Origin of the sequence: Cupriavidus mimosae (genome assembly GCF_023952485.1) — a bacterium.
GTDB lineage: Bacteria > Pseudomonadota > Gammaproteobacteria > Burkholderiales > Burkholderiaceae > Cupriavidus > Cupriavidus taiwanensis_C.
In genome coordinates, this window is the sequence record NZ_JALHRY010000016.1 from 57672 (window position 1) to 113382 (window position 55711).

Genomic DNA, 55711 nt, shown 5'->3' on the forward strand with positions numbered 1-55711 from the left:
TGCGCCGCCGCGCCGGCGAAGTCGCCGGCATAGGCGCGTGACAGCGTGCCCGGCTGCATGTAGCGGCGGATGGCGGCGTTGACGGCTTCAGGGGTGGCGTCGCGCAGCCGTTGCTCGAGTTCCGCGGTAAAGGTCATGGTGCGGCCCAGGTAGAGCTGGCTGGCCAGCGCGCCGGCGAGCGCGGCGTCGTTGCTGCGGCTCACCATGCCCTGCTGCAGCAGGCCGCTGACGGCCTCGGCCAGTTCCTGCGCGGTAATGCCGTCGCGCACCAGCCGCTCCAGTTCCTCGCTGACGGCGCGCTGCACCCGCGGCAGGCTCTGCGGCGCATATTGCGCGCGCACGCCGAAGCGGCCGGCGCGATCGAAGGCGCCCACTTGCATCCAGCTGCTCGCGCCGTAGCTCACGCCCTCGCGCTGGCGCAGCCGGTCCGCCAGCCGGCTGCGCAGGCTGGCGCCGCCCAGCACGCGGTTGGCAATCATCATCAGCGCATAGTCGGGGGCATCGTTGGTCAGGTCGATCGGGGCGGTGGCCAGGTACACGGCGTTGGCCTTGCCGGGCGTGGGCAGCGTGAATTCGGCGGGCGGGATCGGCACGAACGGACGGTCGACGCGCGCAAACGGCTGCGGCGCGGTCCAGTCGCCAAACAATGCTGCCGCCTGCGCCGAGGCAGCCGCGCCATCGAAATCGCCGACCAGGCTCAGCTGCGCATGCCCCGTGCCGTAGAAGCGGGCATGGAAGTCGCGCACCTGCGCCAGCGTGGCCGCGCGCAGGTCGGCGATATTCTCGGCAATGGTGCGCGCATGGCGCGGGTCGCCCGCGGGGTAGGGATCGCCGTGCCGGCCCAGCGCATTGGCGGCCAGCACGCCGGGTTCGCGCTGCACGCTTTCAAGCTCCGCGATGCTGGTCTGGCGCAGGGTCTCGAACTCGACCTCGGGGAAGGTCGGCGCGCGCAGCAGGTCGCGTAACAGCGCCAGCACCTCCGGCAGGTGCGCGCGGCGCGTCTCGAAACTGACCGTCACCTGCTCCGGGCCGCCCGCGATGCCGACGCGCGCGCGCAGGGCCTCGATGCGGTCTGCGATCTGCTGACGGTCCATGCCGGCGCTGCCGCGGCGGAGCATCGCGGCGGTGAGCGCGCCCACCGTGGTCAGCCCTTGCAGGCTGTGCGCATCGCCCATGCGCAGCACCAGCACGCCGTGTACCACTTCCCCGCGTGCGGGCTTGGGCAGCAGGGCCAGCTGCATGCCGTTGGCGAGCGTCTGGCGCGTGGTATGGGCTTCGATGTTGGCGGGACTGGGATCGAATGCCGCCACCGCGGCCAGCGCCGGCCGGCCCTGGTAGCCATTGACCATGGCCGCGATGTCGGGCACCGCCGGCACCTGCGCGCGCTGCGGCTGCTCGGCGGGTAGGAACACGCCCAGGGTGCGGTTCGAGGCCTGGAAGTAGTTCAGCGCCACGCGCTGCACGTCGGCCAGCGTGGTGGTCTCGATGCGGTCGCGCGCGAGAAAGAACAGGCGCCAGTCGCCCTTGGCGATGGCCTCGGACAGCGCAATCCCGAGCGCGCCGGGATCGTTCATGTAATGCTCGTAGGCGTTGCGCATGCGCACGCGCGCGCGCTCCAGCTCGGCCTCGGTCACGGGCGCTTCGGCAAAGCCTTCGATCTGCGTGATCAGGCCGGCGCGCGCGGCCGCGAGCGGCTGGTCTTTCGAGGCCTGTGCCATGAACAGCAGCGCGCCGGGGTCCTTCATCGCATAGAACGCGCTGCCGATCGACGTAGCCTGGCCGCGCTCCACCAGCGCCTTGTACAGCCGTCCGCCGGGAGTGTCGCCCAGGATGATGGTCAGCAGGGCCAGCGCGGTGGTGTCGGGGTGCGCGCCGGGGCTGACATGGTATTGCGCGGCCACCAGGCGCGTGTCGCCCGGGCGCATCACCACCAGTTCGCGCGCGCCTTCCTGCGCGGGCTCGACCGTGGGCTCCGGCGGCAGCACGCGTTGCGGGCGCGGAATCGGTCCGAAATAGCGTTCGATGCGCGCCAGCGTGGCGGCGGGATCGAACTTGCCCGCCACCACCAGCACCGCGTTGTCGGGCTGGTAATAGCGGCGGTAGAACGCGCGCAGGTTGTCGAGGCTGACGTTCTCCACGTCGCTGCGCGCGCCGATCGGGGCCTTGCCGTAGTTGTGCCAGCGATAGGCGGCGGCCATGGTCTGCTGCATCAGCATGCGCCCGGGGCTGTTCTCGCCCATCTCCATCTCGTTGCGCACCACCGTCATCTCGCTGTCGAGGTCGGCGCGCGCGATCACGCTGTTCACCATGCGGTCGGCCTCCATGCGCAGCGCCCAGTCGAGGTTGTCATCGCTCGCGGTGAAGGTCCCGAAGTAGTTGGTACGGTCCTGCGCGGTGGTGCCGTTGACGCTCATGCCGCGCCGCGCGAACTCGCCCGGGATGGTCTTGCCCGGCAGCGACGGCGTGCCCTTGAACAGCAGGTGCTCGAGCAGGTGGGCCATGCCGGTCTCGCCGTAGTTTTCGTGGCGGCTGCCGACCAGGTAGGTGATGTTGACGGTGGTGGTGGGCTTGGCGGCATCCGGTGCCAGCACGATGCGCAGGCCGTTGGGCAGGCGGTGTTCGGTAATGCCTTCGACCGACGCCACCTGCACCGCCTGCACTGCCTGTACCGGCGCTGCCGAAGGCTGCGCCAGCGCTGGCGGGCAGGCCAGCGCGGCAAGCAGTGACAGGTGCAGGGCGGTGCGGCGCATGGGGTCTCCGATGGGAAAGATAGGGGCAGGGCAACTGTGCCCCAACCCACCCGCGCGCGCCAGAGGGAAATGTCCGAAACCAGCGGATGCGCGCCGGCATCTGGCGGTAGCATGCCGTCATGAACCTCGATCCCGACACCTGCTACAAGGCCGTGGCCTCGCACGACCGCCGCTTCGACGGACGATTCTTCGTGGGCGTCTCGTCGACCGGCGTGTATTGCCGCCCCGTGTGCGCGGTACGCACCCCCAAGCGCGAGAACTGCTCGTTCTATGAAAGCGCCGCCGCGGCCGAGAAGCATGGCTTCCGCCCGTGCCTGCGCTGCCGCCCGGAGCTGGCGCCGGGGCATGGCCTGGCCGATATTTCCGGCCGGCTGGCGCAGGCCGCCGCCACGCTGATCGATGAGGGCTTCATGGCCGACGGCAGCGTGGCCGCGCTGGCGGCGCGCATCGGCGTGACCGAGCGCCACCTGCGGCGGCTGTTCGACGCGCAGTTCGGCGTGTCGGTGCTGGAGTACGCGCAGACCCAGCGGCTGCTGCTGGCCAAGCGGCTGCTGGCCGATACCGCGCTGCCGGTGACGGACGTGGCGCTGGCGGCGGGCTTCGGCAGCGTGCGCCGCTTCAACGATGTGCTGAAGACCCGCTACGGCCTGACGCCGCTGGCGTTGCGGCGGCGTGCCGCTGAGGGCGTGGCCGACCGGCTGGTATTCGAGCTCGGCTACCGGCCGCCCTTTGCCTGGGACGCATGGCTGCGCTTCCTGGCCACGCGCGCGGTCGACGGCATCGAAGCCATCCGCGATGGCGCCTATCTGCGCACCTTGCGTGTCGAAGCCGGCGGCAGCGCCCACCTCGGCTGGGTGCGAATCGAGCATGTGCCGCGCCGGCTGGTGCTGCGGGTGACGTTGTCGGCGTCGCTGGCGCGCGTGATTCCGCAAGCGCTGGGCAAGGTGCGCCGGCTGTGCGACCTGGGCTGCCGCCCCGACGTGGTGGACCGCCACCTGGGCGAACTGGCCGAGACGATGCCCGGCGTGCGCCTGCCGGGCTGCGTCGACGGCTTCGAGATCGCGGTGCGCGCCGTGGTCGGGCAGGTGATTTCGGTGGTGCAGGCGCGACGCATCCTGGCCGCGCTGGCCCAGCGCGCCGGGCAGGCGCTGGGCGGCGCGCCGCCGGAGGGCCTGCGCTATACCTTCCCGAACGCGGCCGCGCTGGCGGCATTGCCCGACGCTGCGCTGCGCGAGGCCGGCGTGTCGCCGGGCAAGGCCCGCACCCTGCACGCCCTGTCCTGCCGCGTGGCCGACGGCACGCTGGGGCTCGACCCGCATGCGGCGCCGGAGCAGGCGGTGGCGGCGCTGCGCCAGATCGACGGCATCGGCGACTGGACCGCGCAGTATGTCGCCATGCGCGCGCTGGGCTGGCCCGATGCCTTCCCCGGCACCGACTATGCGCTGCGCAAGGTGCTGGGCGTCAGCACCGTGCGCGCGATGCACGAACGCACTGCGCAATGGGCGCCGTGGCGGGCCTACGCCGCGATCCACCTGTGGCATCGCTACGAAGCGATGAAGGACTCGCCGCCGGCCGCGGCGCAACCGGAGACCCTCCCATGACCAGTTATCGCCATATCGACAGCCCGCTGGGCACCGTGCTGCTGCGTGCGCGCGACGGGCACCTGACCGGAGTCTTCTTCGCGGGGCAGAAGTACCATCCCGCCGGCGTTGCCGACAGCCGCGACGTGCCTGCGGCCGACGCCACGGTGCTGGAGCGCGCCGCCGCCGAGCTGGCCGAGTATTTCGACGGCCGCCGCGACACCTTTACCGTGCCGCTGCGCTTTGGCGGCAGTCCGTTCCAGCAGCGCGTGTGGCAGGCGCTGCTGGAGATCCCGTGCGGCGCCACCGCTTCGTACGGCGAACTGGCGCGCACGCTCGGGCTGCCGCCCACGCATGCGCGCGCGGTCGGTGGCGCGGTCGGCCGCAATCCGCTGTCGGTGATCGTGCCCTGTCATCGCGTGCTGGGCAGCGCCGGCGCGCTGACCGGCTATGCCGGCGGCATCGAGCGCAAGCGCGCCCTGCTGCGGCGCGAAGGCATCGCCGCCACCACGGGCTGAGGCCCGCCGCGCAGCGATGGCACGGCTGTTCATCGCGGTGGAAGTACCGCCGGCACAGGCGGTGGGGCTGTTGTCGACGCTTCCTGCCGCGCCCGGCGTGCGCGCCGCCACGCCGGCGCAGGTCCACCTGACCCTGCACTTCATCGGCGAAGGCCTGGGCGAGGCGGCACAGGCCGTCGAAAAACTCGGTGCCGAGCTCGCGATGCTGCGCACCCCCGCGTTCACGCTGCAGGCGTACGGCACCGGGCGCTTCCGCAGCGGCCCGGGATCGGTGCTGTGGGCCGGCCTCGCGCCCGGTCCCGGACTGGACGCGCTGCGCGCCATGCACGCCGAGGTGGGGCAGGCCCTGGCGCACGCCGCCGGCTTTCCGCCGGAGCGGCGGCGCTTCCATCCGCACGTGACCCTGGCCCGCTGCAAGCCGACCGTGCCCGAGAGCGCGCTGCGCGCGTGGCTCGATGCTCACCGCACCCTGGCCAGCGCGCCGTGGCGCGTCGCGCGGCTGGTGTTGTTCGAAAGCCGGCTCGGTCCGCAGGGCCCGCAACACCTGCTGCGCCAGGCCTGGCAGCTGTCGGCGCAAAGCCCTACGCCAGGTTGCTGAAGCCCAGCGCCACGCCCAGTCCGCACAGGGCCGAGCCGATGGCGCGGTCCAGCAGCCGCTGGCGCCGCAGCATGGCCGCGCGCAGCGGCGGCGCGGTGAACACCCACGCCACCACGCTGAACCACGCCAGGTGCGCCACCGACATGAACCCGCCATAGGCCCACTGCACCGGAGCCGGGGTGTGGGCATCCACCACCTGGGTGTAAGTGCTGACGACGAACAGCGTGGTCTTGGGGTTCAACGCATTGGTCAGGAAGCCCATGCGCAGCGCCGCCAGCGGGGCCAGCGCGCGGCCGCCGTGCAGGTCCACCGTCAGCGCGTCGCGCTTGCGCAGCGTCTGCAGGCCGATGCAAATCAGATAGACGGCGCCCAGCGCCTTCACCACCGTCAGCACGCCATGCGCGTGCGCCATCAGCAGCGACACTCCGAACATCGTATAGAGCACATGCACCTGCACGCCCAGGGCGATGCCGAGTGCACCGAGCAAGCCGGCGCGGCGGCCGTACAGGTAGCTGTTGCGGGTGACCATGGCGAAGTCCGGGCCGGGACTGATTACTGCCAGCACGGTCACCGCGGCGACCGCCAGGGATTCGGCGAGAGGGGGCATGTTGCGTCAGGATATGTTGTGTTTTCGGGCCGGTCCCGGTTGGTGGGGACCAAAGCGTACCCAATTCTGCGTGCCGGAATGCACCCCCACAACCGATATATACTCGCTCGATTCCGTGAGAAAAACTGACCGATGCACTGGCTGGGATGGATCCGATTCTTCGAGGCCGCGGCGCGCCATGAGAGCTTTGCGCGCGCGGCGCAGGAGCTGCACCTGACCCATGGCGCGGTCAGCCGGCAGATCCGCCAGCTGGAGGACACGCTTGGCGTGGCGCTGTTCGAGCGGCGCAACCGCGGCGTCTTCCTGACCGAGGCGGGGCGCTCACTGTTTGCGGCGGCGACGCAGTCGATGGAGGGTCTGGCCGCGGCGGCCGCGCGCATCCGCAAGCAACCGACGGGGCGGGCCCTGGTGCTGTCGTGCGAGCCGACCATCGCCATGCGCTGGCTGATCCCGCGGCTGCCGCGCTTTGCCGCGCGCCATCCCGACATTCCGCTGCACCTGATGGCGGCGGGCGGGCCGATCGACTTTGCGCGCAGCGGCGCCGACCTGGCGCTGCGGCGCAACGACTTTGCCTTCGATGCGCGCTGGCATGCGCGCGAGGTGGCGCAGGAACGCGTGGGTCCGGTGTACCGGCCTCAAGCCGCCGAGGATGCGGCGGTGGCGCCGGTGCGGTTGCACACGCGCACGCGGCCCGAGGCGTGGCAGCGCTGGCAGGCGGCGTGCCCCGATGACGCGGGCCGCCTGGGCCTGCACGGCGACGCCTGGTACGAGCACTTCTATCTGAGCCTGCAGGCCGCTGCGGCAGGCCTGGGCTGGGCCATGGCTTCGCAGCTGATGGCTGCCGACGAGATCGCCGACGGCCGGCTGGCCGCACCGTTCGGCTTTGCGGCCGATGGCTCGGCCTACCACCTGCTGTCGCCGGCGCCGTTCGAGCACGACACGCGCCGGCTTGCCCTGCTCGCATGGCTGCGCGAAGCGGCGCAGGCCACCCTCGCGCCGGCGCCGCAGGCCTGAAAGCCGCGCCAGGCGCTACCCCCCGGAAGTCTGTCCTCAAGTTCTGCCACAGATTTGCCGAAGTGAGATCATCGGTCTTGCCGGCTAATGGTGCAGGCGCTTAACATGCGGCGCGCAGCCGGCAGGCCGGTGCCGCCGACGGGCTCCGGCTGGTCCGCGGCTGTGCCATCGCCGTCGCTCCCAGCCCCTCCAGATGTTGCGTGAACCTATGAACCAGCACGACGCCCCCGGGCCCGCCGATCACGACGCCGAAGTCGACGCCGAAGCCGACCCGGCAGACGACCGCTATCGCCTGACCCACAACTCGCAGATCGGCACGGTGCTGCGCGACCTGGCGTGGCAGAAGTGCATGCTGAGCGTGCGCACCCGCACCGCGCATCAGTTCGTCACCTCGATCCTGCATGTCGACCCGGTCAACCGCACCTTCGTGTTCGACTGGTGCAATGCCGAGCCCGAACGGATGTCGCTGATGACTTCCGAAGAGAACGCGTTCTCCGGGCTGCTGCGCGGCGTGCCGGTCAACTTCGTGGTGGGCCAGCCGGCGGCCACGCGCTATGAGGACGGTCCCGCCTTCGTCGTCGAGTTTCCGGCAAAGCTCTATCACTTCCAGCGCCGCCGCCATTTCCGCGCACGCACGCTGGTGACCAAGGGCTACCGCTGCGAGATGCCGATGCCGGACAAGGCCGTGCTGGGCCTCGATATCGCCGACCTGTCGCTGTCCGGCGTGGGATTGCGCTCCAAGACCGTCACCGCCGACCACCTGCCGGTTGGGACCACGGTGGCGAAGTGCCGGCTGGACTTCCGCGAGCTGGGCAAGCTGGAGGTGGACATGCAGGTGGTCGGCCACTGGCTGGTAGGCCACGACGACAGCGCCATCCACCACTTCGGCTGCGCCTTCGTCAATCCGGACGGGCGCATGGAGAACTTCCTGCAGCGGCTGGTGTTCGCGCTCGAACTGGCGCACCGCGGCTGAGTCGCCGCCCCGGCGAAGACGGAGTCACCGGCGCAACGGCTGCCGGCCCGGCGTGTGGCCGCTGGTGCCGGCAACCCGGCAAACAGCAAGTGTCAGGATCAGGAGCCGATCATCCGGCCGATCGCGGCGGCGGCTTCGCGCATCGGCGCCAGCAGCCGCGTGATCATGTCCGCTTCGGAGACGCGCGCGGCGCGCACGCTCACGCTCAGCCCAGCCAGCACGATGCCCGAGGCCGAGCGCACCGGCACGGCCATGGCGCGCAGGCCGGGCTCCAGCTCTTCATCGACGATCACATAGTCCACTTCGCGGGCACGCTCGAAGCAGGCTTCCAGCTCCTGCCGCGAGACCTTGGTCTGCAGCGTGCGCGGGCGCAGCTCGGCATGCTCGAAGAAGCCGTCGAGCACCGTGGCGGGCTGGTGCGCCAGCAGCAGCCGGCCGTTCGAGGTGCAATAGGCCGGCAGGCGGCTGCCCATGCCGAGCGAATAGTTCAGCACGCGCTGCACCTCGGAGCGCACCAGGTACAGGATGTCGGTGCCGTCCAGGATCGCCAGCGTGCAGGTCTCGTGGATGCGCGCGCTCAGGTTGTCCAGGATCGGCTGCGCCAGCGACACCAGCGAGGTCGACGAGAAATACGCATGCCCCAGGTGCAGCACGCGCGGACGCAGCGCGAACTGCCCGTCCTGCTGGCTGACATAGCCCAGCTGCTCCAGCGTATACAGGCAGCGCCGCACCGAAGCGCGTGACAGCTGGGTGCGCTGTGCCACCTGCGAGATTGTCAGCGGACGCTTGCGCTCGGAAAACGCTTCGAGCACGGTCAGCCCGCGCGCCAGCGACAGCATGAAATTGGGATCGCCGGCAAAGCTGGCGAGCAGGTCGGCCTGGGGCCGGGCAACGCGGACGGTGTCGGCCTGGGCATGGCCAAGACCGATGGGGCGAAGGACATCCATGGGAGGCTGGGGTGGTCTACGGTCGTTCGATTATCGCGCAATGGTAAACCGCTCCGGCGCTGCGGGCCAGTACTGCTTGCATGCTGCGCCGCGTCATTGGCGGCGCCCGGCCAGAGCTTCGGCCACTTCGAACAGCGCCATGCCCGCCAGCATCGCCGCGACAAAGCCCCACGCCTTGGCATAGCCGGCACCCAGCGCGACCAGCGCCGGGCCGGGGCAAAAGCCGGCCAGGCCCCAGCCCACGCCGAAGGCGGCACTGCCCAGCAGCAGGCGCGGCGTGACCGCGGCCAGCGCCGGCCACTGCATCGGCAGCCCCAGCCACGAGCGCTGGCGCCGGCGCGCCAGCACAAAGGCCACCACGCCCACCCCGATCGCGCCGGCCATGACGAAGGCAAGCGACGGGTCCCACATTCCCGCGAGGTCGAGAAAGCCCAGCACCTTGGCCGGGTTGGCCATGCCGGAGAGGATCAGGCCGATGCCGAACACCAGTCCGGCCAGCAACGCCAGCAGCGTGCCCATGGCTCAGCCCCCCAGCACGTGGCGCTGCACGAGCACCGTCAGGAAGCCGGCCGCCATGAAGGTCACGGTGGCCGCCAGCGAACGCACCGAACCGCGCGACAGGCCGCATACGCCATGGCCGCTGGTGCAGCCGCCGGCATAGCGCGTGCCCACGCCGACCAGCAACCCGGCTACCAACACCTCGGTCCAGCCCGCGTCGATGCGTGCCGCGGGCATGGCATCGAAGGCGGTGGCCAGCCATGGCGACAGCAGCAGGCCGATGACAAAGGCGACGCGCCATGCGCTGTCGCCATGCGGCAGCCGCAGCAGGCCGCCGACGATGCCGCTGATGCCGGCGATGCGGCCCAGGCCAAGGATCATCAGCGCCGCCGCGAGGCCGATGACAAGCCCGCCGGCGAGCGAAAGCCACGGCGTGAAATGCTGGAAGTCGATCTGCATGAAGAGTACGCGCGGAGGCGGCCGCAAGTGCAGCCCAAGGCAGGGATTATAGGCGCGCCCTCGTCGGTCGCGCGCCCATAAAAAAGTCGCCGCTGGGGAAGCGGCGACCGGGGAAGGTTGTCATTCAAGAGGGGGTCTTGGTGACAGGAAAAGTATAGACATTTGAATTAAGACATTACATACAACTTTGGTGGGGTACGGCAGGCGCACATTGCCGTGCCGCATCAGAACGGTTTGCCCAGGTACAGGTAGAAGCTGAAGGTGCCGGCCGCCGCGCGGCCATAGGCCAGGTACAGCGGCCCGAGCGGGCTATCGAGCGCCAGGAACAGCGAGCCGGACTTGAGCAACCCGGTCGGGCTGCCCGGCACCAGCGGATCTCCCACCCGGCCTGCCTCCAGCGAGAAGCCGGCGTAGACGCCCTGCAGCAGGGTCTGCCGCGCCAGCTTGTTGTAGTACACCAGCCGCGCAAACTGCAGGTTGCCGCCCATCAGCTGCCCGGTCGCGTAGCCGGACTGCTGCAGGAAACCGCCCCACTGGAACTGGTCGTAGTTGGGCAGCGGCTTGCCGCCGGGATTGCCGCCGACCTTGAAGCCAAACGAGAGCGTATGGTCGCCGAATGAATGGGCATAGATGCCGTCGGCCTGCGCCTTGACATAGGACCGGTCGGCGCCGAGCCCGGGTTGCGAGGCGTAGATCCGCACCCCGCCCGCATAGCCGAAGCGCGGGAAGTCCACGCTGTCGAGCTGGTCGAAGAACAGCCGGCCGGTGATGGCCCCGCGCCGGATGCTGCCCGGACCCGGCGACAGCGACGCGGGGCCGGTGCTCAGGGTGGCGTGCTCCGAGCCGGTCTGGACCCCGACGCGCAGCTCCCCGTACTTGGTGAACTGGCTGCCAACGTCGAGTGCGAAGTCAAAGCGGCGCACGTCGTAGGTGGCGATGCGCGTGCTGCCCTGGAACACATTGACGGGGCGCCGCTCCAGCTCGATGCGCGGCGCGATGAAGAAGAACTGGCGCGTGTCCAGCGGCTGGTAGAACTCGCTGCTCAGCGCCGAGGTCTGGCCCACCTGCGCGTCGGTGCGCCATTCCGCCCCCAGCGCATTGAGCCAGGTGCGCCGGTAGCTGCCCACCAGGTTGAAGTAGGCGTCGCCGCGGAAGTCCGAACTCAGTCCCAGCCCGAAACGCAGGTAGTCGGGGCCCCACGATTTTTCCACCGCATTGACCGTCAGCACGCGCCTGCCGGGCTCTTCCAGGATGCCGTAGTTGACGTGCTCGAAGTCGCCGGTGCCGAACAGGCGGCGCATGTCCTGGTCCAGCGCGGCCTGGTCGATCGGCTCGCCCGGCCGGGTCTGCATCACCGCGGTGGCATAGTCGGGGTTGACGCGATGCAGCGGCGCCAGCCGGATCTCGTCGACAGGGCGGGTGTCGGGCGGCTGCACCGCCTGCTGGGCCGCGCGCAGCTCGGCATACTGCGCCGGCGGCAGCGCCAGCGGCGCGAGCCGGTCGGCGACCTTGCGCGCGGCGGTCTCGCCGATCGGGATGGTGGCCGGCAGGTGGTCGAAGTCCATCGCGGAGAAATCGCCCAGCGCGGGCTCGATCAGCACGTCGGTGGGCCGCAGCGAGGCCAGCGATGCGCGCACGTTCTGCTCGGTCAGGATGTTGAGCATCTGGCCGGTCACGCCGATCACCGAGGTCAGCGCCTCGCGCTTCATCAGCGGCGTGCCCAGGTTCACCGCGATGACGATATCGGCGCCCATGCTGCGCGCCACGCCCACCGGCAAGTTGTCGGTCAGCCCGCCGTCGACCAGCAGCCGGCCCTCGTATTCCGCCGGGGCCACCGCCCCCGGCACCGACATGCTGGCGCGCATTACGTTGGCCAGCTCGCCCTCGCTGAACACCACCGCCGTGCCCGCCACCAGGTCCGTCGCCACCGCGCGGTACGGGATCGGCAAGCGGTCGAAATCGCGGTAGCCCGGGGTCCTGGCCAGCTGGCGCAGCACCGTCTCCAGCTGCACGCCGGAGACCGCGCCCTTCGGCAGCAGCACGCCACTTGCCTGCAAGCCGATCTCCGGCGTGAGCAGGTTGGTGAAGTCGTCCTGCTTGCGCCGCACGCTCAGGTCCTGGCGCGGCGGCCGTTCCTTGAACAGCTTGTTGGTGCTCAGGCCGCTGACCAACTGTTCCATTTCAGCCGGCCCCATGCCGGTAGCGTAGGCGCCGCCGACCAGCGAGCCCATGCTGGTGCCGGCGATGCAGTCGACCGGGATACGCATCGCCTCCAGCACCTTGAGCACGCCGATATGCGCGGCGCCGCGCGCGCCGCCGCCCGACAACACCAGGCAGATGCGCGGGCGTCCGGCCGCGGCGGGCGGCGCGCCTGCAGGGGCGGCAAGGTCCGCGGCAGCGCCGGCGTCGTGGCCGGGCGCCGGGGGCTCCGCGGCCATCGCGGTGCCGGCGCCCAGCGCGATGGCGGCAACCAGGCGCATCATGCCGGCGCGGCGCAAGCAATGGTGTGGAACTGCCTTCATGGCTCGATCAGGGTCGCAATCCGCCACCAGGCCGGTTGCCGTGGGGGAAGTCCGGCTATCTTCCGGCAAAACGTGTTGTGCGGGCCCTGCGCCGCGCCGTGCGCAAAAACAATTCAACACGCGGCTCGGAAGTATTCAGATCGGCTCCCGGCGCTGCCAGGTGGGGCGGCGGGGCCGCCGGACGCCGGCGGGCGCGCCGGAATATACTGGGGGCTGGTCTGCCATGGCGCCGCGCGCGCGATCCGCAAGTGTCTCAAGTGTCCCCTGTAGTCCCTGTAACCGGTTCCACGCTTACCCCTGACGATCCCCGCCCGGAGCCGCCCGAGCGGCCCGCCGACGGCGAGTGCTGCGGCTCCGGCTGCGATCCTTGCATCTTCGATTACTACTACCAGGAGCTGGACCGCTACCGCGAGGCGCTGCGGGCCTGGGAGGCGCGCCAGGCCGCTCGCCATGCCGAGGATCAAGCCAGTTGAGCGCCCTGACGATGCAGCCATCGCAGGTAGCGGCGGCAGCCGGGGCGACGCTGTTCGATTTCGTGCAGCGCCACCCGCGCCTGTTCGTGCTGACCGGCGCCGGCATCAGCACCGATTCCGGCATTCCCGGCTATCGCGACGCACGCGGCCAGTGGCAACGCTCGCCTCCCATCACGCTGCAGGCCTTTCTCGGCTCGCATGCCGGGCGTCAGCGCTACTGGGCGCGCAGCATGCTCGGCTGGCCGCTGGCGGGGCAGGCACGGCCCAACGATGCCCACCACGCGCTGGCGCGGCTTGGCGCGCAGGGCCGGATGACGGCGCTGGTCACGCAGAATGTCGACGGCCTGCACCAGCGCGCCGGCAGCCAGGGCGTGATCGAGCTGCACGGCAGCCTGGCCAGCGCCATCTGCCTGGACTGCGGCGCCAGCCACGACCGCGCCGGCCTGCAGGACTGGCTGGTGTCCCGCAACGCCGCGCTGCGCGACGTGATCGCGCCGCCCGCCGCCGATGGCGACGTGCATTTCGAATCGCCGCTGTTCGCGCAGTTCCAGGTGCCCGATTGCAGCCATTGCGGCGGCATCCTCAAGCCTGACGTGGTGTTCTTCGGCGACTCCGTGCCGCGCGCGCGTGTCGATGCCGCGCGCGCAGCGCTGGCCGAAGCGGATGCGATGCTCGTGGTGGGGTCGTCGCTGATGGTTTATTCGGGCTACCGCTTCTGCGTCTGGGCCGGCGAGATGGGCAAGCCGGTGGCCGCGCTCAACCTGGGCACCACGCGTGCCGACGCCATGCTGGCGCTGAAGGTCGAGGCCGGCTGCGCACCGGCGCTGCGGGCGCTGGTGTCGCGGCTGGAGCAGGACGGCGCAGGATCCCGTTGACGCGAGCGCCGTGCAGGCATAGCATCGCCACACCAATTTGATCGACACCGCTCGGTCTTTCTTCAAGGCTTCCGCTTCCCACCATGACCGCAGACCGCCAACGCCCCGTCATCGCCGCGCCTCCGGGCCGCGCGTTGCCGTGCCCGCGTCGCCAGCCTGCGTTCGCATCTGTCGCGCCGCCGCCGCCGTTCTGCGGCGGTGCACACCCGCCGCCGCCGCGCGGCTGACGGGCACGCGCCCCAGCCCTTCTCGTCTCCGGTAATCCCGCCTTCGTGCGCCCGCGCGCACGGCCGCCGCACGCCCGTGCGCGCTGTCGCCGTGCCGTGGCCGCATGCCGATGCGCGTTGCCGGAGCCCGCCAAGCTGACGACAGATGACAAGCCATGACCAACCAAGAAGACTGCGCGGCGCGCTTCGACGCCGCGCGCGACGCGCTCACCACGCGCACCACATCCACCGCCCTCTGGGCCACGCCGCTGTTCGTGCTGCTATGGAGCAGCGGCGCCATCGCGGCGCGGCTGGCGCTCGACCACGCCACCCCGTTTGCCCTGCTGACGCTGCGCTTTGCCTTGGTTTGCGCCGTGCTGGGCGCGCTCGGCCTGGCGCGCGGGCGCCTGCTGCCGCCGCGCGGCGAGCGGCTGCACACGGCCGGCGCGGGCCTGCTGCTGATCGGCGGCTACGCGGTCTTTTACTTTCTGGCGCTGGACCACGGCATGACGCCCGGCGTGCTGGCCACGGTGCTGGGCGCGCAGCCGATGCTGACGCTGCTGCTGACCGAGGGCCGCGCCAGCGCCACGCGCCTGGGCGGCCTGGCGCTGGCGTTCGCCGGACTGGCCATGGTCGTCGCCGACAGCCTGCTGCTGGCCAGGCTGTCGCCGGCGGGCGTGCTGTGCGCGCTGGCCTCGCTGGCCAGCATGACGGTTGGCGCCATCCTGCAGAAACGCAGCCCGCGCGCGCCCGCCGAAGTGCTGCCGCTGCAGTACGGCGCAAGCCTGGCGGCCTGCCTGCTGTGCCTGCCGTTCCAGCCCTTCGCGTTCGAAGCCTCGCTGGCATTCGCCGCGCCGCTGCTGTGGCTTGCGCTGGGGATTTCGATCGGCGCGACGCTGCTGTTCTACCGCCTGATCCATGCCGGCAACCTGGTCAACGTGACGAGCCTGTTCTACCTGGTGCCGGCAGGCACCGCGGCGCTGGATTACCTGCTGCTGGGCAACCGCATGGCGCCGCTGGCGCTGGCGGGGATGGGCGCGGTGCTGGCGGGGTTGGGGTTGGTGTTCCGCGGCACCAAGCGCTGATGAAGCGGTAGGTGGAGCAGGGGGAGAGGCGCTGCCCGAAGGCGCGCCTACCGCTGCTTCACCTCTACCCGCACCTCATCCTTGCCCACCGTGATCGCCCCCGGTTCTACCTCCTTGCCGCCCACGCGCAGTTCCTCCGGCTTGAAGGTATAGATCGGATAGTCCTTCAGCAGCTGCTGCGCGACCACGGCGCCGATGGCGTTTAGCTGTTCGCGATAAGGCCCCATGCCGGCGACTTCGACCTGCTGCACGGTGGGGTTGTCGAGCAGCACCGCGCGCCGGGTCGCGTCATAGCGAATGCCACTGTTCAGGGCCAGCTTGCCGTCGACAGGGGGCGAAGGCAGCAGGGCGTTGGTCAGGCGTGCGTCGACGTGGGTGGTGATGCGGTTGCTGGCTTCATCCAGTACTAGCCGTGGATGGCTGAGCTGGACGCTGACGACTTCGGCGTAGCGCAGCGTTGCGGGAAAGCGCTTGTCGAGTTCGGTCTGCAGTTCCTGGCGGCTCAGGGAGTATTCGCCGGTCCAGATGTTGTAGCCGGCAACGGCCGGAGCGGCGATGCAGGCGGCGGCAAGCATCAGGGAGAGTTTCAGGCGCATGTGGCGGATCGGGCGCGCCATGGGGCGACGCGGCAAATGGGATCAGCCTGTCAGACTGCCGCGGCAGGGGCGGCGTTCCGTCACATCGGCCACGGGTATGCCAGGCGCCGCGCCGTCCGGCTCAGTAGTGCGGGGGAATTTCCTGCGCGGGGTCGGCTTCGGCCGCGGTGGTGGCGGCGCTGCGCACCTGCTGGTACAGCGCGCGGAACTGCTCCTGCAGCAGGTCGATCTGCTGCTGTTGGCGCGCCACGGTGCTGTTCAGGGTATCGAGCAGGTCTTCCTGGAAGGCGAGCTTGATTTCGAGTTCGTTGATGCGATCGTCCATGGCTAGGTTTCTCCGGCGGGCGGCGCGCATTGTAAACCCATCGCCGGGCTGTGGCCCGAAGCGCGCCGCCGGCCGGGAACCTGCTCGCTGGCTTATTTTGGCGCGGTCAGCAGCATCCACATGATGCCGAAACGGTCGGCCACCATGCCGAACTGGTCGGCAAAGAAGGTCTTGTCCAGCGGCATCAGTACCTGGCCGCCTTCCTTCAGGCCGTTGAAGGCCTTCTCGACCCCGGCCTTGTCGGGAAAGGTGATGGCCAGGCCGAAACCCTGGAAGGCGACCTGGTTCGAACACTGCCCGTCGGAGGCCAGGATGATGCTGTCGCCGACCTGGAATTCCAGGTGCATGACCTTGTCCTGCGCGCCCGCGCCGGGCTGGCAGCCTTCGCCGCCCTTGCCGGCGTCGGGGTTGTCGGCAAAGGTCATGCGGGCGTTGACCTTGGCGCCAAGGGTCTGCTTGTAGAACTCGACCGCTTCATCGCAACGGCCTTCGAAAAACAGATAGGGCTGGACTTGCATGACAACTCCTTGAAGGGGCGGCCTGTGGGGCTGTAGGGCCGCAGGTCTCGGCAATGGCGCACAGGCTTTGTGTACGCCGTCCACAATACCTTAGCAAAGAAAATGGACGGCGTCCACATCGAATGCGCAATGGGTCCCTGGGGGCAGGGCGGCAGGGCGGTGCACTAGAATGGCCCGCTAGACCGCCGCCCATCGCCACCGTTTCGACCGCCGCGGCCCAGATGGAGTTGCCTTGCGTTACGAACTGACCGACCTGCGCCTGTTCCAGGCCATTGCCGATGCGCAAAGCCTGTCGGGCGGCGCATCGGCCACCCACATCACCGCATCGGCGGCAAGCTACCGGCTGAAGAACCTCGAGCACGCCATGGGCACGCCGTTGTTCGTGCGCACCGCGCGCGGCATGGAGCTGACGCCGGCGGGCGAAACCCTGCTGGTCCATGTGCGCGAACTGCTGTTGGGAGTGGAGCGCATGCATGGCGAGGTGGGGCGCTTCTCCGCCGGGCTGAAGGGCAATATCCGGCTGCTGGCCAACAGCAGTTCGCTCAACGGCTTCATCATTCCCAGCGTGAGCCGCTTCCTGCTGGCCAATCCGGATGTGAATATCGACCTGGAGGAACGTGCCAGCCAGGCTATCCTGGCCGCGGTGGCCGCGCACGAGGCCGATGTCGGCATCCTGGCCGGAGATTCCCACGCCGGCGACGATGCGGTCGGCGTTCGTTCGGTGCGCTACGCGCGCGACGAGCTGATCCTGGTGATGGCGGCGGAGCATCCGCTGGCGCGCGAGCCGGAGGTGCGCTTTGGCGCGGCGCTGGCGTTCGACTTTGTCTGCATGAGCCGCACCAGCAGCAACTTCCTGTTCCTGCGCGAGATGGCGCAGCGCGCCGGCAAGGGCCCCAATGTACGCCTGCATGCGCACAGCTTCGATGCGGTGCTGTCGCTCGCCGAGGCCGGCGTCGGCGTGGCGCTGGTGCCGCGCAGTGTCGCGGCGCAGGCGCTGCGCGAGGCGCGCGTGGCCGGGGTGCGGCTGGCCGAGCCGTGGGCCTTGCGCGAACTGAACCTGATCGTGCGCGCCGACGGCAAGCTGCCCGCGTTTGCCGAGGCCTTTGCGCAGTTCCTGCTCAACGATCCGCGCGTGGTAGCCACGCGCGAAGGCGGCGCCGTGGCGGCCACGGCGCCGTAACTGCCTGTCCCACGCTTAGCCCGTCAGCGCTTGCGGTTCAGGAAGGCGGCCATGTGCTGCTGCGGCTCGCCGGTGTCGAAGGCGCTGCCGAACTCGCTCACGCTGTTGCCGATCGAGACCTCCAGCGGCGCGTCTTCCCACTCGCGCAGCAGGCGCTTCTGCTGGCGCACCGCGACCGGGCCAAAGCCCGCCAGCAGCGCGGCCACGCGCTCGACTTCCAGGTCCAGCCCGGCCAGCGGCACCACGCGGCTGACCAGCCCCCACTGCAGCGCTTCGGCGGCGTCGGAGATCTCGCCGGTCAGCAGCATCCACGCGGTGCGCGCATTGCCGATCAGGCGCGGCATCAGCGCGGCATGGATCACCGACGGGATGCCGACCTTCACCTCCGGCATGCCCAGCTGCGCGGTGTCGGCGGCGATGCGGAGGTCGCACGCCAGCGCCAGTTCCAGCCCGCCGCCCAGGCACCAGCCCGGCATGCGCGCAATTACCGGCACCGGCAGGTGGCGCACCGCATCGCACAACCGGCGCAGGCCGCTGATAAAGGCCTCGGCGCTGGCGCGGTCGAGCGCGGCCATTTCCTTGATGTCGGCGCCGCCGATGAAACCCTTGTCGCCGGTGCCGCGCAGCACCAGCACGCGCAGCGCGTCATGGGCGCCCAGCGCTTCGATCGCGCGCGTGAGCGAGGCGATCACGGGTGTGCTCAGGATATTGAGCGAGCCTGCCTCGCGGATGGTGACGGTGGCTATGCCGCGCGCGTCGATCTCGACGCCGGCATGCGGTTCCTGCTGAAGTGTGCTCATGTCGGTCCTCTGGGCTTACTGGAGCTTGGTGAAGTGGATGGCCTCGACCACCTGCTTCCAGTGCGCGTTCTGCCCACGGATCAGGTCGCCAAAGGCCTTGCGCGAGGTCGGTGCCGGGATCGCGCCCTGTTTCTCGATGGCGGCGACCACCTCCGGTTCGGCCAGCACCTTGCGCACCGCGTCGTTGAGCTGGTCGAGGATGGCGGCGGGCGTGCCCGCCGGCGCGCCCAGGCCGAACCACGACGGGTTGTTCATCGCCGGCAGGCCAGCCTCGGCATAGGTGGGCACGTTGGGCAGCACCTTCAGGCGCTGCCTGGCGGCCACCGCCAGCGGCTTCAGGCGGCCGCCCTGGATCAGCCCTGACGACGACGGGATATTGTCGAACACCACCTGTATCTGGCCTGCGACCGCGTCGTTGAGCGCCGGGCCCAGCCCCTTGTAGGGCACGTGCAGCATGCGCGTGCCGGTGGCATTCATGAAGAGTTCGCCGTTCATGTGGCTCAGGCCGCCGTTGCCGGACGAGCCGAACGAATACTTGCCGGGGTTGGACTTGAGCTGCTTGACGAAGGATGCCAGGTCCGTGGCCGGGAAGGCGGGATTGACCACCAGTACGTTAGGCACGTCGGCCAGGTTGCTGATCGGCGCGAAGTCCTTGACCGGGTCGTAGGCGGTCTTCAGGTAGACGTTGGGGTTAACCGCGTGCGAGCTTTCCACCTCCATTACCAGCGTGTAGCCGTCGGCCGGCTGCTTGCCCGCGTAGGCGCTGCCGACCGCGCCGCCGGCGCCGGGGCGGTTTTCTATCACCACCGGCTGGCCCAGCACCGGGCCCAGGCGGGTGCCGACGATGCGGGCGATGATGTCGGTGGTGCCGCCGGCCGCGTAGGGCACGATCAGCTTGATCGGCCGCTCGGGATAGGCGGCGTGCGCGCTGCTGGCAATGCCGAGCAGGGCCATGGCGAAAAGGGCTGGCTTCATCGGGATGTCTCCGGGTCGGGGTTATAGATGTCGTCGCAGTACGGTCAGCGCTGGGGGCTGTGTTCGCCCAGCAGCGGGGGCGGTGCTGGCGGGGCTTCGTGCCCGGCCAGCATCGGGTTGCGCACCATCGGCACGCGCCCCATCACGGGGTGCTCGGCCACCTGCATCAGCTTGCGGTGCCTGACCTGCGGATGGGCGAAGACTTCGTCCATGGTGTGGATCGGGCCCCAGGGCACGCCGGCGGCGTCGAAGGCCTCGGTCCAGGCGGCACGGGTGCGGGTGGGAAAGAGTTCGGTCAGCCGCGCGCGCAAGGCGTCCAGGTGTTCGATGCGCGCGGAATTGGTGGCGTAGCGCGGGTCCTGCGCAAGATCCGGCATGCCGGCCACGGCGCAGAAGCGCGCGAACTGGCTGTCATTGCCGATCGCCAGGATCAGGTGGCCATCGGCGCAGCGGAACACTTCATACGGCGCGCAATTGGGATGGGCGTTGCCGCTGCGCTGCGGGTTCTGGCCCGACACCAGGTAGTTGGCGGCCTGGTTGGCATTCATCGCCACCGCGACGTCGAGCAGGGCGATGTCCAGATGCGCGCCCACGCCGGTCGCCTGGCGCTGGTACAGCGCGGCCAGCACCGCGGAGGTGGCATACATGCCCGTGCTGAGGTCGACCACCGCGACCCCGGTGCGCAGCGGGCCGGCGCCGGGCGTGCCGTCGGGCTGGCCGGTGTAGCTCATGAGCCCGCCCATGCCCTGGAACACATAGTCGTAGCCGGGCTTGTCAGCCATCGGCCCGCTCTGGCCGAAGCCGGTGATCGACAGGTAGACCAGGCGCGGGTTGAGCGCCTTGAGCGCGTCGTAGTCCAGTCCGTAGCGACGCAGCGTGCCGACCTTGTAGTTCTCGACCAGCACGTCGGCATCGCGGGCCAGCTCTCGCACCTGCGCCGCGCCTTCGGGCGTGCCATAGTCGATCGCGAGCGAACGCTTGCCGCGGTTGCAGCAGATGAAGTAGCCCGACAGGCGCGGGTCGCCTTCGGCCCCGGCCGGTGCGTCGAGATAGGGCGGCCCCCAGCCGCGGGTATCGTCGCCGCGTTCGGGGTGTTCGACCTTGGTCACCTCGGCGCCCAGGTCGGCCAGGTTCTGGGTGCACCAGGGGCCGGCCAGGATGCGCGACAAATCCAGGACCCGGACGCCTTCCAGGGCGCGATGCAGCATGACGACTCCGCTTTCCGATAACAGTGCGGCGCAGTATAGGGAGGGGTATCGGGCCGAACCAGTCGAGAGTTTTGAAAGGCGCGTTCGCCGGATTTGAACGGTATGGCCGGGCCGCGGCCGGCGCGGCCGGGGTGGCGCCGGCGCCCCCGCCAGCCGCCGCGTTTGGCGCGTGGGCGCTGCCGTGTCACAATTCGCGTTTGGCACTGACTCGGCACGTGACTCGGCCGGCCGCGTCGCCGTGCTTCCCGCCGCCCCCGACCGCTTGCGGCCGACGCAGTGGAAGCCCGCCCAAGAGCCGACAAATTCACATTGATTTCTGGCGATGACTACCATCCTGCAGCACATTCCTACCGGCCAGCGCGTCGGTATCGCCTTCTCCGGCGGCCTTGACACCAGCGCGGCACTCCTCTGGATGCGCCAGAAGGGCGCCGTCCCCTACGCCTATACCGCCAACCTGGGCCAGCCCGACGAGCCCGACTACGACGACATCCCGCGCCGCGCCAAGGCCTACGGCGCCGAGGAAGCCCGCCTGGTCGACTGCCGCGCGCAGCTGGTGGCCGAGGGCATCGCCGCGCTGCAGTGCGGTGCCTTCCATATCTCCACCGCCGGCATCACCTACTTCAACACCACCCCGATCGGCCGCGCCGTCACCGGCACCATGCTGGTCGCCGCGATGAAGGAAGACGGCGTCAACATCTGGGGCGACGGCAGCACCTTCAAGGGCAATGACATCGAGCGCTTCTACCGCTACGGCCTGCTGACCAACCCCGGCCTGCAGATCTACAAGCCGTGGCTGGACCAGCAGTTCATCGACGAACTGGGCGGCCGCGCCGAAATGTCCGAGTTCATGCGCCAGAACGGCTTCGACTACAAGATGTCGGCCGAGAAGGCGTATTCGACCGACTCCAACATGCTGGGCGCCACCCACGAGGCCAAGGACCTGGAGCACCTGGATTCGGGCATCCGCATCGTCCAGCCGATCATGGGCGTGCAGTTCTGGCGCGATGACGTCGAAGTCAAGCGCGAGGAAGTCACGGTGCGTTTCGAGGAAGGCCAGCCGGTCGCGCTGAACGGCCAGACCTTCGCCAACGCCGTCGACCTGTTCATGGAAGCCAACCGCATCGGCGGCCGCCATGGCCTGGGCATGAGCGACCAGATCGAGAACCGCATCATCGAGGCCAAGAGCCGCGGCATCTACGAAGCCCCGGGCCTGGCGCTGCTGTTCATCGCCTACGAGCGCCTGATCACCGGCATCCACAACGAAGACACCATCGAGCAGTACCGCGACAACGGCCGCCGCCTGGGCCGCCTGCTGTACCAGGGCCGCTGGTTCGACCCGCAGGCCATCATGCTGCGCGAAACCGCCCAGCGCTGGGTGGCCGGCGCCATCACTGGCGAGGTCACCATCGAACTGCGCCGCGGCAACGACTACTCGATCCTGAACACCACTTCGCCCAACCTGACCTACAAGCCGGAACGGCTGACCATGGAAAAGGGCGAGTCGATGTTCACGCCGCTGGACCGCATCGGCCAGCTGACCATGCGCACGCTGGATATCGTCGATACGCGCGAGAAGCTGCAGACGTATGCCAAGACCGGCCTGCTGTCGACGCAGGTCAGCGCTTCGCTGCCGAAGCTGGAAGACTAAGGCCCGCGGCGCCCTCGCCTGGGAGCGCGACAGTCACAAGCCGGCACCTTCGGGTGCCGGTTTTTTTTCGTCTCGGCGTTTTCCCCACCTGTCCCGTAATGTCAAGCGTACGTCCCGGAATATCAAACCGCGCGGTCCCGATCGCCAGATACTGGCTGCGCTTGCCCGCCATTCCGCGCGGGCCCTGAAGGCACGGCGGCGCGAAGACCGCCGGCCGGTTTCCGGAGACACCCGATGCCAAGATCCCGCCTTGCCCTTGCCGCCGCATCCGCCGCGCCCGCGTCAGCCGCCCCCGCGGCCGCCGGAACGCGCTATGCGTGGCTGGTCTTTGCGCTGACCTTTGCGCTGCTGCTGTCGGACTACATGTCGCGCCAGGTGCTCAATGCCGTGTTTCCGCTGCTGAAGGCCGAATGGCAGCTCGGGGATACGGAACTGGGAGCGCTCGGCGGAGTGGTGGCGCTGATGGTGGGGGTGCTGGCGATTCCGCTGTCGCTGCTGGCCGACCGCTGGGGCCGCGTGCGCAGCCTGATCCTGATGGCGACGCTGTGGAGCCTGGCCACGCTGGGCTGCGCTGTGGCGGGCAGTTTCGGCCAGATGTTCCTGGCGCGGCTGTGCGTCGGCATCGGCGAGGCCGCCTACGGCAGCGTCGGCATCGCGGTGGTGGTGTCGGTGTTCCCGCGCCACCTGCGCGCCAGCCTCAGCGCCGCGTTCATCGCCGGCGGCGCGTTCGGCTCGGTGCTGGGCATGGGACTGGGCGGCATTCTGTCCGCGCATTTCGGCTGGCGCATGGCTTTTGCGGGCATGGCAGCGTTCGGACTGGCGATGGTGGCCTGCTATGCGCTGACGATCAGCGAGCAGCGGCTGCGCCGGTTGCAGCAGCGCCTTGGCGCTGCCAGCGCGGACGGCGACAGCGACGCGGCCACGGCGCGCCAGCTGGCGCCGCGCCGGATCGTGCGCGAACTGCTGACGCTGCCCTCGATGCTATGCGCCTGCGCCGGCAGCGCCTTGCAACTGCTGGTGATGGCCGCGCTGCTGGCGTGGCTGCCGAGCTTCCTGGCACGCGAGTACGGCATGGCAACCGGCCGGGCTGGTGTGGTGGCGGCGCTGCTGGTGCTGGTAGCGGGCGCCGGCATGGTGGTCTGTGGCGCGCTGACCGACCGCGTGGCGCGGCGCGCGCCCGGGCGCAAATGGCACATGGCCATCGCCTACAGCCTGGTCTGCTGCGTATTGCTGATGACGGCGTTCCGGTTGCCCGCCGGCACGGCGCAACTGGTGCTGATCGGGGCGGGCATGCTGGTGGTGGGCGGCTGCGCCGGCCCGGCCAGCGCGATGGTGGCCAACCTGACCCGGCCTGCCATCCACGCCACCGCGTTTGCCACGCTGACGCTTATCAACAACCTGCTGGGGCTGGCGCCGGGACCGTTCCTCACCGGCGTGCTGGCCGACCGCATCGGCCTGACCGGCGCGCTGCAATGGATTCCGCTGGCCGGCGCCGCCGCCACGCTGCTGTTCTGTATCGGCCGCCGCCACTATGCCGCGGACCTGCGGCGCCTCGATGGCCAACCCATGCCCCGCTAAGTTCCTGCCTGACCCTTTCTGATTCCACCATGACCGCTAACCCCTCACCCACCATCCTGATGGTGCCGGGCCTGCGCGACCACGTCGCCGAGCACTGGCAGACCCTGCTGCAGGCCGAGTTGCTGGCGCAAGGGCATGACGCCCGCTGCGTGCCGCCGCTGGAGCACGACAAGCTCAGCTGCACTGCCCGTGTCGCCGCGCTCGATGCCGCCCTGGCGGACATCGACGGGCCGGTGGTGCTGGTCGCGCACAGCGCCGGCGTGATGATCACCGTGCATTGGGCGGCGCTGCACCGCCGCCCCATCCGCGGCGCGCTGCTGGTGACGCCGCCGGACTTCACGCAGCCGCTGCCGCCGGGCTATCCGGCGCAGCAAGCGCTGGCGCAAGCCGGCTGGCTGCCGACGCCGCTGGCGCCGTTGCCGTTTCCCAGCCTGGTGGCGGCCAGCCGCAACGATCCGCTGGCGAGCCATGCGCGCGTCACTGAAATGGCCGCCGCGTGGGGCAGTGGGCTGGTGGACCTGGGCAACGTCGGACACCTCAACCCGGCCGCCGGCTACGGTCCCTGGCCACGCGCCCATGCCCTGCTGGCAGAACTGGACACGCTGGTCGCGCAGCAGGCCTGAGCGCGCCGCAGCACGCGTCACGACAAGAACATCCGGCCACCAAGGCCGGGCCAACAAGGAGGAGAGAGATGAAAACCAGAAACACCGTCATGGCCCTGATACTGGGGTGCCCGCTGGCGGCGGCCGCGCAGTCGACGGTCACGCTGTATGGCGTGGCCGACATCAACGTCGAATATGTGAACCGCGTCGGCGCCGTACCGGTCGCCGCGAACGGCTTCAACCGGGGGCCGGGCGACAAGGTGTTCCGCATGGACTCGGGCGGCCTGTCCGGCTCGCGCTGGGGCCTGCGCGGCATGGAGGACCTGGGTTCCGGATGGCAGGCATCGTTCGTGCTGGAAAGCGGCTTCGGCGTGGACAACGGCGCGTTGCAGCAAGGCGGGCGCCTGTTCGGTCGCCAGGCCTTTGTCGCCGTGCGCCAGGCCAACATGGGCCAGCTCAGCTTTGGCCGCCAGTACACGTCGATCTTCGAAGCCCTGGCGAACTTCTCGCCCACGGCCTACGCCACGCAATACGAACCGGTGGTGCTGCAGGCCGGCGCCAATTTCCGCGAGGACAACACCGTCAAGTACACCGGCCAGTTCGGCCCGCTGACGGCGCGCGCGCACTGGTCGTTCGGCGTCGGGCTGGCGCTGCCTCAGACGGTCGGCGTCGCCACGCCGATCGGGGGCAACGGCGAAGTGCCGGGACAGTTCCGCCGCGACACCGCCTATGGCGCCTCGCTGGCGTATGCCGCCGGACCCTTCGGCGCCACCGTCGGCTACGACCAGTGGAATCCGACCATCGGCACCAGCAACGGCACCCTGCGCAAGGCCGTGGTGGGCGCCAGCTACACCTTCGGCCCGGCCAAGATCATGGGTGGCTATCGCTGGGGCCAGAACAAGAACGCCGCCGACGTGGTGATCCAGCGCGACGACTTTTACTGGATCGGCGCCAACTACCAAGTCACTCCGGCGGTGGGGCTGACGCTCGAATACAACTACGACAACGTCAGGAGCCTGTTCGGCGACACGCAGGTGGCCAATCCGTGGCAGGTGGCCTTTATCGCCAACTATGCATTCTCGAAACGCACCGACGTGTACGTGTCCACCGCTTATGCGCGCAATGCCGGGCTGATGCTGGAATCGCTGGCCACGGTCTATGCCAACAGCCTGTCGCTGGGCAACAGCTATGCCGCGGCCAACGGGCAACGCAGCATGGTGGGCGTGGCGCTGGGGATCCGGCACAAGTTCTGATCCGGGCCTTGCGGCCTGACGAGGCTCGTTATGGCCGCCGCGCCGTGGTTGCGCAGGCGGCTTTTTTTACTGTCCGGACTGCGTCCGCCAAGCCGACACGCTGCGCCCGAAGCGTGCGCTGAACCAGCGCGAGAACGCGCTCAGCGACGAAAAGCCGAGCAGCGCCGCCACTTCTGAAAGCGGCCGCTCGCGGTTCTCCAGGTAACGGATCACCAGGTCGGCGCGGGCCTCGGCCAGGATGTCGGAGTAGCTGGTGTGCGCCTGCTCCAGGCGCCGGTGCACGGTGCGGCGGTCGACGCTGAGATGCTGGGCCACGCGCTCCACCGAGCACAGCCCGGTCGGCAGCAGCGCGTACACCAGCTTGCGCACCATGTCCGGCATGGTGGCCGCGGTCGACTGCGCCAGCAGCGTGCCGAGATATTGCTTCACCTGTTGCGCCATCACCGGGTCGTACGACGGCAAGGGCGCTTCCAGGTCCGCCGCCTGGCAGACGATGCCGTCGAAATCCTGGTTGAACGAGCCGGCCATGCCGAACACGCGCGCGTACGTCGCCGTGCTGGCCGGCGCCGGGTGCGTGAAGCAGATGCTGCGCGGCCGCCACGATGGGCCCAGGAACAGCTTCAGCATGCGGAACATCACGCCCACCGCCAGGTCGGTCGCCTGCCGCAACGTGCCCGGCGCTTCGCTGAGGACCTGCAGGCGGATCATTACCAGGTCTTCGCTGTCTTCGACGCGCATCGCCAACGATTCATTCTGCAGACCCATGTAGCGGACCATCGACTCCAGGGCGCGGCGCAGCGTCGGTTCCTCGCGCACCACGAAGGCCAGCGGCCCGAGGTTGGAGAACTCGCGCAGCTCGGCCATGCGCAGGCCGAAATCCTCGGCCCCGGCGGCGCGCGCCGACGCATCCAGCAAGCGGCCCACCGAGGACGCCGGGATGCGGATATCGGGGTCGAGCAACACCGAGCGGTTGATCTTCGCGGCCCTGAGTTGCTGGTACGGGTCCAGCCCCAGCGCACGCGCGACTTCGACATAGTTGGTCAGGCTGGCACTGCGCAGGTAGTAGGACATGACAGCGGCTTCCGGGCTTTCCCTGAGTGTCCCGAAATGTAAATCGGTTGTCCCGGATCGTCAAATCGCGGCGGTCCGTTGACCGATACTCCAGTCACCAACCAACCGGAGCGATCTATGCAATTCCTCGACGATTCCCTGCACCCCGAGAACATGGACAAGGTGGTGATCACCGTGGCCCCGTATGGCCCCGAGTGGATGCCGCAGGACTTCCCCGAGGACATCCCGGTGACCATGGAGGAACAGGTGCAGAAGGCGGTCGATTGCTACAACGCCGGCGCCACGGTGCTGCACCTGCATGTGCGCGAACTCGACGGCAAGGGCTCCAAGCGCCTGTCCAAGTTCAACGAGCTGATCGCCGGCGTGCGCGCCGCGGTGCCGGACATGATCATCCAGGTCGGCGGCTCGATCTCGTTCGCGCCGGAGGATGACGGCCAGGAGGCCAAGTGGCTGTCCGACGACACCCGGCACATGCTGGCGGAGCTGCAGCCCAAGCCCGACCAGGTCACCGTGGCCATCAACACCACGCAGATGAACATCATGGAGCTGCTCTATCCGGAGTACCTGAAGGGGACTTCGCTGGAGCACCCGGCCTACCAGGCCGCCTACCGCGAGATGACGGTGCCGGCCGGCCCGGGCTGGGTGGAAGAACACCTGCGCCGGCTGCAGGCGTCGGGCATCCAGCCGCATTTCCAGCTGACCGGCATGCATGCGCTGGAAACGCTCGAGCGGCTGGTGCGCGCGGGCGTCTACACCGGTCCGCTGAACCTGACCTGGATCGGCATCGGCGGCGGCTTTGACGGCCCCAACCCGTTCAACTTCTTCAACTTCGTGCACCGCGCCCCGGACGGCTGCACGCTGACCGCCGAGTCGCTGCTGAAGAACGTGCTGCCGTTCAACATGATGGCGATGGCGATGGGCCTGCATCCGCGCTGCGGCATCGAGGACACCATCATCGACCAGCACGGCAAGCGCATGACCTCGGTGCAGCAGATCGAGCAATGCGTGCGCGTGGCGCGCGAGCTGGGCCGCGAGATCGCCTCGGGCCAGGAAGCGCGCGAGATCTACCGCATCGGCACCTGGTACGACAGCGCCGAGGCCACGCTGCAGGCCAACGGCATGGCCCCCAACCGCAAGTCGGGGCAGAAGAACCTGCCGCTGCGCGCGGCCGCCTGACGGCCGTGGGCGGGGCCGGCCACTCGGCCGGCCCGCGCCAGCCACCCGGAGCCGCCGATGCATCACCCCGACGCCCTCGCCAATCCCTGCATCAACATCTGCCGGATGGACCTGGCCAACCGCTATTGCCAAGGCTGCGGCCGGACCCGGCTGGAAATCGGCCGCTGGCTGCGCATGAGCCAGGCCGAACGCGCTCAAATCCTGGCCGAGGTGCCGGCACGCCGGGCAAGCAGCAGCCATACTAGATAACGGAGACATCATGACCACCCGACCCGCCTTCCTGCTGCGCATCGCCGCCGCGGCGGCCAGCCTCGCGCTGGCTGCGCCCTCTGCCATGGCCTGGACCAGCAAGCCGGTCCGCATGCTGGTGCCGGCTCCGGCCGGCGGCACCATGGACGTGCTCGCGCGGCTGCTGGCGGACCAGCTGTCCGCGGACCTTGGCCACCCCGTGGTGGTCGACAACAAGCCCGGGGCGGGCGGTGGCATCGCCATCACCACCATGCTGGCGGCGCCCGCCGATGGCCAGACCATCATGGTCACCGCCAGCAATGTGCTGACCGAGATCCCGCATGTGCTCAAACAGCCGTTCGACCCGCTGAAAGACGTCAGGCCCGTCGCCGCGGTGGCGCGCTCGCGCATGGTGATGATTGGCGCGCCTGGCCTGCCGGCCAAGGACCTGAAGGGCCTGGTCAGCTACGCCCGGGCCAATCCGGGCAAGCTCAGCTTTGCCTCGTACAGTGCCGGCACCGCTTCGCACTACGCCGGCATGATCATGAACCAGAAGGCCGGGCTGGACCTGCAGCATGTGCCCTTTGCCGGCTCGGCGCCGGCGCTGACGCAGGTGATGGGCAACCAGATCGCGGTGATGTACGACGGCATGGTGACCTCGTTGCCGATGATCCGCGCCGGCAAGGTGCAGGTCTATGCCGTGGCATCGAAGAGCCGCTCGGCGCTGCTGCCGCAGGTCCCGACCTTCGCGGAAATGGGTTACCCCGACATGGAGTTCAGCAACTGGGTGGGCGTGATTGCGTCGTCGAAGCTGTCGCCCGAACTGGCCGAGAAGATCCACGCGGCTGCCTACAAGGCTGCGGCTTCTGCCAAGGTGCGTGACCGGATGGAGGCGCTCGGCTATGAGCCGCTGCCGGCGCAGCCCCTGCCGCAACTGAGCGAATCAGTGCGCGCGGAGTTCGAGCGCAATGCCGGCATCGTCAAGGCGTTCAATATCCAGCCCTGAGTCAGTTCCCGGCAACGCAAAAGGGCAGCCTCATCCGAGGCTGCCCTTTCTTCTTCCTGCTGCCGGCTCAGGCGCCGGTGCTGCGCAAGCGCTTCTTGTCGATCTTGCCGACGCTGGTCTTCGGGATCCCGTCGACAAACAGGATGCGCTCGGATTCCGGCACCGCATACTTGCTGAGCCGGTTAGCCTCGACACGCGCCAGCAGCGACGCGCGAATCGCTTCCGCGGTGACGGTGGCGCCAGGCTTGCGCACCACGTATGCCACCGGCCGCTCGCCCCAGCGGGCGTCCGGCACGCCGATGACCGCGCACTCCTGCACGCCCGGCACCTGCGTGACCAGGCCCTCGACCTCGATCGACGAAACCCACTCGCCGCCGGTCTTGATCACGTCCTTGATCCGGTCAACGATCTGCACGAAGCCGTCGGCGCCCATCACCGCGATGTCCTGCGTGTGCAGGTAGCCGCCTGCCCACAGCTCGGCCGATGCCTCGGGTTTGCCGTGGTAGGCGCGGGTCAGGAACGGCGCGCGCAGCACGATCTCGCCGCGCGCCGTGCCGTCGCGTGGCACGTCGTGCATGGACTCGTCCACCAGGCGGAAGTCCACCATCGCCACGGGACGGCCCGTCGAGCAGCGCATGCGCACCTCGGTCTCGCGATCGGCATTGGCGTGCCCCGGGGGCAACTGCGCCAGCGCGACGATGGGGCCGGTCTCCGACATGCCATAGCCGGCAAACACATCCATGCCGCGCCCGAGCGCGGCCTCGCACAACGCCGGCGGCAGCGCCGAGCCGCCGATGATGAGCTTCCAGCCCGACAAGTCCTGGCCGCTTGCCTGCGCTGCCTGCAGCAGCATCTGCAGCAAGGTCGGCACGCAGTGCGAGAACGTGACCCGCTCGGTCTCGCGCAACTGCAGCAGGACATCCGGCGCGTAGCGCCCGGGCAGCACGATGCGCAGCCCGAGCATGACCGCGACATAGGGGATGCCCCAGGCCAGCACGTGGAACATCGGCGTGATCGGCATGTAGACGTCTTCCCGGTGCAGGCGCTGCCCTTCGCGCGGCGCGCACAGGCTGGTGGCCGAGGCCAGCGCATGCAGCACGATGTCGCGATGGCTGTAGCACACGCCCTTGGGGTCGCCGGTGGTGCCAGTGGTGTAGAAGGTGGCGGCGCGGGTGTTCTCGTCGAACTCGGGGAAGTCGAAGTCGGGTGAGGCCGTGCGCAGCAGCGTCTCGTACTCGCCGCAGAATGGCAGCGATGTCGGCGGCACCTGCTGGCCGTCGGCCAGCAGGACAAAGCTGCGCACGCTGGTCAGCTGGTCGCGGATCTCTTCCATCACGGGCAGGAAGTCCGGATGCAGCAGCACCACCTCGGCGCCGGAATCGTTCAGCGTGTACAGGATCTGCTGCGCCGACAGCCGCACGTTGACCGTGAACAGCGTCGCGCCCATCATCGGCACGCCGAAATAGCACTCCAGGTAGCGATGGCTGTCCCAGTCCATCACCGCCACGGTGGTGCCGTGCGCCACGCCCTGCGCAGCCAGCGCGGAAGCCAGCCGGCCAACGCGCTGGCGGAACTCGCGATAGCTGTGGCGCAGTTGTCCGCGGTACGTGATCTGCTGGTCGCCGTACAGCGACAGCGAATTGAGCAGCAGCTGCCGGACCAGCAGGGGATAGGCATAGGCCTGCGGGGCCGCAGGCACAAGGTGTGATTGCATGTGTGTCTTCCTCCGTCAGAACGGCACGTCGCCGATGATGCCGGCACGCTCCATCTTGCGTACCGTGGGCGCATAGTCCTGCACCGCGTAGTGCTGCGTGCAGCGGTTGTCCCAGATCGCCACGCTGTGCTTCTTCCAGCGCCAGCGCACCTGGTACTCCGGGATCTCGGCCTGCGCGCACAGGTAGTGCAGCAGGTCTCCCGCGCCGGGCATGAAGTCCTTGCCGAAGCGGATCACGTCGCCGCGGTGGTAGTTGGCGAAGTGCGAGGTGAAGGCGTTGACGAACAGGATCTTCTCGCCTGTTTCCGGATGGGTGCGCACCACCGGGTGCTCGACCATCGGGAATTGCGCCGCCAGCGCCGCGCGCTTCTCCGGCGCCATGTTGGCGCCGAAGGTGTGTTCGATGCTGTGCTTGGCGCGCAGCCCTTCGATGCGCGCCTTGATGTCCTGCGGCAGGCGCCGGTAGGCTTCGCCCATGTTGACCCAGATGGTGTCGCCGCCGACCGCCGGCGTTTCCACGCAGCGCAGCACGCAGCCCATCGGCGGCGCCTGGCGCCAGGTGGCGTCGCAATGGAATGAATTCTCGTAGTGCTCGACCTTGCTGTCGGGCGACTTGTAGATCTGCACCAGCCCCGGGTGTTCCGGGTCGCTGCCCACTACGGGATGGTCTTCCAGTTCGCCGAAGCGGCGGGCAAAGGCAACGTGTTCGGCGCGGGTGATGTCCTGGTCGCGCAGGAACAAGACCTTGTATTGCAGCAGCAGTGCCTTGATTTCGGCGAACAGCCCGGCGTCGCGCGAGGCATCGGCCAGGCTGACGCCGCTCAGTTCGGCGCCGATGGTGCAGGTGAGTGGTTCCGCATGCATGGGTTGTCTCCTCTTTGTTGAGTTCAGATGACGAAGATCGATGATCCGGTGGTGCGGCGCGCTTCCAGGTCCTGGTGCGCCTGGACCGCGTCTTCCAGCGCATAGCGCTGGTTGATGCCGATGTGGATGCGGCCCGCGGCGACGTGGCCGAAGACTTCGTCGGCCAGTGCCTGCTTTTCCGCCGGATCGGCGATGTAGTCGGCCAGCGCGGGCCGGGTCAGGAACAGCGAGCCCTTCATCGCCAGCAGCGCCGGGTCGAACGGCGGCACCGGGCCCGAGGCGGTGCCCACGCACACCATGGTGCCGCGGCGGCGCAGCGAATCCAGCGAGCCCATGAAGGTGGTCTTGCCGACGCTGTCGAACACCACCGCCACGCCCACGCCATCGGTCAGCTCGCGCACGCGTTTGGCCACATCCTCGCGGGTGTAGTAGATGATGTGGTCGCAGCCATGCGCGCGCGCCACCTCGGCCTTGGCCTCGGTCGACACCGTGCCGATCACGGTCAGGCCCAGCAGCCTGGCCCACTGCGACACGATCAGCCCGACTCCGCCCGCCGCCGCGTGCAGCAGGATGGTGTCGCCCGCCTGGAACGGATGGATGCGGCGCATCAGGTAGGCCGAGGTCAGCCCGCGCATGGTCATCGCCGCCGCGGTTTCGAAGGCGATGCTGTCGGGCAGGCGGATCAGCGGCGCGGCGGGTACCAGGCGCTCGGTGCTGTACGCGCCCAGCGTGTTGACGAAGCCGGTGTAGGTGACGCGGTCGCCCGGCACCACGTTGGTCACGCCCGGGCCGACGGACACCACCACGCCGGCGGCTTCCACGCCCATGCCGCTGGGCAGCGGCACGGGATAGGTGCCGTTGCGGAAATAGGTATCGGCGTAGTTCAGGCCCACCGCGACGTGGCGGATGCGGACCTGCCCCGGCCCGGGCTCGCCGACTTCCATCGGTTCGTAGCGCAAGACTTCGGGGCCGCCGGTCTCATACATGCGGACGACATTTGCCATGATTCTGATCTCCTTGGAATGTGCGTTGGTGCAGAGGGCGCTGCACATGCCTGCTACTGTAGGGAGCGCGGCGCGGAGCGGCTTTGCATTGGCTACCGGCGACTTTGCATTTCATGCCAGGAGGCCTATGATCCTGCTGCGGCGGGCCGTCGGTTCCCCGCCCCCGGCGCAGGACATGACCAACGCATCGCAAGGCAAGACCGGTTTGGAAACGCTCATACGTGCCGCCGCACTGACCAACTTCCTGGAGGTATCGCGCGACCTCGGCCTGGACCCGCTGCCGCTGCTGCGCCAGGCGCGGTTGCGCCGCGCCTGGCTGGGCGATCCCGACCAGCGGGTGCCGCTGGGCGCCTGCGTGGCGCTGCTGGAAGCCGCCGCGCACGCCTCGGACTGCGAGACGTTCGGGCTGCGCATGGCGGAGTCGCGCCAGCTGTCGGACTTTGGCGTGATGAGCTTGCTGATCAGCCAGCAGCCCACGCTGCGCGCCGCGCTGGCCACCACCATCCGCTATCGCCACCTGGTCAATGATTCGGTGGCGCTGCTGCTCGAAGATGCCGGCAGCGCGGTGCTGATCCGCCAGGAGGTGCTGAGCGACGCGCCCTCGCGGCAGGCCACCGAGCTGGCCATCGGTGTCGTGTTCCGCATGTGCGCGCTGCTGCTGGGGCCGCGCTGGCAGCCGATCGGGGTGAGCTTCACGCATGCGGCGCCGGCCGACCTGCGCGTCCATCGCCGGCTGTTCGGCTGCCCGCTGGAGTTCAATGCGGACTGCAATGGCATCGTCTGCCGCGCCGCCGACCTCGACGCGCCCAACCCGGGCGCGGATCCCGTCATGGCGCGTTATGCGCAGCAGTTCATCGATACCCTGCCGCGCGCCAACCCGCAATCCATCGGCCACGAAGTGCGCGCCGCCATCTACCTGATGCTGCCGATGGGCCGCGCCACGTGCGAGGCCGTGGCCGAGGGCCTGGGCCTGAGCCTGCGCACCATGCAGCGCCAGCTCGACGACGCGGGCGAGACCTTCACGGGCATCCTCAACGACGTGCGCCGCGAGCTGGCGCGGCGCTATGTCGAGAACCCGCGCTACTCACTGCTGCGCGTGTCGCAGCTGCTCGGCTACGGCTCGGCCAGCGCCTTCACGCGCTGGTTCTCGGCGCAGTTCGGCACCGCGCCGGCCAACTGGCGCCGGGACCACGCAGGGCGGTAGGGCGGTCAGGCGTCAGCCCGCCAACGCTGCCGGCGCTTCGCGCAGCGCCAGTTCCGCGTCCTTGATGCCGGCCAGCGGTGCCAGCACCGCGGCATCGAACGGCCGCACCGGTTCTCCCGCGCGCACCCGCGCCGGCCAGTCCGGATTCGCCAACGCCCCGCGTCCGAGCGCGACCAGCGTCGCACCCTGCGCCAGCATGCCGGCCGCGCGCACCGGATCCGCGAGGCTGCCGTTGGCGACGATGGCCAGCCCCGGCGCCGCGCGCCGGGCGTGCTGCACCAGCGATGCGTCGCCGTCGCCAAAGGCTGGCTGCCAGGCTTCGTGCTCGGTGACATGGAGGTAGTCGACGCCGCTTGCCGCGATGGCTGCGAATACCGCGGCAGCGCCATCCGGGCCTTCGGGCCACTGGTAGGTGAAGTCATTGACCTTGGCCTGCGAGATGCGCACGCCGACGATGGCATCGCTCCCCACCGCCGCGCGCACCGCGCCGATCGTTTCCAGCAGCAGGCGCATGCGCTGCGCGATGCCGCCGCCCCAGGCGTCCTGGCGCTGGTTGGTATGGCCGTTGAGGAACTGGTCGAGCAGGTAGCCGTTGGCGCCGTGGATCTCCACGCCGTTGAAGCCGGCCTCGCGCGCCCGCCGCGCCGCTTGCGCAAAGCCGTCGATGGCCTGCAGGATCTCTGCCTCGTGCATCGCGCGCGGCATCCGGTATGCGCCGGTGCCGCCATACAAAGTCATCTGCCGGCCCCGGGGCTGCACGGCCGAAGGCCCCACTGTATCGTCGCGGAAGCGGTTGGCCTGCGATAGCGCCCCCGCATGCATCAGCTGCGCGACCATGCGCCCGCCGGCCTGGTGGACTGCGTCCACGATCCCGTGCCAGCCCTGCGCCTGCAGCGCGTCGGTCAGCCCCGGCTGGCCGGCATAGCCCTGCGCATAGGCGCGGTCGGTATAGATGCCCTCGGTGACGATCAGGCCAAAGCCGCCGCGGGCAAAGCCCGCGTAGTAGCGGCGCATGGCCCCGGTGGGGACGCCGCTATCGGTGGCGCTGATGCGCGTCATCGGCGCCACCACCAGGCGGTTGCGCAGCGGCACGCCGTTCAGCGCCGGCGTATCGAACAGCGACGGGGCGGCGGGCGTGGTCATTGCGCACCCTCCGCAGTCAGCGCGATGGCTTCGATCTCGATCATCGCGTCCGGCGAATACAGGGCCGAGACCTCGACGATGGTATCGGCCGGATAGGGGGCGGAAAACCACTTGCGGCGCAGCGCGACGATCTTGGGGAAGTATTCCATCGACGTCAGGAAGATCGTGACCTTGGCCACGCGGTCCAGCCCCGAGCCGCCCGCCTGCAGGGCACGCCTGAGGTTGCTGAACGCCTGCTCCGCCTGCGCGTCGAAGTCGCCGCGGCCGACGATGGCGCCGTCGTCGCCAACCCCGGCCTGGCCGGATACGAACAGCAGGTTGCCAGCCCGGATGGCTTGCGACAGCAGGTAGGGGGCATAGGGATCGGGTTGGGTGTGGACTTGTTGCAGGTGCATCGCGGACTCCGGTAATGATTTAGTAAAATTCACCTTGTTTTCGGCTGATAGTCTTCCAGCTCAGCCGGTATGCCAAGTATCGGAGCCGGTATCGACCGCGACAAATGGTCGCTTTTCAGTCGATGCATGAGATGGATTCATTCATGGAGACGCCTTGCGCAAACTGCCTCCCCTCAGCGCCCTGCGCGCCTTCGAAGCCGCCGCCCGCCGCGCCAGCTTCAAGCACGCCGCCGACGAACTGCACGTCACGCCGACGGCCATCAGCCACCAGATCCGCGCGCTGGAAGACAGCCTGGGCGTGCGTCTGTTCGAGCGCCAGACCCGCAAGGTGCGGCTGACGGCGGCCGGGCATCAGCTGTTCCCCGCGGTGCGGGACGGCCTCGATGGCATGGAGCGCGCCGTGCAGGCGGTGCAGCGCAGCGGCCGCCCGCATGTGGCGACGCTGACGTCGACGGTGGCGTTCATGGCCAGGCGGCTCGCGCCGCTTGCCGGGCAGTTCCGTGCCGCGCATCCCGACTGGACCTTGCGGCTCGATGCCTCGGACCAGATCGTCGACCTGGACCACGATGCGGACGCGGCGATCCGCTACGGCAGCGGCAGCTATCCCGGCCTGGTGGTCGAGCCGCTGTTCCGCGACCGCTTTGCGCCGGTTTGCAGCCCCGCCTTGAAACTGGCATCCATGCAGGACCTGGAGCACGCCACGCTGATCCACTTCGAATGGGGCGCCACCGCGCGCGATGACGCGCGCGCGCCGGTGTGGCACCGGTGGCTGGCGCAGGCCGGCGTCGACGTGGCCGATCCGCAGGCCGGCCTGCGCTTTACCGACGAGATCCACGCCGTGCAGGCCACCATCGCCGGACAGGGCGTGGGCCTGCTCAGCCTGACGCTGGTGGCTGAGGAACTGGCGTCCGGCGCGCTGGTGCGGCCTTTTGAACTGGCGCTGGAGAGCTTTCGCTATGACCTGGTCTATAGCGAGCGGGCGGCGCAGCGTGCGGCCACGCGGTTGCTGCGGGATTGGGTGATGGGGGTGTTTGCGGGTTAGCGCGGCCCAATAGTCGGGACTGGTATAGATGCAAGTTTGCCTGCTGGACGCAAGACGAGATATTGTGTAGATTTGCGCAATGAAGAGCGCGGATCTGATCAGGAAACTGGCATCCGACGGCTGGTACTTGACGAATATCGTGGGGTCCCACCACCAGTTCAAGCATCCATCCAAGCCCGGCAAAGTCACGGTGCCGCATCCGAAAAAAGACCTGCCCCTGGGCACAGTGCGCAGCATCCTAAAACAGGCCCGCATCCGCTAACAAATTCTTATCGATTCGCCCCATGCTATATCCCGTTCACATCGAGCCGGGCGACGCAACCCACGCGCACGGCGTCTCGTTTCCGGACTTCCCCGGCTGTTTTTCTGCAGCCGATGAGTGGGCCGACATTCCTGCCAATGCACAGGAAGCCGTTGAGGCGCACTTCGCCGATGGCGAAGCCATTCCCGCGCCGTCAGCCGTAGAGCGATGGTTAAACGATCCCGACTATCAAGGCGGTGTCTGGATGCTGATCGATATCGATCTGTCCCGCGTCAATACCAAGGCAGTGCGCGTAAACATCAGCCTGCCGGAGCGGCTGGTGCACGCCATCGACGACGCGGCAAAGAGCAGGCATATGACGCGGTCCGCGTTTCTTGCTCTGGCGGCCCAGCACGAGATGGACTGCCGCTGATCGGAAGCCAACGCGGATCGTAGCGCGCCGGCACGGCCCTGCAAGGCAATCTCCGAAGCGTACACTGTGACCCCATTCTCGGAGACCCGCCCATGCCCGCCTTGCGCACCCTCTACCCCGAAATCGAGCCCTATGAAACCGGCACGCTGGATGTCGGCGACGGGCATGTCGTCTACTACGAACGCGTGGGCACGCCGGGCGCCAAGCCCGCGGTGTTCCTGCATGGCGGGCCCGGCGGCGGCATTGCGCCGGACCACCGGCGGCTGTTCGATCCGGCGCGCTACGACGTGCTGCTGTTCGACCAGCGTGGCTGCGGGCGCTCTACGCCGCATGCGGGGCTGGAGGCAAACACGACCTGGCACCTGGTCGACGATATCGAGCGGCTGCGCGTGCTGGCGGGCGTGGAGCGCTGGCTGGTGTTCGGCGGCTCGTGGGGCTCGACGCTGGCGCTGACCTATGCGCAGAAGCACCCGCGGCGCGTGAGCGAGTTGGTGCTGCGCGGCATCTACACGGTGTCGCAGGCGGAGCTCGACTGGTACTACCAGTACGGCGTGTCCGAGATGTTCCCCGACAAGTGGGCGCGCTTCCAGGCGCCGGTGCCCGAGGCCGAGCGCGGCAACATGATGGCGGCCTACCGCAAGCTGCTGACCGGCCTCGACCGCGACAAGCAGGTAGAGGCGGCACGCGCCTGGAGCGTGTGGGAAGGCGAGACCATCACGCTGCTGCCAGATGCAGGGAACAGCGCCAAACATGACGACGGGCACTTTGCGCTGGCCTTCGCCCGGCTGGAGAACCACTACTTCACGCACCGCTGCTGGCTGGAGGAGGGGCAGCTGCTGCGCGACGCGCACAAGCTGGCCGATATCCCCGGCGTGATCGTGCACGGGCGCTATGACATGCCGTGCCCGGCGCGCTATGCCTACGCGCTGCACCAGGCATGGCCGCAGGCGCAGTTCCACCTGATCGAAGGCGCCGGCCATGCGTGGACCGAGCCGGGCATCATGGACCAGCTGCTTGCCGCAACCGATCGCTTCGCCGCGCAGCGCTAGCCCCGCTCGCCGGGGCCCCAGCCTTATCCGAGATGTTCACCACCGGAGATCACGATGGAGCTGTACGCGCACCCGTTTTCGTCCTATTGCCAGAAGGTTCTCGTCGCGTTGTACGAGAACGCGATTCCTTTCGAATTCCGCATGCTGTCGCCCGACCACGCGCAGCACATGGACGACTTCGGCAGGCACTGGCCGCTGCGGCGCATGCCGATGCTGGTCGATGACGGCCGCGCGGTGTTCGAGTCCAGCATCATCATCGAATACCTGGACCAGCATCACCGCGGCCCGGTGCGCTGGCTGCCTGAGTCGCCCGATGCCGCGCTGAAGGTGCGCCTGCTCGATCGCTTCTTCGACCAGTACGTGATGACGCCGATGCAGCGTATCGTGGCCGATTACTTGCGTCCCGCAGCGAACCGCGATCCCTATGGCGTGGCCGAGTATCGCAAGCTGCTGGACTCGGCCTATGCGTGGCTGGAGACCGAACTGGCGGCGCGGCAATGGGCCGCGGGCGATGCCTTCACGCTGGCGGACTGCGCCGCTGCGCCATCGCTGTTCTATGCGGACTGGGTGCAGCCGATTCCGCAGTCATGCGGCAACGTGCGTGCCTATCGCCAGCGGCTGCTGGCGCAGCCGTCGTTCGCGCGCGCGGTGGACGAGGCGCGGCCTTATCGCCCGCTGTTCCCGCCGGGCGCGCCGGAGCGCGACTGACCGGCAAGCGCGGGCAGGCTCAGGTCGAACTGCGCCGCCATGGCGCGATAGCCGGCGTCGCCGGGATGCAGGTGGTCGCCGCTGTCGAAGGCCGGCAGCAGCGCCTGCGTGTGCGCAGGGTCGCGCACGGCCGCGTCGAAATCCACCACCGCGTCGAACGCGCCGCCATGGCGGATCCAGTGGTTGACCGCCAGCCGCACGGCTTCCTTGCCCGCGCTGTCATAGCCGCGGATCGGCGTATCGCGTAACGCGCCGGCAAACGGCGTGATGGTGGCGCCGATCACGCGCACGCCGCGCGCATGCGCGCGGGCGATCAGGCGCCGGTAGCCCTCGATCAGTTCGCCGGCCTGCGGCACGGCGTCGTGCGGCGCGAAGGTCGAGCCCGGCCAGGCGATATCGTTGATGCCGATGGCGGCGATCACGGTGCGGATATGCGGCTGGCTCAGCACATCGCGGTCCAGCCGCGCCAGCGCGGACACGCCCATGCCGTCGCGCAGCAACCGGCCGCCGGAGATGCCGGCGTTGAGCACGGCCACGCCGTCGGCAGCCAGCCGCTGCGCCAGCACGTCCGGCCAGCGCCGGTTGGCGTCGGGCGTGGAGCCGTTGCCTTCGGTGATCGAATCGCCGATCGCGACTACGGCGCCGGCATCCGTCGGGGCTTCGACCTGCACCTCACTCAGCAGGACCCGCGCGCTGAACGCCTGCGGCGCAGCCAGCATGGCCTGCGCGGTCGCGTTGCCCGCAGCCAGCCATGCGGTCTGGCGGCCATCCCAATGGAACGATTCGATCGCGGTGCGCTGCGGCAGGTAGAGGCTGAGCGCGAGTTCTCCCAGGGCCGGCGTATCGAGCGCGATGGCATCGCTTGCCACCGACTGGCCTGCCGGGATGGTCACCGTCGCGCTGCCGCCGAAGGTCACGGCGCGGCTGCCAGCGAGGTCGATGCGGCCGCCGCCGGCGTGGGGGGCCAACTGCGCTGCGCCGATCACAAGCGGTTGCCGGCCATAGGGGTTCGACAGCACCACGCGCAGCCGTTGTCCGCCCACGCTCAGCCGCACCACCTGGCGCACCGTCTGGTCCGTCAGTACCGAGGGCACACCGGCAGGCAGCGGCAGGGCGTCGGGTTGCCACACCGGCTGCTGGCTGGCCATCCAGCTTGTCAGCCAGGCACGGTCTTGCAACGGGCTGGCGAGCGCTGCACCGCTGGCGAGGGCGGCGGCAAGGGTCACTGCCGCGGCGCGGCGCATGAAACTAAGATCGGAAAACATGGACAGGTCCTGTCAGATGGACCGGCATCGTTGCCGGCATGGGCCAAAGTTAGGCTATTCCGCCCATGCCAGGTAGCAGGCAAAATGGCATATTGCTCATTCCAATCAGGAATGATCGAAAACAGGGAGCGGCATGGACACCATTCGGGCAATGCAGGTTTTCGTGCGCGCGGTGGAGCTGGGTAGCCTGTCGGCGGTGGCGCGCGAGCAGCGGTCGACGCAGCCGACCGTCAGCAAGATCGTGGCTGCGCTGGAGCGCGAGCTGGGCGTGCGGCTGCTGGCGCGCAGCACCACCAGCCTGTTGCCGACCGAGGCCGGGCGGCGCTTCTACGAGCGCGCGCGGCGCGTGCTGGACGAATACGGCGAGGCCGTCAGCGATGCGCGTGGCAAGACCGGCCAGCCGGCGGGCCGCGTGCGCGTGAGCGCGCCCGCCAGCTTCGGCGTGCTGCGGCTCAACGCGCTGGTGCTGGCGTTCCAGCAGCGCTATCCGCAAGTCGAGGTGGAATTGCTGTTCGACGACCGCTTCGTCGATCTGGTCGAAGCGGGGGTCGACGTGGCGGTGCGCCTGGGCGCCACGCTGCCGCCGCATGTGGTGGCACGCCGTATCGCGGTGTCGCCGCGCCTGCTGGTGGCCGCGCCGGACTACCTGGCGCGGCATCCGAGGTTCCGGCAGCCGGCGGACCTGGCGCGCCATCAGATCCTGCGCTTTAGCTGGCTCGCCAGCGGCGACGACATCGTGCTCGACGGGCCGGGCGGGCAGGCGCTGGTGAATGCGCCGTGCCGCTACCGCGTCAACAACTCGCTGGCGATGCGCGAGAGCTTCCTGGCCGGTGCCGGCTTCGGCATGACGCCGGCTTGGCTGGTGCAGGACCTGCTCGACAGCGGCGCGCTGCGTCGGGTGCTGCCGCGCTGGCAGGGCCCGGCGCAGGAAGCGTTCCTGGTCTGCCCGACGCGGCGCTACCAGCCAGCGCCGGTGCGGGTGCTGCTGGAGTTCCTGCCCAGCGAAATCGCGGCGCTGCCGGGATTCACGGTGGCCTGATGGTGCGTCAGTCGGTGCGTCGGCCGGCGCGTCACCCGAACATCCCGCCGTTGACCGAGATCACCTGGCGCGTGATATAGCCCGCGTCCGGCGACAGCAGGAAGGCCACGGTGGCGGCGACTTCGTCGGGCGTGCCCATGCGCCGTGCCGGAATCAGACGCAGCGCTTCGTCGCGCACGTGCGGCTCGACCATGTCGGTGTCGATCAGGCCCGGCGCGACACAGTTGACGGTGATGGCGCGCTTGGCCAGCTCGATCGCCAGCGCCTTGGTGGCGCCGATGATGCCGGCCTTGGCCGCGCTGTAGTTGGCCTGGCCGCGGTTGCCCACCAGCCCCGACACCGACGACAGCGTGACGATGCGGCCCGGCTGGCGGCGCTGCACCATCGGCATCACCACCGGGTTGAGCACGTTGTAGAAGGCATCGAGGTTGGTGTGCACCACCTCGTCCCACTCGGCGCCGGTCATGGCCGGGAAGGCGGCATCGCGCGCCAGGCCGGCGTTGCAGACCACGCCGTAGTAGCAGCCATGCGCGGCGATATCGGTCAGCAGCGCGCCGGCGGCGTCTTCGCGGCGGGACACATCGAAGCACAGCACGCGGGACTTGCGCCCGCACGCGCGCACGGCGTCGGCGACCGAGTCGGCCTCGTCGCGGCGCGTGCGGCAGTGCACCACCACGTCATAGCCGTCGCGGGCCAGCCGCAGGGCAATGGCGCGGCCGATGCCGCGCGACGAACCCGTGACCAGCACGGTCGGATGGCTCATGGTTGTTGTCCTTGCAGAACCGCCTGCGCGAAGGCAGGCTGGCATACGGTGAGGCGCATCAGACCTTGCAGAACTCTTCCAGCACCGCCAGCCGGCGGCGCGGCTCGGTGACGAAGGGATTGTCGCGGTCCCACGCATAGCCGGCCAGGATCGCCGCGATCATGTCGCGGATTTCCGAGGTGGCGTTGGGATGGAAGATCAGCTTCTGGAAGCGCCCTTCGTACCAGGCTTCGACAAAGACGCGGAAGCAGTCGACGCCGGCCTTGAGCGGCCGCGCGAACTCGTGTTCCCAGTCCACCGGCTCGCCGCGCAGCTGGCGCACCAGGCACTGCGCTGCAAGGCTGGCCGACTTGAACGCGATGGTCACGCCGGACGAGAACACCGGGTCGAGGAACTCGCCGGCATTGCCGAGCAGCGCATAGCCGTTGCCCCACAGCGATTTCACGTTGGCCGAATAGCCGGCGATCTGGCGCGCCGGGGTGTCCCACTTCGCGTCGGCCAGCAACGTGGCCAGGCCCGGCTCTTCCGCAACCAGCGCCTGCAGCCGCTCGGTCTCGGTGCCGGTGTAGCGGTCCAGGAACGCCTTCTCGGCCACCACGCCCTGCGAGCAGCGTCCGTCGGAGAACGGGATGGTCCAGTACCAGACGTCCTGGTGCTGCGGATGCACGCTGATCAGGATCTTGTTGCGGTCGAAGGTTCCGGTCGGGATGCGGTCTTCCACATGCGTGAAGATCGCGCTGCGCACTGGAAAGCCCGACGGCGTTTCCAGCTGCAGCAGGCGCGGCAGGATGCGGCCGAAGCCCGAGGCATCGAGCAGGAACTTCGCGCGTACCGTGTACTGGCTGCCGTCGGGCGCGCGCACGGTGACTTCCGGCTGCGCGCCGCTGACATCGACGTTCTCCACCACATGCGAGAAACGCACCTCGGCGCCCTGGCGCTCGGCCTCGCGGATCAGCACGTGGTCGAACTGCGCGCGCTGCACCTGGTAGGTGGTGCCCCAGCCGGGCGAGTACTTCTGGCGGAAGTCGAAGGCGGTGCGCTGCGTGCCGCGCGCGAACGCGGCGCCGTTCTTGTACTGGAAGCCGGCCTCCACTACCGCGCGCAGCATGCCCGCTTCCTCGAGATAGGCCATGCTTTGCGGCAGCAGGCTTTCGCCGATGGAGAAGCGCGGGAAGGTTTCTTTCTCGATCACCAGCACCGGTATCCCATGCTTGCGCAGCAGGCCGGCGGCGACCGAGCCCGCAGGCCCAGCGCCGATGATGACGACGTCCGTGGTTTCCGTTTTCATAAGCTTCGGTTCCGGAATCACATCCGGAACGACGGGATTTTGGCGGGCGTCAATTGTACTCAGAACGCTGCCGGGCACCGGCAAAACCGGCCACGGGCACTGTTCGCGACTTACGCCGATAGCTGCGCGGGCGCGCGGCGCCGGTCAGACATGCGTCCCCAACGCCCGGTTGATCCGCAGCGCCAGCAGCGTGCAGGCGGCGCCGGAAAGCAGATAGCCGCTCACCGCGATCAGGCCGAATTCCGCCGACAGCCCCAGCGCCACCAGCGGCGCGAAGCCGGCGCCGAACAGCCACGCCATGTCGGTGGTCAGCGCCGCGCCGGTGTAGCGGAAGCGCCGCTCGAAGTTGGAGGTCACGGCACCGGCGGCCTGGCCGTAGGACAAGCCCAGCAGGCCGAAGCCGAGCAGGATGAACAGGTCCTGCGCCAGCGGGCCGCCGCCCATCAGCCAGGGCGCGAACAGGCTGAAGATGCCGATCAGGATGGCCATCAGCGCGAGCGTGGTGCGCCGCCCGATCCGGTCCGCGATCACGCCCGAGGCGATGGTGCCGAGGATGCCGATAAAGGCGCCGGCGATCTGCACCGCCAGTACGTCGGTGACCGGCTGCGAGCCGTTGAGCGCGACCCACGACAGCGGAAACACCGTCACCAGGTGGAACAGCGCAAAGCTGGCCAGCGCGGCGAACGCGCCCAGCAGCAGGTTGTAGCCCTGCTTCATGACGATCTCGGCGGTGCTGATGGGCTCGAGTTCGTCCTCGTCGAGCAGTTGCGTGTATTCGTGCGTCACCACCAGGCGCAGGCGCGCGAACAGCGCCACCACGTTGATCGCGAAGGCGACATAGAACGGATAGCGCCAGCCCCACGCCAGGAACTCATGCGGCTCGAGGCTGAGGTTGAGGAACAGGAACAGCGAACCGGCCACGATAAAGCCGGTGGGCGCGCCCAGTTGCCCCAGCATCGCGTACCAGCCGCGCCGCTGCGCGGGCGCGTTCAGCGCCAGCAGCGAGGGCAGCCCGTCCCACGAGCCGCCGAAGGCCACCCCCTGCAGCGTGCGGAAGATCGCCAGCAGCACGATGGCGGCCGGGCCGAGCGCGGCGTAGCCGGGCAGGAAGGCGATGCCGACGGTGGCCGTGCCGAGCAGGAACAGCGACGCGGTCAGCTTGACGCCCCGGCCCCAGCGGCGCTGGATGCGCATGAACAGCGCGGTGCCGAAGGGCCGGCCGATAAAGGCCAGCGCGAAGATGGCGAAGGCATAGAGCAGCGCGTCGAGCCGGTCGGCGAACGGAAAATACACCGCGGGGAACACCAGCACCGAGGCAATGCCGTAGACGAAGAAATCGAAATATTCCGAGGCGCGGCCGATCACCACGCCGGTGGCGATTTCCGCGGGCGCGACATGCGCGGCGCCGGGCGCGGGAGGTGCTGTAGGAGACGCCCGGTGCTGGTGGGTCGCGGTGGTCATCGGCATACCTCCCTGTCTGTGAGCGAGGGCGCTGCAAATTGCACCATGAAGAATGGCACTTGAGCGCCTACACTGCCATAGTTGCTCAGACCAGTCTAAGTCACTTGCGCCGCGGCGTACAAATGGCGCGACCCGAAAGCTATGCGATCTTCCGGTCAGACAATGTCAATGCACCGCCCGATCCGCTGGTTGCTGCTGCCAGTCGTGCTGTCGCTGGCCGGCTGCAACGCCGTGCTGCTGTCGCCTGCCGGCGATCTTGCGCTCCGGCAACGTGACCTGATCATCATCTCCACCGGCCTGATGCTGCTGATCATCGTGCCGGTGATCGTGCTGACGCTGGTGTTCGCGTGGCGCTACCGCGCCGCCAACGCCGATGCGCACTACAACCCCGACTGGGACCACTCCACGGTGCTGGAGCTGCTGATCTGGTCGGCGCCGCTGCTGATCATCATCGCGCTGGGGGCCATCACCTGGGTCAGCACCCACAAGCTCGACCCTTACCAGCCGCTGACGCGGCTCGATGAAAGCCGCCCGCTGCCGCCGGGCACGCAGCCGCTGACGGTGGAGGTGGTGGCGCTGGACTGGAAGTGGTTGTTCGTCTACCCGGAGCAAGGCATCGCCACCGTCAACGAGCTGGCCGCCCCGGTCGACCGGCCGATCCGCTTCAAGATCACGGCCTCCACCGTGATGAATTCCTTCTTCATCCCCGCGCTGGCCGGCCAGGTCTACGCCATGCCCGGCATGGAAACCCGCCTGCATGCGGTGATCAACCGGGCGGGCGTCTACGAGGGCTTTTCCGCCAACTACAGCGGCGCGGGCTTTTCGCACATGCGCTTCCGCTTCCATGGCCTGAGCGATGACGAGTTCGGCCGCTGGGTGCAGACGGTGCGGGCCGCTGGGTCGCCGCTGAGCCGGGCCGCCTACACGCAGCTGGCGCAGCCCAGCGAACGTGAGCCGGTGCGGCGCTACGGCAGCGTCGACGCGAACCTGTTCGATGCCATCGTGAACCGTTGCGTGCAGGCCGGGCAGGTCTGCCAGAAGGACCTGATGGCGCGCGATGCGCAGCGCGCCGCGGGCCTGGGCGCGGCCGTCTGCACGGCCAGCAACACGCTGGGCGAACCGCTGTTCGGGACCGGCGCGGCCGGTGCCGGCGAGCTGCTGCGCTAGCGCGCCTGCGTCGGTGGCAGGCGCTGCACAGGGCCGTGCGCAAGACTGTGCGAAAGACCGTGACCTAGTACGCCGTTGTTGTCCTGGAGACCCACATGCCGGAGCGATCCGAACTCGCCACGCAACTCTTCGGCCGCCTGAGCTGGGAGGCAATCCCGCTGCATGAGCCCATCCTGATCGCCACCTTCGCGGTGGTGGTGCTCGGCGGGCTGGCGCTGGCCGGCGGCGTCACGTATTACGGCAAGTGGGGCTACCTGTGGCGCGAGTGGTTCACCAGCATCGACCACAAGCGCATCGGCATCATGTACATGATCCTCGGCATCGTGATGCTGCTGCGCGGCTTTGCCGATGCCATCATGATGCGCATCCAGCAGGCCATTGCCTTTGGCGACAACCTGGGCTACCTGCCGCCGCACCACTATGACCAGATCTTCACCGCGCACGGCGTGATCATGATCTTCTTCGTCGCCATGCCGCTGGTCACCGGCCTGATGAACTTTGTCGTGCCGCTGCAGATCGGCGCGCGCGACGTGGCGTTTCCGTTCCTGAACAACTTCAGCTTCTGGATGACGGTGGGCGGCGCCGTGCTGGTGATGATGTCGCTGTTTGTCGGCGAATTCGCGCGCACCGGCTGGCTGGCCTATCCGCCCTTGTCCGGCATCCTGCAGAGCCCGGACGTGGGCGTGGATTACTACCTGTGGTCGTTGCAGGTGGCGGGGGTGGGCACGCTGTTGTCCGGCATCAACCTGCTGGTGACCATCGTCAAGATGCGCGCGCCCGGCATGACGCTGATGCGCATGCCGATCTTCACCTGGACCGCGCTGTGCACCAACGTGCTGATCATCGCCGCGTTCCCGGTGCTGACCGCGGCGCTGGCGATGCTGGCGGTAGATCGCTACCTGGGCATGAACTTTTTCACCAGCGACCTTGGCGGCAGCGCCATGATGTACGTGAACCTGATCTGGATCTGGGGCCACCCCGAGGTCTACATCCTGGTCCTGCCGGTGTTCGGCGTGTTCTCGGAGGTGGTCGCCACCTTCTGCCGCAAGCGCCTGTTCGGCTATGCCTCGATGGTGTATGCCACGGTGGTGATCACGGTGCTGTCGTACCTGGTGTGGCTGCATCACTTCTTCACGATGGGCTCGGGCGCCAGCGTGAATTCGTTCTTCGGCATCACCACCATGATCATCTCGATCCCCACGGGTGCCAAGCTGTTCAACTGGCTCTTCACCATGTACCACGGCCGCATCCGTTTCGAGGTGCCGATGCTGTGGACCGTGGGCTTCATGGTGACGTTCGTGATCGGCGGCATGACCGGCGTGCTGCTGGCGGTGCCGCCGGCGGATTTCTCGCTGCACAACAGCCTGTTCCTGGTCGCGCATTTCCATAACGTGATCATCGGCGGCGTGCTGTTCGGGCTGATGGCCGGCATCACCTACTGGTTCCCCAAGGCCTTCGGCTACCAGCTGGATCCGTTCTGGGGCAAGTGCTCGTTCTGGTTCTGGCTGGTTGGCTTCTACGTGGCGTTCATGCCGCTCTACGTGCTCGGCCTGATGGGGGTGACCCGGCGCGTCAGCCATTTCGAGGACCACTCGCTGCAGATCTGGTTCCAGCTGGCCGGCGTGGGCGCGCTGCTGATCGCGCTGGGGATCGGCTGCTTCCTGGTGCAGCTGGTGGTGAGCTTCCTGCGCCGCGAGTCGCTGCGCGATGTCACCGGCGACCCGTGGGACGGCCGCACGCTGGAGTGGTCGACCTCGTCGCCGCCGCCGCCGTACAACTTTGCCTTCACGCCGCTGGTGCACGACAACGACGCCTGGTGGCAGATGAAGGTGCACGGCTACCAGCGCCCCGCGCACGGCTTCATCCCGATCCATATGCCAAAGAATACGGGCGCCGGCATCCTCCTGGCCGGGCTTAGCACGCTGTGCGGCTTCGCGCTGATCTGGCATATCTGGTGGCTGGCGGCGCTGGCCTTCGCCGCCACCCTGATCACGGCGATCGGCCATACCTTCAACTACCAGCGGGATTTCTACATCCCGGCCGACACGGTCCACCGCACGGAGGCAGAGCGCAGCGCGCTGCTGGCCAGCCATGGCTGATACCTTCGCTCCCTTTGCCGCCGAGGGCGCGCCCCCGCACGAGGCGCCGTCGCAGCGCGCGCCCGCGCAGCCGGCCGAGCTGCGTTTTTACATGACCGAGGAATACCACGTGCCCAACGGCACGCTGCTCGGCTTCTGGCTCTACCTGATGAGCGACTGCCTGATCTTTGCGTGCCTGTTCGCCGCGTACGGCGTGCTGGGCCGCAACTACGCGGGCGGGCCGTCCGGCGCCGAACTGTTCGACCTGCCGCTGGTGGCGCTGAACACCTCGTTCCTGCTGCTGTCGTCGATCACCTATGGCTTTGCCATGCTGGAGACGCAGCGCGGCCGGCTGGGGCCGACGCAGGGCTGGCTTGCCGTGACCGGCCTGCTGGGCGCGGCTTTTCTCGCCGTCGAGATCTATGAGTTCGTGCACCTGGTGGGCGAGGGCGCGGGGCCGCAGCGCAGCGGCTTTCTGACCTCGTTCTTCGCGCTGGTGAGCACCCACGGCCTGCATGTGACCTTCGGCATCGTGTGGCTGGTCACGCTGGTGGTGCAGCTGCGCCGCCACGGGCTGATCCCGGAGAACAAGCGCCGCCTGATGTGCCTGTCGATGTTCTGGCACTTTCTGGACGTGGTCTGGATCGGCGTCTTTACCTTTGTCTACCTGATGGGAGTGCTGCCATGAGCGCGCACGACGACACGCTGGCCCACGGTCATGGAGACGGACATGGCCACGGCCATGGCCATGGTGAAAGCGAGATCCATATCTCGCTCGGCGGCTACGTGACCGGCTTCGTGCTGTCGGTGATCCTGACCGCGATCCCGTTCTGGCTGGTGATGGGCAAGGTGTTCGAGCAGTCCGGCACCACCGCGATGGTGCTGCTGGCGCTGGGCGCGGTGCAGATCGTGGTGCACATGGTCTACTTCCTGCACCTGAACGCCAGGTCCGAGGGCGGCTGGAACATGCTGGCGCTGATCTTCACGCTGGTGCTGGTGGTGATCACGCTGACCGGCACGCTGTGGGTGATGTTCCACCTGAATTCCAATATGATGCCGGGCATGCATACCACCAAGACCCTGCCTTGACCGGTCCCACCGACGACCGCGCGCCGGTCGAAAACCCGCGCACCGCCAACGCCGCCAAAGGCGTCCCCGAATCCCCGCGCCCGCTGTCGACCGTCTGGCTGACCGCATTGGCGCTGTTTGCCGCGGCGGCCATCGCCGGCCTGGTGGCGCTGGGCAACTGGCAGGTCGAGCGCCGCGCCTGGAAGCTCGGCCTGATCGCCCAGGTGGCCGAGCGCGTCCATGCGGCGCCGGTGGCGGCGCCCGCGCCCGCGCAATGGGCGGGGCTGACCAGGGCCAATGCCGAGTACCGGCGGATCCGCGCCAGCGGCACCTTCCTCGACGACCGCCAGACCCTGGTGCAGGCCGTGACCGAGCAGGGCGGCGGCTACTGGGTGATGACGCCGCTGCGGCTGGCCGACGGCAGCACCGTGCTGGTCAACCGCGGTTTCGTCGCCGAGCCTTTCCGCGCGCGCGTGGCCCCCGCTGGCAGCGGCCCCAGCGAAGTGATTGGCCTGCTGCGCATGAGCGAGCCGGGCACCGGCCTGCTGCGCCACAATGACGCGGCGCGCGACCAGTGGTTCTCGCGCGACGTGGCGGCGATCGCCGCGCACCGCGGCCTGGGGCAGGTCGCGCCGTATTTCATCGACGCCGCAGCGGTGCCGCCGCCGGCCGGGGCGGACCCCCAGGCCTGGCCGGCGGGCGGGCTGACGGTGACGGCCTTTACCAACAACCACCTCGGCTACGCGCTGACCTGGTACGGGCTGGCGCTGATGGTGGCCGCCGCCGCCGCGTACGTGGGGCGCGAGGAATACCGCAAGCGCCGCCGCGCCTGAGGCCGCGCCGGCAAGCCTGGCCGGGTGGCGGCACAATGTGGGCTGTCCCATCTCCAAGGAGCCGCCATGCCAGACCTCTCCATGCCGTACCGCCGCCTCGGCGCCAGCAACCTGCGCGTTTCGGCGCTGTGCCTGGGCACCATGATGTTCGCCGACCAGACCGACGAGGCCGAGGCCGGCCGCATCGTCGCCAGCGCGCGCGACCACGGCGTGAACTTCATCGATACCGCCGACGTGTACAGCAAGGGCGCGTCCGAGCAGATGGTCGGGCGCCTGCTGACCGCCAACCGCCACGACTGGGTGCTGGCCACCAAGCTCGGCAACGCCATGCAGGCGGCGCCCAACCACGGCCACTACTCGCGCACGTGGATCACGCGCGCGGTCGAGGACAGCCTGCACCGGCTGGCGACCGACTACATCGACATCCTCTACCTGCATCGCGACTATCCCGGCGCCAACCTGGAAGAGCCGGTGCGGGCCATGGGCGACCTGGTGCGCAGCGGCAAGATCCGCTACTGGGCGGTGTCGAACTTCCGCGGCTGGCGCATCGCCGAGATCGCGCGGCTGTGCGGCGAGCTGGGCGTGCCGCGTCCGGCGGCGTGCCAGCCGTACTACAACCTGCTGAACCGGCTGCCAGAGGTAGAGATCCTGCCCGCGTGCGAGCACTACGGCCTGGGTGTGGTGCCCTATAGCCCGGTCGCGCGCGGCGTGCTGACCGGGAAGTACGCGCCCGGCCAGGCCCCGGCCGAGGGCACGCGCGCGGGCCGCGCCGACCGCCGCATGATGGAGACCGAGTTCCGCGAGGAATCGCTGGTCATCGCGCAGCAGCTCAAGACCCATGCCGAAGCGCGCGGGCTGACTCCCGGCCAGTTCGCCACGGCCTGGGTGCTGGCCAACCCGATCGTCTCGTCGGTGATCGCCGGCCCGCGCACGCTGGCCCAGTTCGAGGATTACTTCGGCGCGCTCGGTGTCGCGATCGCGCCCGAGGAAGAGGCGATGATCGATGCACTGGTGTCGCCGGGCCATGCCTCTACGCCAGGCTACAACGATCCGGGATATCCGCTGATCGGGCGGCCCGTGAGGCGCGCGGAGGCTGGCCGATAATTCGGCCTCGCCTTTCGGACGCACTGCAAGTGGCGCTCGCGCTGCCTGGAGTGACGTCCGTTTGCAACGGCACGCTGCCCGCGCGCTTGCATGATGCACCCGGGCGCGACTCCTACTAATATCAATACAGGCAGGCGCGCGTGCGGCGCGCCCTGCGAAAACATCGCGCTTCGAGCCGGCGCATGAACCATTCTGCGCGCTGCGCCGGCCCACCAAGGAAGCCCAAACGTGTCGCGTCGTGCCTGGATTTTCGCTGGCTTGGCGGTCGCCCTCACGGGCGGCGCCTATGTCGTGTATAGCGTTGTCGCAAGCGAGGTGCGCAACTCGCACTGGCAGGCGCGGCTGATCGGCAGCCTGGGCCAGCGGCTGACGTTCGAAATCCAGCCGGGTGCCAGCGACAGCATCCGCTTCCCGCATTCCGGACCCTATGACGCCCGCATGGGCTATGGCAGGCTGCCGCTGTTCGCGCAGCGGCTGGAGCAGCGCGGCTACGTGCCCGCCGAACAGGCGCGCATGTCGCCCGACATGGTGCGGCTGATCGACGAAGGCCTGTTCACGCCCTATCGCGAAAAGAACCAGGCGGGCCTGCTGCTGCGCGACTGCAACGGGCTGACGCTGGCGTTCGAGCGCTACCCGCAGCGCCAGTACGCCGATTTCGACGCGGTGCCGCCGGTGCTGGTGAGCGCCTTGCTGTACGTCGAGAACCAGGGCCTGCTCAATCCGGAATACCCCAACATGAACCCGGCACTGGACTGGCGCCGGCTGTCGCGCGCGGTGCTGGACCAGGTGATCCGCCTGGCCGACAAGTCGCACGACGCGCCTGGCGGCAGCACGCTGGCGACGCAGATCGAGAAATACCGGCACTCGCCCGAAGGCCGTACCGCTTCCATCCCGGAGAAATTCCGGCAGATGGCGTCGGCATCGCTGCGCGCCTACCTGGACGGCCCGGATACCCAGCGCGCGCGCGAACGCATCGTGGTCGACTACCTGAACACCGTGCCGCTGTCGGCGCGCGAGGGCTTCGGCGAGATCAATGGCATCGGCGATGCGCTATGGGTCTGGTACGGCGAGGATTTCGGCGAGGTCAACCGCCTGCTCAAGGAGATGGACCAGCGCGCGCCGGACCCGCGCCAGGCGCAGGCGTTCAAGCGGGCGCTGTCGCTTGTCATCTCGCAGCGCCGCCCGTCGTACCACCTGCGCCGCGACGACACCAACCTGGACGCGCTGACCGGCAGCTACCTGCGCCTGATGGCGGCCAACAACATCATCACCGCCGAGCTGCGCGACGCGGCGCTGGCGCAGCCGCTGGACAAGGCGTCGGCGCCGCAGCGCCCGCCGCAGGAGCCCTTTGTCACGCGCAAGGCCGTCAACCGCGTGCGCGCCGACATCGGCCGGCTGACCGGGGTCGAGAGCCGCTACGACATGGACCGGCTCGACCTGACCGTGGACAGCACCATCAACCGCGAGGCCCAGCGCATCGTCGTCGACACGCTGCAGCGCGTAAACAACAAGGCCGATGCGCGCGCCATGGGCCTGTATGGCCACAACCTGCTGCGCGACAACGACGACCCGTCGAAGCTGATGGCCAGCTTCACGCTTTACGAGCGGGTCGGCAACGCCAGCGTGGTGCGCGTGCAGGCCGACAACATCGACCAGCCCTTCGATATCAACAGCGGCGCGCGCCTGAACCTGGGCTCCACCGCCAAGCTGCGCACGCTGGTGACCTATCTGGAGATCATCAGCGAACTGCATGCGCGCTATGCCGGCATGACCAGTGCCGAGCTGGCCGGCGTGCGGCTGGCGCGGCAGGACGCGCTCAGCCGCTGGGCGGTCGACTACCTGGCCAAGGCGCGCAAGCCCGCCGAGCGCGAGCTGATGGCGATGCTCGAGGCCGCCATGGAACGCAAGTACTCAGGCAGCGCGGGTGAAGGTTTCTACACCGGCGGCGGCCTGCAGAGCTTTACCAACTTCGAGCGCTGGGAAGGCGAGCGCATCATGACCGTGCGCGTGGGCTTCCAGCACTCGGTCAACCTGGTGTTCATCCGCATGATGCGCGACATCGTGCGCTACGAGATGTTCCATGCCAAGCCGGACATGGGCGACCTGTTCGAGGACCGCAACGCGCCGGGCCGGCGCGAGTACCTGGAGCGCTTCGCCGACCAGGAAGGCAGCGCCTACATGGCCGGCTTCTACAAGCACTACCGTGGCAAGAATTCGGAGCAACGGCTGGACACGCTGCTGGGCCGGGTGCGCATGACGCTGCCCCATCTGAACGCCGTGCGCATGTCGGTGACGCTGCTGAGCGCACGGCCGCATCTCGACGAGGAAAGCTATGTCCGCATCATGCGCGCGCGCCTGGGCGACAAGCAGCTGGCCAAGGAAGACCTGCCGGCGCTCTACCGCAAGTACGGCAAGGACAAGTTCAACCTGAACGACCGCGGCTACCTGTCCCGGGTCCATCCGCTGGAGCTGTGGATGGTGGAGTACCTGGACCAGCACCCCGACGCCACGCTGTCGGAAGTCCTGCGCGCCAGCGCCGCCGAGCGCCAGGAGGTGTACAAGTGGCTGTTCAAGACGCGCAGCAAGGCCGGCCAGGATAACCGCATCCGCACGCTGCTGGAGCAGGACGCCTTTACGCACATTGCCCGGCGCTGGCAGCGGCTGGGCTATCCGTTCGACTCGCTCACGCCGTCGTACGCCAGTGCCATCGGCGCCGCCGGCGACCGCCCGGCCGCGCTGGCGGAGCTGGTGGGCATCCTGCTTTCGGGCGGCATGGCCACGCAGAACGCCGCGGTGCACAGCTTCGCCTTCGCCGAAGGGACTCCCTACGCGACGCGCTACGTGCTTCAGCCTGGTCCGGGCAAGCGTTTGCTGCCGGAAGAGCTGACCGTGGTGGTGCGGCGCTCGATGCTCGATGTGGTGGAGCGCGGCACCGCCAAGTCGATCCGGGGCGCCTTTACCGTGCCGGGCCGCGATGGCGCCACGCTGGCCGTGGCGGGCAAGACCGGCACCGGCGACCAGCGCTTCCAGGTCTATGGCCGCGGCGGGCGGCTGATTGCATCGCGCTCGGTGAACCGCTCGGCCACCTTCGTGTTTACGCTGGGCGACCGCTTTTTCGGCACCGTGGTGGTCAACGCGAGGGAACCCTATGCGGCGCGCTACAGCTATACCAGCGCACTGGCAGTCAGGGTGCTGCGCGCTATCGCGCCGCAGATTTCGTCGATGGCCCCAGGCGGCGACCGCGCCCTGCTGCGTTGCCGCGATAACTCGCCGGGCCTGCGTGCCCCGCGCACGCCGACGCTGACCGAGGGCGCGCCCGCTGCGCCGTTGCCTGCGGCCCAGGCTGCGGCCGGGCCCTCGCCTGCGCCGGCCAGCGCTGACGGATCCGCGCCCGCGCCGGACACGCCGAAGCTGGCCGACGCGCACGACGCCGCCGCCGTGCGCCGCGCCAGTCAGGCCTTGCGGCGCACCATGCCGTAGATCACCAGCAGCACGATCGCGCCGATCACCGAGGCAACCCAGCCCGCGGGCTCGCCCGGCTGGTACCAGCCCAGCGCGCGGCCGACATAGCCGGCGACCACCGAGCCCAGGATGCCCAGGATGATGGTCATGATCCAGCCCAGCTTGTCGTCGCCGGGCTTTACCGCCCTGGCGATCAGGCCCACGATAAGGCCAACGAACACGGTGCCAATGAATGCCATCATGGTGCGCTCCTGTCAGTGGTCTGCGGTAACGGTCTGATGCACTGAGCCGGCCGCCTGTGCGGCCGGCTTCGCTTCATCATACACGCAGGCACGCCGGGCGGCAGGCGCGCGCAGGGGGGAGTGGGGCGCTGCTCAGGCCGCCAGGCGGAACTGGCCCACGGCGCGGTGCAGCGCCTCGGCCTGGTCCTCCAGCGACGCGGCGGCGGCCGCGGCCTGTTCCACCAGCGCCGCGTTCTGCTGCGCCATCTGGTCCATCTGCGACACCGCCTGGTTGACCTGCTCGATGCCGCCGGTCTGCTCCTCGGTGGCGGCGCGCATTTCGCCCATCAGGTCGGTCACCCGCTTGACCGCGTCGACGATCTCGTCCATCGCCTTGCCGGCGTTCTCGACCAGCACCGCGCCGTCCTCCACACGCTGCGCCGAATTGCCGATCAGTGCCTTGATCTCCTTGGCTGCGGTGGCGCTGCGCTGGGCCAGCGTGCGCACCTCGCCGGCCACCACCGCGAAGCCGCGGCCCTGGTCGCCGGCGCGGGCCGCCTCGACCGCCGCGTTGAGCGCCAGGATATTGGTCTGGAAGGCAATGCCCTCGATCACGCCGATGATGTCGACCACCTTGCCCGAGGCGCTCTTGATCTCGCCCATGGTGTCCACCACCTGGCTGACGATGGCGCCGCCGCGCACGGCGATGTCCGACGCACCCTCGGCCAGGTGGCTGGCCTGGCGCGCGTTCTCGGCGCTCTGGCGCACGGTGCTGGTGAGCTGCTCCATGCTGGCGGCGGTTTCCTGCAGCGACGCGGCCTGTTCCTCGCTGCGGCGCGACAGGTCGGCGTTGCCCGCGGCAATCTGCTTGGCCGCGCCGGCAATCGAATCGGCCG

At 69.0% G+C, this 55711-nt stretch carries 54 protein-coding genes (2 of these 54 only partly in view); 30 read left to right on the forward strand and 24 right to left on the reverse strand.

The window, feature by feature from the left end:
* On the reverse strand, window positions 1-2750 hold the 5' portion of the coding sequence (locus MKD50_RS24775) for a M16 family metallopeptidase (protein WP_252669097.1). 118 nt of this gene lie to the left of the window's left edge; only the first 2750 of its 2868 coding nucleotides appear in the window; its start codon is at window positions 2748-2750; its stop codon lies off the left edge, out of view.
* A 119-nt stretch (window positions 2751-2869) separates the two neighbouring features.
* Here MKD50_RS24775 and MKD50_RS24780 point away from each other — a divergent pair, with 119 nt between their 5' ends.
* Genes MKD50_RS24780 through thpR form a run of 3 tightly spaced genes read left to right on the forward strand, consistent with a single transcriptional unit; the run spans window position 2870 to window position 5446 of the window.
* Window positions 2870-4351 (forward strand): AlkA N-terminal domain-containing protein, encoded by a 1482-nt coding sequence (locus MKD50_RS24780; protein ID WP_252669099.1) that lies wholly within the window; start codon window positions 2870-2872, stop codon window positions 4349-4351.
* Window positions 4348-4848 carry a methylated-DNA--[protein]-cysteine S-methyltransferase gene (locus MKD50_RS24785; RefSeq protein WP_252669102.1) on the forward strand — a complete coding sequence of 167 codons (501 nt, stop codon included), beginning with the start codon at window positions 4348-4350 and terminating at the stop codon, window positions 4846-4848. The genes MKD50_RS24780 and MKD50_RS24785 overlap by 4 nt, the downstream gene beginning before the upstream one ends.
* 16 nt (window positions 4849-4864) lie before the next feature.
* Window positions 4865-5446, forward strand: coding sequence for an RNA 2',3'-cyclic phosphodiesterase (thpR, locus tag MKD50_RS24790; RefSeq protein ID WP_252669104.1), 582 nt, complete (start codon window positions 4865-4867; stop codon window positions 5444-5446).
* Here the strand turns inward: thpR and MKD50_RS24795 are convergent.
* Entirely contained in the window at window positions 5430-6053 is a 624-nt protein-coding gene (locus MKD50_RS24795) for a LysE family transporter (protein WP_252669106.1), read from the reverse strand. The two genes, thpR and MKD50_RS24795, sit on opposite strands and share 17 nt — an antisense overlap.
* Window positions 6054-6185: 132 nt before the next feature.
* Here MKD50_RS24795 and MKD50_RS24800 point away from each other — a divergent pair, with 132 nt between their 5' ends.
* Both MKD50_RS24800 and MKD50_RS24805 read left to right on the forward strand, forming a co-directional pair.
* On the forward strand, window positions 6186-7067 hold the full coding sequence (locus MKD50_RS24800) for a LysR family transcriptional regulator (protein WP_252669108.1): 882 nt from the start codon (window positions 6186-6188) through the stop codon (window positions 7065-7067).
* A gap of 193 nt (window positions 7068-7260) precedes the next feature.
* Window positions 7261-8040, forward strand: a complete 780-nt coding sequence (locus MKD50_RS24805) for a flagellar brake protein (RefSeq protein ID WP_115699291.1) — start codon at window positions 7261-7263, stop codon at window positions 8038-8040.
* Window positions 8041-8138: 98 nt separating this feature from the next.
* On the opposite strand, the gene MKD50_RS24810 is transcribed toward MKD50_RS24805, so the two are convergent.
* The 4 genes from MKD50_RS24810 to MKD50_RS24825 form a co-directional block, all read right to left on the reverse strand.
* Window positions 8139-8987 carry an IclR family transcriptional regulator domain-containing protein gene (locus MKD50_RS24810; protein WP_062803923.1) on the reverse strand — a complete coding sequence of 283 codons (849 nt, stop codon included), beginning with the start codon at window positions 8985-8987 and terminating at the stop codon, window positions 8139-8141.
* Window positions 8988-9080: 93 nt separating this feature from the next.
* Window positions 9081-9506, reverse strand: coding sequence for a DUF6691 family protein (locus MKD50_RS24815; RefSeq protein ID WP_115699290.1), 426 nt, complete (start codon window positions 9504-9506; stop codon window positions 9081-9083).
* Window positions 9507-9509: 3 nt separating this feature from the next.
* Complete coding sequence (locus tag MKD50_RS24820; protein ID WP_115699289.1) at window positions 9510-9944, reverse strand: YeeE/YedE family protein; 435 nt, start codon at window positions 9942-9944, stop codon at window positions 9510-9512.
* 224 nt (window positions 9945-10168) lie between these two features.
* Window positions 10169-12466: a patatin-like phospholipase family protein gene (locus tag MKD50_RS24825; protein WP_252669110.1), complete on the reverse strand. Its 2298-nt coding sequence runs from the start codon at window positions 12464-12466 to the stop codon at window positions 10169-10171.
* Window positions 12467-12714: 248 nt separating this feature from the next.
* Between MKD50_RS24825 and MKD50_RS24830 the strand changes: the two genes are divergently transcribed.
* The 3 genes from MKD50_RS24830 (at window position 12715) to MKD50_RS24840 (ending at window position 15105) form a co-directional block, all read left to right on the forward strand.
* A complete protein-coding gene (locus tag MKD50_RS24830; RefSeq protein WP_371925393.1) occupies window positions 12715-12939 on the forward strand; it encodes an oxidoreductase-like domain-containing protein in 225 nt (74 codons plus the stop codon).
* An 11-nt stretch (window positions 12940-12950) separates the two neighbouring features.
* Window positions 12951-13814, forward strand: a complete 864-nt coding sequence (locus tag MKD50_RS24835; protein WP_252669166.1) for an NAD-dependent protein deacetylase — start codon at window positions 12951-12953, stop codon at window positions 13812-13814.
* A 382-nt stretch (window positions 13815-14196) separates the two neighbouring features.
* A complete protein-coding gene (locus tag MKD50_RS24840; protein ID WP_252669111.1) occupies window positions 14197-15105 on the forward strand; it encodes a DMT family transporter in 909 nt (302 codons plus the stop codon).
* A gap of 47 nt (window positions 15106-15152) precedes the next feature.
* Here the strand turns inward: MKD50_RS24840 and MKD50_RS24845 are convergent, their stop codons facing one another.
* From MKD50_RS24845 to MKD50_RS24855, 3 genes are all read right to left on the reverse strand, one after another.
* Window positions 15153-15701 carry a DUF1439 domain-containing protein gene (locus MKD50_RS24845; protein ID WP_115702373.1) on the reverse strand — a complete coding sequence of 183 codons (549 nt, stop codon included), beginning with the start codon at window positions 15699-15701 and terminating at the stop codon, window positions 15153-15155.
* A gap of 121 nt (window positions 15702-15822) precedes the next feature.
* Window positions 15823-16026 (reverse strand): SlyX family protein, encoded by a 204-nt coding sequence (locus tag MKD50_RS24850; protein WP_115699284.1) that lies wholly within the window; start codon window positions 16024-16026, stop codon window positions 15823-15825.
* Window positions 16027-16118: 92 nt separating this feature from the next.
* Window positions 16119-16544 carry a VOC family protein gene (locus MKD50_RS24855; RefSeq protein WP_112776197.1) on the reverse strand — a complete coding sequence of 142 codons (426 nt, stop codon included), beginning with the start codon at window positions 16542-16544 and terminating at the stop codon, window positions 16119-16121.
* 232 nt (window positions 16545-16776) lie between these two features.
* Here MKD50_RS24855 and MKD50_RS24860 point away from each other — a divergent pair, with 232 nt between their 5' ends.
* Complete coding sequence (locus MKD50_RS24860; protein WP_252669113.1) at window positions 16777-17724, forward strand: LysR family transcriptional regulator; 948 nt, start codon at window positions 16777-16779, stop codon at window positions 17722-17724.
* Between the two features lie 23 nt (window positions 17725-17747).
* Here MKD50_RS24860 and MKD50_RS24865 read toward each other — a convergent pair whose 3' ends face one another.
* The 3 genes from MKD50_RS24865 to MKD50_RS24875 are packed head-to-tail and all read right to left on the reverse strand — an operon-like array spanning window position 17748 to window position 20707.
* Entirely contained in the window at window positions 17748-18524 is a 777-nt protein-coding gene (locus MKD50_RS24865; RefSeq protein WP_252669115.1) for an enoyl-CoA hydratase, read from the reverse strand.
* 15 nt (window positions 18525-18539) lie between these two features.
* Window positions 18540-19499, reverse strand: coding sequence for a Bug family tripartite tricarboxylate transporter substrate binding protein (locus tag MKD50_RS24870; protein WP_252669117.1), 960 nt, complete (start codon window positions 19497-19499; stop codon window positions 18540-18542).
* A gap of 44 nt (window positions 19500-19543) precedes the next feature.
* Entirely contained in the window at window positions 19544-20707 is a 1164-nt protein-coding gene (locus MKD50_RS24875) for a CaiB/BaiF CoA transferase family protein (RefSeq protein ID WP_252669119.1), read from the reverse strand.
* A 322-nt stretch (window positions 20708-21029) separates the two neighbouring features.
* Here MKD50_RS24875 and argG point away from each other — a divergent pair, with 322 nt between their 5' ends.
* The 4 genes from argG (at window position 21030) to MKD50_RS24895 (ending at window position 25788) form a co-directional block, all read left to right on the forward strand.
* Window positions 21030-22355: an argininosuccinate synthase gene (gene argG / locus MKD50_RS24880; protein ID WP_012357049.1), complete on the forward strand. Its 1326-nt coding sequence runs from the start codon at window positions 21030-21032 to the stop codon at window positions 22353-22355.
* A 234-nt stretch (window positions 22356-22589) separates the two neighbouring features.
* Window positions 22590-23933 carry an MFS transporter gene (locus MKD50_RS24885; RefSeq protein ID WP_252669121.1) on the forward strand — a complete coding sequence of 448 codons (1344 nt, stop codon included), beginning with the start codon at window positions 22590-22592 and terminating at the stop codon, window positions 23931-23933.
* A 29-nt stretch (window positions 23934-23962) separates the two neighbouring features.
* Complete coding sequence (locus MKD50_RS24890; protein ID WP_240071316.1) at window positions 23963-24556, forward strand: RBBP9/YdeN family alpha/beta hydrolase; 594 nt, start codon at window positions 23963-23965, stop codon at window positions 24554-24556.
* A gap of 68 nt (window positions 24557-24624) precedes the next feature.
* A complete protein-coding gene (locus MKD50_RS24895; RefSeq protein ID WP_115699277.1) occupies window positions 24625-25788 on the forward strand; it encodes a porin in 1164 nt (387 codons plus the stop codon).
* Window positions 25789-25854: 66 nt separating this feature from the next.
* Here the strand turns inward: MKD50_RS24895 and MKD50_RS24900 are convergent, their stop codons facing one another.
* Complete coding sequence (locus tag MKD50_RS24900) at window positions 25855-26859, reverse strand: AraC family transcriptional regulator (RefSeq protein ID WP_240071313.1); 1005 nt, start codon at window positions 26857-26859, stop codon at window positions 25855-25857.
* A 117-nt stretch (window positions 26860-26976) separates the two neighbouring features.
* Between MKD50_RS24900 and MKD50_RS24905 the strand changes: the two genes are divergently transcribed.
* Genes MKD50_RS24905 through MKD50_RS24915 form a run of 3 tightly spaced genes read left to right on the forward strand, consistent with a single transcriptional unit; the run spans window position 26977 to window position 29269 of the window.
* On the forward strand, window positions 26977-28035 hold the full coding sequence (locus MKD50_RS24905) for a beta-keto acid cleavage family enzyme (protein WP_092315018.1): 1059 nt from the start codon (window positions 26977-26979) through the stop codon (window positions 28033-28035).
* A gap of 57 nt (window positions 28036-28092) precedes the next feature.
* A complete protein-coding gene (locus MKD50_RS24910) occupies window positions 28093-28284 on the forward strand; it encodes a DUF1289 domain-containing protein (RefSeq protein ID WP_252669123.1) in 192 nt (63 codons plus the stop codon).
* 10 nt (window positions 28285-28294) lie between these two features.
* Window positions 28295-29269, forward strand: coding sequence for a Bug family tripartite tricarboxylate transporter substrate binding protein (locus MKD50_RS24915; RefSeq protein ID WP_115699274.1), 975 nt, complete (start codon window positions 28295-28297; stop codon window positions 29267-29269).
* A gap of 67 nt (window positions 29270-29336) precedes the next feature.
* Here the strand turns inward: MKD50_RS24915 and MKD50_RS24920 are convergent, their stop codons facing one another.
* Genes MKD50_RS24920 through MKD50_RS24930 form a run of 3 tightly spaced genes read right to left on the reverse strand, consistent with a single transcriptional unit; the run spans window position 29337 to window position 32851 of the window.
* Complete coding sequence (locus MKD50_RS24920; RefSeq protein ID WP_252669125.1) at window positions 29337-30983, reverse strand: fatty acid--CoA ligase; 1647 nt, start codon at window positions 30981-30983, stop codon at window positions 29337-29339.
* A gap of 15 nt (window positions 30984-30998) precedes the next feature.
* Window positions 30999-31847, reverse strand: a complete 849-nt coding sequence (locus MKD50_RS24925) for a TauD/TfdA dioxygenase family protein (protein ID WP_115699272.1) — start codon at window positions 31845-31847, stop codon at window positions 30999-31001.
* A gap of 23 nt (window positions 31848-31870) precedes the next feature.
* Entirely contained in the window at window positions 31871-32851 is a 981-nt protein-coding gene (locus MKD50_RS24930) for a quinone oxidoreductase family protein (RefSeq protein WP_115699271.1), read from the reverse strand.
* Window positions 32852-33056: 205 nt separating this feature from the next.
* On the opposite strand from MKD50_RS24930, the gene MKD50_RS24935 reads away from it, so the two are divergent.
* Window positions 33057-34055, forward strand: a complete 999-nt coding sequence (locus MKD50_RS24935; protein ID WP_115702371.1) for an AraC family transcriptional regulator — start codon at window positions 33057-33059, stop codon at window positions 34053-34055.
* 12 nt (window positions 34056-34067) lie between these two features.
* Here the strand turns inward: MKD50_RS24935 and MKD50_RS24940 are convergent, their stop codons facing one another.
* Both MKD50_RS24940 and MKD50_RS24945 read right to left on the reverse strand, forming a co-directional pair.
* Window positions 34068-35198: an oxidoreductase gene (locus tag MKD50_RS24940; RefSeq protein ID WP_252669127.1), complete on the reverse strand. Its 1131-nt coding sequence runs from the start codon at window positions 35196-35198 to the stop codon at window positions 34068-34070.
* Entirely contained in the window at window positions 35195-35593 is a 399-nt protein-coding gene (locus tag MKD50_RS24945) for a RidA family protein (protein WP_115699269.1), read from the reverse strand. Before MKD50_RS24945 ends, MKD50_RS24940 begins: the two co-directional genes overlap by 4 nt.
* Before the next feature lie 154 nt (window positions 35594-35747).
* Between MKD50_RS24945 and MKD50_RS24950 the strand changes: the two genes are divergently transcribed.
* The 5 genes from MKD50_RS24950 (at window position 35748) to MKD50_RS24970 (ending at window position 39066) form a co-directional block, all read left to right on the forward strand.
* Window positions 35748-36635, forward strand: coding sequence for a LysR substrate-binding domain-containing protein (locus tag MKD50_RS24950; protein ID WP_252669129.1), 888 nt, complete (start codon window positions 35748-35750; stop codon window positions 36633-36635).
* Between the two features lie 79 nt (window positions 36636-36714).
* Window positions 36715-36897, forward strand: coding sequence for a type II toxin-antitoxin system HicA family toxin (locus MKD50_RS24955; protein WP_240071309.1), 183 nt, complete (start codon window positions 36715-36717; stop codon window positions 36895-36897).
* Between the two features lie 22 nt (window positions 36898-36919).
* Entirely contained in the window at window positions 36920-37309 is a 390-nt protein-coding gene (locus tag MKD50_RS24960; protein ID WP_252669131.1) for a type II toxin-antitoxin system HicB family antitoxin, read from the forward strand.
* Window positions 37310-37401: 92 nt separating this feature from the next.
* A complete protein-coding gene (pip, locus tag MKD50_RS24965) occupies window positions 37402-38358 on the forward strand; it encodes a prolyl aminopeptidase (protein ID WP_252669133.1) in 957 nt (318 codons plus the stop codon).
* Between the two features lie 54 nt (window positions 38359-38412).
* The gene (locus MKD50_RS24970) at window positions 38413-39066 is read left to right on the forward strand and encodes a glutathione S-transferase family protein (RefSeq protein WP_115699265.1); all 654 of its coding nucleotides are present in this window, start codon (window positions 38413-38415) and stop codon (window positions 39064-39066) included.
* Here MKD50_RS24970 and MKD50_RS24975 read toward each other — a convergent pair.
* Entirely contained in the window at window positions 39024-40331 is a 1308-nt protein-coding gene (locus MKD50_RS24975) for an SGNH/GDSL hydrolase family protein (protein ID WP_252669134.1), read from the reverse strand. The two genes, MKD50_RS24970 and MKD50_RS24975, sit on opposite strands and share 43 nt — an antisense overlap.
* A 133-nt stretch (window positions 40332-40464) precedes the next feature.
* Here MKD50_RS24975 and MKD50_RS24980 point away from each other — a divergent pair, with 133 nt between their 5' ends.
* Window positions 40465-41370: a LysR family transcriptional regulator gene (locus MKD50_RS24980; protein WP_252669136.1), complete on the forward strand. Its 906-nt coding sequence runs from the start codon at window positions 40465-40467 to the stop codon at window positions 41368-41370.
* Window positions 41371-41401: 31 nt separating this feature from the next.
* Here the strand turns inward: MKD50_RS24980 and fabG are convergent, their stop codons facing one another.
* The 3 genes from fabG to MKD50_RS24995 form a co-directional block, all read right to left on the reverse strand.
* Entirely contained in the window at window positions 41402-42133 is a 732-nt protein-coding gene (gene fabG, locus MKD50_RS24985) for a 3-oxoacyl-ACP reductase FabG (RefSeq protein ID WP_252669138.1), read from the reverse strand.
* A 58-nt stretch (window positions 42134-42191) separates the two neighbouring features.
* Window positions 42192-43421 carry an NAD(P)/FAD-dependent oxidoreductase gene (locus tag MKD50_RS24990; protein WP_252669140.1) on the reverse strand — a complete coding sequence of 410 codons (1230 nt, stop codon included), beginning with the start codon at window positions 43419-43421 and terminating at the stop codon, window positions 42192-42194.
* Window positions 43422-43565: 144 nt separating this feature from the next.
* Window positions 43566-44882 carry an MFS transporter gene (locus tag MKD50_RS24995; RefSeq protein ID WP_115702367.1) on the reverse strand — a complete coding sequence of 439 codons (1317 nt, stop codon included), beginning with the start codon at window positions 44880-44882 and terminating at the stop codon, window positions 43566-43568.
* A 162-nt stretch (window positions 44883-45044) separates the two neighbouring features.
* Between MKD50_RS24995 and cyoA the strand changes: the two genes are divergently transcribed.
* The 7 genes from cyoA to MKD50_RS25030 all read left to right on the forward strand — a co-directional run bounded on the left by cyoA (window position 45045) and on the right by MKD50_RS25030 (window position 54612).
* On the forward strand, window positions 45045-46049 hold the full coding sequence (cyoA, locus tag MKD50_RS25000; RefSeq protein ID WP_240071300.1) for a ubiquinol oxidase subunit II: 1005 nt from the start codon (window positions 45045-45047) through the stop codon (window positions 46047-46049).
* 95 nt (window positions 46050-46144) lie between these two features.
* Complete coding sequence (gene cyoB, locus MKD50_RS25005; RefSeq protein ID WP_252669142.1) at window positions 46145-48148, forward strand: cytochrome o ubiquinol oxidase subunit I; 2004 nt, start codon at window positions 46145-46147, stop codon at window positions 48146-48148.
* Window positions 48141-48815: a cytochrome o ubiquinol oxidase subunit III gene (cyoC, locus tag MKD50_RS25010; protein WP_172582312.1), complete on the forward strand. Its 675-nt coding sequence runs from the start codon at window positions 48141-48143 to the stop codon at window positions 48813-48815. Before cyoB ends, cyoC begins: the two co-directional genes overlap by 8 nt.
* The gene (gene cyoD / locus MKD50_RS25015; protein WP_115699258.1) at window positions 48812-49216 is read left to right on the forward strand and encodes a cytochrome o ubiquinol oxidase subunit IV; all 405 of its coding nucleotides are present in this window, start codon (window positions 48812-48814) and stop codon (window positions 49214-49216) included. The genes cyoC and cyoD overlap by 4 nt, the downstream gene beginning before the upstream one ends.
* Window positions 49213-50028, forward strand: coding sequence for an SURF1 family protein (locus MKD50_RS25020; RefSeq protein ID WP_115699257.1), 816 nt, complete (start codon window positions 49213-49215; stop codon window positions 50026-50028). The genes cyoD and MKD50_RS25020 overlap by 4 nt, the downstream gene beginning before the upstream one ends.
* Window positions 50029-50094: 66 nt before the next feature.
* Window positions 50095-51132: an aldo/keto reductase gene (locus MKD50_RS25025; protein WP_252669144.1), complete on the forward strand. Its 1038-nt coding sequence runs from the start codon at window positions 50095-50097 to the stop codon at window positions 51130-51132.
* Between the two features lie 228 nt (window positions 51133-51360).
* Entirely contained in the window at window positions 51361-54612 is a 3252-nt protein-coding gene (locus MKD50_RS25030) for a transglycosylase domain-containing protein (protein WP_115699255.1), read from the forward strand.
* On the opposite strand, the gene MKD50_RS25035 is transcribed toward MKD50_RS25030, so the two are convergent.
* Both MKD50_RS25035 and MKD50_RS25040 read right to left on the reverse strand, forming a co-directional pair.
* Window positions 54585-54836 carry a GlsB/YeaQ/YmgE family stress response membrane protein gene (locus tag MKD50_RS25035; protein ID WP_062803895.1) on the reverse strand — a complete coding sequence of 84 codons (252 nt, stop codon included), beginning with the start codon at window positions 54834-54836 and terminating at the stop codon, window positions 54585-54587. The genes MKD50_RS25030 and MKD50_RS25035 overlap by 28 nt on opposite strands.
* 132 nt (window positions 54837-54968) lie before the next feature.
* A protein-coding gene (locus tag MKD50_RS25040; RefSeq protein ID WP_252669146.1) for a methyl-accepting chemotaxis protein crosses the window boundary here: on the reverse strand, window positions 54969-55711 show its end. Its footprint extends 811 nt past the window's final position; only the last 743 of its 1554 coding nucleotides appear in the window; the start codon falls outside the window, past its right edge; it ends in the stop codon at window positions 54969-54971.

Coding starts and splice junctions, on each gene's coding strand:
- MKD50_RS24780 (WP_252669099.1), top strand. CDS start 2,870: ATGAACCTCGATCCCGACACCTGCTACAAGGCCGTGGCCTCGCACGAC.
- MKD50_RS24785 (WP_252669102.1), top strand. CDS start 4,348: ATGACCAGTTATCGCCATATCGACAGCCCGCTGGGCACCGTGCTGCTG.
- thpR (WP_252669104.1), top strand. CDS start 4,865: ATGGCACGGCTGTTCATCGCGGTGGAAGTACCGCCGGCACAGGCGGTG.
- MKD50_RS24795 (WP_252669106.1), bottom strand. CDS start 6,053: ATGCCCCCTCTCGCCGAATCCCTGGCGGTCGCCGCGGTGACCGTGCTG.
- MKD50_RS24800 (WP_252669108.1), top strand. CDS start 6,186: ATGCACTGGCTGGGATGGATCCGATTCTTCGAGGCCGCGGCGCGCCAT.
- MKD50_RS24805 (WP_115699291.1), top strand. CDS start 7,261: ATGTTGCGTGAACCTATGAACCAGCACGACGCCCCCGGGCCCGCCGAT.
- MKD50_RS24810 (WP_062803923.1), bottom strand. CDS start 8,987: ATGGATGTCCTTCGCCCCATCGGTCTTGGCCATGCCCAGGCCGACACC.
- MKD50_RS24815 (WP_115699290.1), bottom strand. CDS start 9,506: ATGGGCACGCTGCTGGCGTTGCTGGCCGGACTGGTGTTCGGCATCGGC.
- MKD50_RS24820 (WP_115699289.1), bottom strand. CDS start 9,944: ATGCAGATCGACTTCCAGCATTTCACGCCGTGGCTTTCGCTCGCCGGC.
- MKD50_RS24825 (WP_252669110.1), bottom strand. CDS start 12,466: ATGAAGGCAGTTCCACACCATTGCTTGCGCCGCGCCGGCATGATGCGC.
- MKD50_RS24835 (WP_252669166.1), top strand. CDS start 12,951: ATGCAGCCATCGCAGGTAGCGGCGGCAGCCGGGGCGACGCTGTTCGAT.
- MKD50_RS24840 (WP_252669111.1), top strand. CDS start 14,197: ATGACCAACCAAGAAGACTGCGCGGCGCGCTTCGACGCCGCGCGCGAC.
- MKD50_RS24845 (WP_115702373.1), bottom strand. CDS start 15,701: ATGCGCCTGAAACTCTCCCTGATGCTTGCCGCCGCCTGCATCGCCGCT.
- MKD50_RS24850 (WP_115699284.1), bottom strand. CDS start 16,026: ATGGACGATCGCATCAACGAACTCGAAATCAAGCTCGCCTTCCAGGAA.
- MKD50_RS24855 (WP_112776197.1), bottom strand. CDS start 16,544: ATGCAAGTCCAGCCCTATCTGTTTTTCGAAGGCCGTTGCGATGAAGCG.
- MKD50_RS24865 (WP_252669115.1), bottom strand. CDS start 18,524: ATGAGCACACTTCAGCAGGAACCGCATGCCGGCGTCGAGATCGACGCG.
- MKD50_RS24870 (WP_252669117.1), bottom strand. CDS start 19,499: ATGAAGCCAGCCCTTTTCGCCATGGCCCTGCTCGGCATTGCCAGCAGC.
- MKD50_RS24875 (WP_252669119.1), bottom strand. CDS start 20,707: ATGCTGCATCGCGCCCTGGAAGGCGTCCGGGTCCTGGATTTGTCGCGC.
- argG (WP_012357049.1), top strand. CDS start 21,030: ATGACTACCATCCTGCAGCACATTCCTACCGGCCAGCGCGTCGGTATC.
- MKD50_RS24885 (WP_252669121.1), top strand. CDS start 22,590: ATGCCAAGATCCCGCCTTGCCCTTGCCGCCGCATCCGCCGCGCCCGCG.
- MKD50_RS24890 (WP_240071316.1), top strand. CDS start 23,963: ATGACCGCTAACCCCTCACCCACCATCCTGATGGTGCCGGGCCTGCGC.
- MKD50_RS24895 (WP_115699277.1), top strand. CDS start 24,625: ATGAAAACCAGAAACACCGTCATGGCCCTGATACTGGGGTGCCCGCTG.
- MKD50_RS24900 (WP_240071313.1), bottom strand. CDS start 26,859: ATGTCCTACTACCTGCGCAGTGCCAGCCTGACCAACTATGTCGAAGTC.
- MKD50_RS24905 (WP_092315018.1), top strand. CDS start 26,977: ATGCAATTCCTCGACGATTCCCTGCACCCCGAGAACATGGACAAGGTG.
- MKD50_RS24910 (WP_252669123.1), top strand. CDS start 28,093: ATGCATCACCCCGACGCCCTCGCCAATCCCTGCATCAACATCTGCCGG.
- MKD50_RS24915 (WP_115699274.1), top strand. CDS start 28,295: ATGACCACCCGACCCGCCTTCCTGCTGCGCATCGCCGCCGCGGCGGCC.
- MKD50_RS24920 (WP_252669125.1), bottom strand. CDS start 30,983: ATGCAATCACACCTTGTGCCTGCGGCCCCGCAGGCCTATGCCTATCCC.
- MKD50_RS24925 (WP_115699272.1), bottom strand. CDS start 31,847: ATGCATGCGGAACCACTCACCTGCACCATCGGCGCCGAACTGAGCGGC.
- MKD50_RS24930 (WP_115699271.1), bottom strand. CDS start 32,851: ATGGCAAATGTCGTCCGCATGTATGAGACCGGCGGCCCCGAAGTCTTG.
- MKD50_RS24940 (WP_252669127.1), bottom strand. CDS start 35,198: ATGACCACGCCCGCCGCCCCGTCGCTGTTCGATACGCCGGCGCTGAAC.
- MKD50_RS24945 (WP_115699269.1), bottom strand. CDS start 35,593: ATGCACCTGCAACAAGTCCACACCCAACCCGATCCCTATGCCCCCTAC.
- MKD50_RS24955 (WP_240071309.1), top strand. CDS start 36,715: ATGAAGAGCGCGGATCTGATCAGGAAACTGGCATCCGACGGCTGGTAC.
- MKD50_RS24960 (WP_252669131.1), top strand. CDS start 36,920: ATGCTATATCCCGTTCACATCGAGCCGGGCGACGCAACCCACGCGCAC.
- pip (WP_252669133.1), top strand. CDS start 37,402: ATGCCCGCCTTGCGCACCCTCTACCCCGAAATCGAGCCCTATGAAACC.
- MKD50_RS24970 (WP_115699265.1), top strand. CDS start 38,413: ATGGAGCTGTACGCGCACCCGTTTTCGTCCTATTGCCAGAAGGTTCTC.
- MKD50_RS24975 (WP_252669134.1), bottom strand. CDS start 40,331: ATGTTTTCCGATCTTAGTTTCATGCGCCGCGCCGCGGCAGTGACCCTT.
- MKD50_RS24980 (WP_252669136.1), top strand. CDS start 40,465: ATGGACACCATTCGGGCAATGCAGGTTTTCGTGCGCGCGGTGGAGCTG.
- fabG (WP_252669138.1), bottom strand. CDS start 42,133: ATGAGCCATCCGACCGTGCTGGTCACGGGTTCGTCGCGCGGCATCGGC.
- MKD50_RS24990 (WP_252669140.1), bottom strand. CDS start 43,421: ATGAAAACGGAAACCACGGACGTCGTCATCATCGGCGCTGGGCCTGCG.
- MKD50_RS24995 (WP_115702367.1), bottom strand. CDS start 44,882: ATGACCACCGCGACCCACCAGCACCGGGCGTCTCCTACAGCACCTCCC.
- cyoA (WP_240071300.1), top strand. CDS start 45,045: ATGTCAATGCACCGCCCGATCCGCTGGTTGCTGCTGCCAGTCGTGCTG.
- cyoB (WP_252669142.1), top strand. CDS start 46,145: ATGCCGGAGCGATCCGAACTCGCCACGCAACTCTTCGGCCGCCTGAGC.
- cyoC (WP_172582312.1), top strand. CDS start 48,141: ATGGCTGATACCTTCGCTCCCTTTGCCGCCGAGGGCGCGCCCCCGCAC.
- cyoD (WP_115699258.1), top strand. CDS start 48,812: ATGAGCGCGCACGACGACACGCTGGCCCACGGTCATGGAGACGGACAT.
- MKD50_RS25025 (WP_252669144.1), top strand. CDS start 50,095: ATGCCAGACCTCTCCATGCCGTACCGCCGCCTCGGCGCCAGCAACCTG.
- MKD50_RS25035 (WP_062803895.1), bottom strand. CDS start 54,836: ATGATGGCATTCATTGGCACCGTGTTCGTTGGCCTTATCGTGGGCCTG.